The sequence below is a fragment of the Allosphingosinicella sp. genome, from assembly GCF_036402135.1.
Taxonomy (GTDB): domain Bacteria; phylum Pseudomonadota; class Alphaproteobacteria; order Sphingomonadales; family Sphingomonadaceae; genus Allosphingosinicella.
Genome location: NZ_DASWTN010000002.1, coordinates 1 through 55786, shown reverse-complemented (window position 1 = coordinate 55786; position 55786 = coordinate 1). Strand labels below are relative to the sequence as shown.

The 55786-nt window shown below is 62.9% G+C and carries 55 protein-coding genes and 1 tRNA gene (1 of these 56 cut by a window edge); 30 read left to right on the top strand and 26 right to left on the bottom strand.

Annotated elements, in window-relative coordinates:
• Positions 1 to 28 carry the start of a YdcH family protein gene (locus VGD10_RS00730; RefSeq protein ID WP_331038873.1) on the bottom strand. 179 nt of this gene lie to the left of the window's left edge, so 28 of the gene's 207 nt are visible here — the first part of the coding sequence; the start codon lies at positions 26 to 28; its stop codon lies beyond the left edge, outside the window.
• A gap of 153 nt (positions 29 to 181) precedes the next feature.
• On the opposite strand from VGD10_RS00730, the gene VGD10_RS00725 reads away from it, so the two are divergent.
• Positions 182 to 340, top strand: coding sequence for a YdcH family protein (locus VGD10_RS00725; protein WP_331038872.1), 159 nt, complete (start codon positions 182 to 184; stop codon positions 338 to 340).
• Between the two features lie 36 nt (positions 341 to 376).
• Here the strand turns inward: VGD10_RS00725 and dksA are convergent, their stop codons facing one another.
• Positions 377 to 829, bottom strand: a complete 453-nt coding sequence (gene dksA, locus VGD10_RS00720; protein WP_331038871.1) for an RNA polymerase-binding protein DksA — start codon at positions 827 to 829, stop codon at positions 377 to 379.
• A gap of 275 nt (positions 830 to 1104) precedes the next feature.
• Positions 1105 to 1548, bottom strand: coding sequence for a host attachment family protein (locus VGD10_RS00715; RefSeq protein ID WP_331038870.1), 444 nt, complete (start codon positions 1546 to 1548; stop codon positions 1105 to 1107).
• A gap of 92 nt (positions 1549 to 1640) precedes the next feature.
• On the opposite strand from VGD10_RS00715, the gene surE reads away from it, so the two are divergent.
• Both surE and VGD10_RS00705 read left to right on the top strand, forming a co-directional pair.
• Positions 1641 to 2405, top strand: coding sequence for a 5'/3'-nucleotidase SurE (surE, locus tag VGD10_RS00710; protein WP_331038869.1), 765 nt, complete (start codon positions 1641 to 1643; stop codon positions 2403 to 2405).
• Positions 2405 to 3448, top strand: coding sequence for a potassium channel family protein (locus tag VGD10_RS00705; RefSeq protein WP_331038868.1), 1044 nt, complete (start codon positions 2405 to 2407; stop codon positions 3446 to 3448). Before surE ends, VGD10_RS00705 begins: the two co-directional genes overlap by 1 nt.
• Positions 3449 to 3450: 2 nt before the next feature.
• On the opposite strand, the gene VGD10_RS00700 is transcribed toward VGD10_RS00705, so the two are convergent.
• Positions 3451 to 5904, bottom strand: coding sequence for a TonB-dependent receptor (locus VGD10_RS00700; RefSeq protein ID WP_331038867.1), 2454 nt, complete (start codon positions 5902 to 5904; stop codon positions 3451 to 3453).
• Positions 5905 to 6055: 151 nt separating this feature from the next.
• Here VGD10_RS00700 and VGD10_RS00695 point away from each other — a divergent pair, with 151 nt between their 5' ends.
• Positions 6056 to 8362 carry an EAL domain-containing protein gene (locus tag VGD10_RS00695; protein WP_331038866.1) on the top strand — a complete coding sequence of 769 codons (2307 nt, stop codon included), beginning with the start codon at positions 6056 to 6058 and terminating at the stop codon, positions 8360 to 8362.
• Between the two features lie 311 nt (positions 8363 to 8673).
• Positions 8674 to 10014, top strand: coding sequence for a 30S ribosomal protein S12 methylthiotransferase RimO (rimO, locus tag VGD10_RS00690; protein WP_331038865.1), 1341 nt, complete (start codon positions 8674 to 8676; stop codon positions 10012 to 10014).
• Here rimO and VGD10_RS00685 read toward each other — a convergent pair.
• On the bottom strand, positions 10011 to 12977 hold the full coding sequence (locus VGD10_RS00685) for a VCBS domain-containing protein (protein ID WP_331038864.1): 2967 nt from the start codon (positions 12975 to 12977) through the stop codon (positions 10011 to 10013). The two genes, rimO and VGD10_RS00685, sit on opposite strands and share 4 nt — an antisense overlap.
• Before the next feature lie 302 nt (positions 12978 to 13279).
• On the opposite strand from VGD10_RS00685, the gene VGD10_RS00680 reads away from it, so the two are divergent.
• The 3 genes from VGD10_RS00680 (at position 13280) to VGD10_RS00670 (ending at position 15448) form a co-directional block, all read left to right on the top strand.
• Positions 13280 to 14674, top strand: a complete 1395-nt coding sequence (locus tag VGD10_RS00680; protein WP_331038863.1) for a leucyl aminopeptidase family protein — start codon at positions 13280 to 13282, stop codon at positions 14672 to 14674.
• 107 nt (positions 14675 to 14781) lie between these two features.
• Positions 14782 to 15147, top strand: a complete 366-nt coding sequence (locus VGD10_RS00675; protein ID WP_331038862.1) for a MarR family transcriptional regulator — start codon at positions 14782 to 14784, stop codon at positions 15145 to 15147.
• Entirely contained in the window at positions 15065 to 15448 is a 384-nt protein-coding gene (locus tag VGD10_RS00670; protein WP_331038861.1) for a hypothetical protein, read from the top strand. The genes VGD10_RS00675 and VGD10_RS00670 overlap by 83 nt, the downstream gene beginning before the upstream one ends.
• Here the strand turns inward: VGD10_RS00670 and VGD10_RS00665 are convergent, their stop codons facing one another.
• Positions 15449 to 16837 (bottom strand): terminase large subunit domain-containing protein, encoded by a 1389-nt coding sequence (locus tag VGD10_RS00665; protein WP_331038860.1) that lies wholly within the window; start codon positions 16835 to 16837, stop codon positions 15449 to 15451. It lies immediately after the preceding gene.
• Positions 16830 to 17369, bottom strand: coding sequence for a hypothetical protein (locus VGD10_RS00660; RefSeq protein ID WP_331038859.1), 540 nt, complete (start codon positions 17367 to 17369; stop codon positions 16830 to 16832). The genes VGD10_RS00665 and VGD10_RS00660 overlap by 8 nt, the downstream gene beginning before the upstream one ends.
• 226 nt (positions 17370 to 17595) lie before the next feature.
• Between VGD10_RS00660 and VGD10_RS00655 the strand changes: the two genes are divergently transcribed.
• The gene (locus tag VGD10_RS00655) at positions 17596 to 18168 is read left to right on the top strand and encodes a hypothetical protein (RefSeq protein WP_331038858.1); all 573 of its coding nucleotides are present in this window, start codon (positions 17596 to 17598) and stop codon (positions 18166 to 18168) included.
• A 96-nt stretch (positions 18169 to 18264) separates the two neighbouring features.
• Positions 18265 to 19089 (top strand): hypothetical protein, encoded by an 825-nt coding sequence (locus VGD10_RS00650; protein ID WP_331038857.1) that lies wholly within the window; start codon positions 18265 to 18267, stop codon positions 19087 to 19089.
• Between the two features lie 57 nt (positions 19090 to 19146).
• Here the strand turns inward: VGD10_RS00650 and arsN2 are convergent, their stop codons facing one another.
• A complete protein-coding gene (arsN2, locus tag VGD10_RS00645) occupies positions 19147 to 19599 on the bottom strand; it encodes an arsenic resistance N-acetyltransferase ArsN2 (protein ID WP_331038856.1) in 453 nt (150 codons plus the stop codon).
• Between the two features lie 180 nt (positions 19600 to 19779).
• Between arsN2 and VGD10_RS00640 the strand changes: the two genes are divergently transcribed.
• The 3 genes from VGD10_RS00640 (at position 19780) to VGD10_RS00630 (ending at position 23712) form a co-directional block, all read left to right on the top strand.
• Positions 19780 to 21270, top strand: a complete 1491-nt coding sequence (locus VGD10_RS00640; RefSeq protein ID WP_331038855.1) for a calcium-binding protein — start codon at positions 19780 to 19782, stop codon at positions 21268 to 21270.
• Between the two features lie 504 nt (positions 21271 to 21774).
• Positions 21775 to 22446 carry a DUF6975 family protein gene (locus tag VGD10_RS00635; protein ID WP_331038854.1) on the top strand — a complete coding sequence of 224 codons (672 nt, stop codon included), beginning with the start codon at positions 21775 to 21777 and terminating at the stop codon, positions 22444 to 22446.
• Positions 22447 to 22869: 423 nt separating this feature from the next.
• Positions 22870 to 23712, top strand: coding sequence for a MoxR family ATPase (locus VGD10_RS00630; protein ID WP_331038853.1), 843 nt, complete (start codon positions 22870 to 22872; stop codon positions 23710 to 23712).
• A gap of 3 nt (positions 23713 to 23715) precedes the next feature.
• On the opposite strand, the gene VGD10_RS00625 is transcribed toward VGD10_RS00630, so the two are convergent.
• Positions 23716 to 25122 (bottom strand): methyl-accepting chemotaxis protein, encoded by a 1407-nt coding sequence (locus VGD10_RS00625; RefSeq protein ID WP_331038852.1) that lies wholly within the window; start codon positions 25120 to 25122, stop codon positions 23716 to 23718.
• Between the two features lie 112 nt (positions 25123 to 25234).
• Here VGD10_RS00625 and VGD10_RS00620 point away from each other — a divergent pair, with 112 nt between their 5' ends.
• Positions 25235 to 26413, top strand: a complete 1179-nt coding sequence (locus VGD10_RS00620) for a vWA domain-containing protein (protein WP_331038851.1) — start codon at positions 25235 to 25237, stop codon at positions 26411 to 26413.
• Here VGD10_RS00620 and VGD10_RS00615 read toward each other — a convergent pair.
• On the bottom strand, positions 26410 to 27108 hold the full coding sequence (locus tag VGD10_RS00615) for a helix-turn-helix domain-containing protein (RefSeq protein ID WP_331038850.1): 699 nt from the start codon (positions 27106 to 27108) through the stop codon (positions 26410 to 26412). The genes VGD10_RS00620 and VGD10_RS00615 overlap by 4 nt on opposite strands.
• Before the next feature lie 166 nt (positions 27109 to 27274).
• Between VGD10_RS00615 and VGD10_RS00610 the strand changes: the two genes are divergently transcribed.
• Positions 27275 to 28408 carry an acyl-CoA dehydrogenase family protein gene (locus VGD10_RS00610; protein WP_331038849.1) on the top strand — a complete coding sequence of 378 codons (1134 nt, stop codon included), beginning with the start codon at positions 27275 to 27277 and terminating at the stop codon, positions 28406 to 28408.
• Positions 28409 to 28420: 12 nt separating this feature from the next.
• Here the strand turns inward: VGD10_RS00610 and VGD10_RS00605 are convergent, their stop codons facing one another.
• Positions 28421 to 29620: a DUF1343 domain-containing protein gene (locus VGD10_RS00605; protein ID WP_331038848.1), complete on the bottom strand. Its 1200-nt coding sequence runs from the start codon at positions 29618 to 29620 to the stop codon at positions 28421 to 28423.
• Positions 29621 to 29623: 3 nt separating this feature from the next.
• On the bottom strand, positions 29624 to 30160 hold the full coding sequence (locus VGD10_RS00600) for a DOMON-like domain-containing protein (protein ID WP_331038847.1): 537 nt from the start codon (positions 30158 to 30160) through the stop codon (positions 29624 to 29626).
• A 63-nt stretch (positions 30161 to 30223) separates the two neighbouring features.
• Here VGD10_RS00600 and tyrS point away from each other — a divergent pair, with 63 nt between their 5' ends.
• Positions 30224 to 31444: a tyrosine--tRNA ligase gene (gene tyrS / locus VGD10_RS00595; protein WP_331038846.1), complete on the top strand. Its 1221-nt coding sequence runs from the start codon at positions 30224 to 30226 to the stop codon at positions 31442 to 31444.
• On the opposite strand, the gene VGD10_RS00590 is transcribed toward tyrS, so the two are convergent.
• The 3 genes from VGD10_RS00590 to VGD10_RS00580 all read right to left on the bottom strand — a co-directional run bounded on the left by VGD10_RS00590 (position 31441) and on the right by VGD10_RS00580 (position 34536).
• Positions 31441 to 31983 (bottom strand): hypothetical protein, encoded by a 543-nt coding sequence (locus VGD10_RS00590; RefSeq protein ID WP_331038845.1) that lies wholly within the window; start codon positions 31981 to 31983, stop codon positions 31441 to 31443. The two genes, tyrS and VGD10_RS00590, sit on opposite strands and share 4 nt — an antisense overlap.
• Before the next feature lie 61 nt (positions 31984 to 32044).
• On the bottom strand, positions 32045 to 34102 hold the full coding sequence (gene recG, locus VGD10_RS00585) for an ATP-dependent DNA helicase RecG (RefSeq protein WP_331038844.1): 2058 nt from the start codon (positions 34100 to 34102) through the stop codon (positions 32045 to 32047).
• 5 nt (positions 34103 to 34107) lie between these two features.
• Positions 34108 to 34536 carry a hypothetical protein gene (locus VGD10_RS00580; RefSeq protein ID WP_331038843.1) on the bottom strand — a complete coding sequence of 143 codons (429 nt, stop codon included), beginning with the start codon at positions 34534 to 34536 and terminating at the stop codon, positions 34108 to 34110.
• Between the two features lie 147 nt (positions 34537 to 34683).
• Here VGD10_RS00580 and VGD10_RS00575 point away from each other — a divergent pair, with 147 nt between their 5' ends.
• Positions 34684 to 34950: a succinate dehydrogenase assembly factor 2 gene (locus VGD10_RS00575; RefSeq protein WP_331038842.1), complete on the top strand. Its 267-nt coding sequence runs from the start codon at positions 34684 to 34686 to the stop codon at positions 34948 to 34950.
• Positions 34951 to 38409 carry a transcription-repair coupling factor gene (gene mfd, locus VGD10_RS00570; protein WP_331038841.1) on the top strand — a complete coding sequence of 1153 codons (3459 nt, stop codon included), beginning with the start codon at positions 34951 to 34953 and terminating at the stop codon, positions 38407 to 38409. It begins immediately after the preceding gene.
• Here mfd and VGD10_RS00565 read toward each other — a convergent pair.
• Positions 38399 to 39175: an EAL domain-containing protein gene (locus VGD10_RS00565; RefSeq protein WP_331038840.1), complete on the bottom strand. Its 777-nt coding sequence runs from the start codon at positions 39173 to 39175 to the stop codon at positions 38399 to 38401. The two genes, mfd and VGD10_RS00565, sit on opposite strands and share 11 nt — an antisense overlap.
• Before the next feature lie 90 nt (positions 39176 to 39265).
• Here VGD10_RS00565 and VGD10_RS00560 point away from each other — a divergent pair, with 90 nt between their 5' ends.
• Together VGD10_RS00560 and VGD10_RS00555 are read left to right on the top strand one after the other, a co-directional pair.
• Complete coding sequence (locus VGD10_RS00560; protein ID WP_331038839.1) at positions 39266 to 40069, top strand: NAD kinase; 804 nt, start codon at positions 39266 to 39268, stop codon at positions 40067 to 40069.
• Between the two features lie 75 nt (positions 40070 to 40144).
• Positions 40145 to 40219: transfer RNA gene (locus VGD10_RS00555), tRNA-Asn, on the top strand.
• A gap of 58 nt (positions 40220 to 40277) precedes the next feature.
• Here VGD10_RS00555 and VGD10_RS00550 read toward each other — a convergent pair.
• Positions 40278 to 40835: a hypothetical protein gene (locus VGD10_RS00550; protein ID WP_331038838.1), complete on the bottom strand. Its 558-nt coding sequence runs from the start codon at positions 40833 to 40835 to the stop codon at positions 40278 to 40280.
• A 13-nt stretch (positions 40836 to 40848) separates the two neighbouring features.
• A complete protein-coding gene (locus VGD10_RS00545) occupies positions 40849 to 42018 on the bottom strand; it encodes a zinc-dependent alcohol dehydrogenase (RefSeq protein ID WP_331038837.1) in 1170 nt (389 codons plus the stop codon).
• A 179-nt stretch (positions 42019 to 42197) separates the two neighbouring features.
• Between VGD10_RS00545 and VGD10_RS00540 the strand changes: the two genes are divergently transcribed.
• Positions 42198 to 42833, top strand: coding sequence for a hemerythrin domain-containing protein (locus tag VGD10_RS00540; protein WP_331038836.1), 636 nt, complete (start codon positions 42198 to 42200; stop codon positions 42831 to 42833).
• 71 nt (positions 42834 to 42904) lie between these two features.
• Here the strand turns inward: VGD10_RS00540 and secA are convergent, their stop codons facing one another.
• Entirely contained in the window at positions 42905 to 45625 is a 2721-nt protein-coding gene (secA, locus tag VGD10_RS00535) for a preprotein translocase subunit SecA (RefSeq protein ID WP_331038835.1), read from the bottom strand.
• Between the two features lie 148 nt (positions 45626 to 45773).
• On the opposite strand from secA, the gene VGD10_RS00530 reads away from it, so the two are divergent.
• The gene (locus tag VGD10_RS00530; RefSeq protein ID WP_331038834.1) at positions 45774 to 46217 is read left to right on the top strand and encodes a GFA family protein; all 444 of its coding nucleotides are present in this window, start codon (positions 45774 to 45776) and stop codon (positions 46215 to 46217) included.
• On the opposite strand, the gene trxA is transcribed toward VGD10_RS00530, so the two are convergent.
• The gene (gene trxA, locus VGD10_RS00525) at positions 46214 to 46534 is read right to left on the bottom strand and encodes a thioredoxin (protein WP_331038833.1); all 321 of its coding nucleotides are present in this window, start codon (positions 46532 to 46534) and stop codon (positions 46214 to 46216) included. The genes VGD10_RS00530 and trxA overlap by 4 nt on opposite strands.
• A gap of 44 nt (positions 46535 to 46578) precedes the next feature.
• Positions 46579 to 49995, bottom strand: coding sequence for a double-strand break repair helicase AddA (addA, locus tag VGD10_RS00520; protein WP_414639485.1), 3417 nt, complete (start codon positions 49993 to 49995; stop codon positions 46579 to 46581).
• Between the two features lie 70 nt (positions 49996 to 50065).
• On the opposite strand from addA, the gene VGD10_RS00515 reads away from it, so the two are divergent.
• From VGD10_RS00515 to VGD10_RS00505, 4 genes are read left to right on the top strand one after another with little or no spacing between them, the layout of a single operon-like run.
• Positions 50066 to 50395, top strand: a complete 330-nt coding sequence (locus VGD10_RS00515; RefSeq protein WP_331038831.1) for a metalloregulator ArsR/SmtB family transcription factor — start codon at positions 50066 to 50068, stop codon at positions 50393 to 50395.
• Positions 50392 to 50862 carry an SRPBCC domain-containing protein gene (locus VGD10_RS00510; RefSeq protein WP_331038830.1) on the top strand — a complete coding sequence of 157 codons (471 nt, stop codon included), beginning with the start codon at positions 50392 to 50394 and terminating at the stop codon, positions 50860 to 50862. Before VGD10_RS00515 ends, VGD10_RS00510 begins: the two co-directional genes overlap by 4 nt.
• The gene (locus VGD10_RS13330) at positions 50859 to 51266 is read left to right on the top strand and encodes a glutathione S-transferase family protein (RefSeq protein WP_414639484.1); all 408 of its coding nucleotides are present in this window, start codon (positions 50859 to 50861) and stop codon (positions 51264 to 51266) included. Before VGD10_RS00510 ends, VGD10_RS13330 begins: the two co-directional genes overlap by 4 nt.
• Positions 51233 to 51481 carry a glutathione S-transferase family protein gene (locus VGD10_RS00505; protein ID WP_331038829.1) on the top strand — a complete coding sequence of 83 codons (249 nt, stop codon included), beginning with the start codon at positions 51233 to 51235 and terminating at the stop codon, positions 51479 to 51481. Before VGD10_RS13330 ends, VGD10_RS00505 begins: the two co-directional genes overlap by 34 nt.
• Before the next feature lie 360 nt (positions 51482 to 51841).
• Here the strand turns inward: VGD10_RS00505 and VGD10_RS00500 are convergent, their stop codons facing one another.
• Positions 51842 to 52003 (bottom strand): hypothetical protein, encoded by a 162-nt coding sequence (locus tag VGD10_RS00500; RefSeq protein ID WP_331038828.1) that lies wholly within the window; start codon positions 52001 to 52003, stop codon positions 51842 to 51844.
• 155 nt (positions 52004 to 52158) lie between these two features.
• On the opposite strand from VGD10_RS00500, the gene VGD10_RS00495 reads away from it, so the two are divergent.
• The 3 genes from VGD10_RS00495 (at position 52159) to VGD10_RS00485 (ending at position 53084) form a co-directional block, all read left to right on the top strand.
• Positions 52159 to 52338 (top strand): hypothetical protein, encoded by a 180-nt coding sequence (locus VGD10_RS00495; RefSeq protein WP_331038827.1) that lies wholly within the window; start codon positions 52159 to 52161, stop codon positions 52336 to 52338.
• Positions 52338 to 52724 (top strand): DUF1622 domain-containing protein, encoded by a 387-nt coding sequence (locus VGD10_RS00490; protein ID WP_331038826.1) that lies wholly within the window; start codon positions 52338 to 52340, stop codon positions 52722 to 52724. Before VGD10_RS00495 ends, VGD10_RS00490 begins: the two co-directional genes overlap by 1 nt.
• Positions 52725 to 52889: 165 nt before the next feature.
• Positions 52890 to 53084 (top strand): hypothetical protein, encoded by a 195-nt coding sequence (locus tag VGD10_RS00485; RefSeq protein ID WP_331038825.1) that lies wholly within the window; start codon positions 52890 to 52892, stop codon positions 53082 to 53084.
• 3 nt (positions 53085 to 53087) lie between these two features.
• On the opposite strand, the gene VGD10_RS00480 is transcribed toward VGD10_RS00485, so the two are convergent.
• The 4 genes from VGD10_RS00480 to VGD10_RS00465 all read right to left on the bottom strand — a co-directional run bounded on the left by VGD10_RS00480 (position 53088) and on the right by VGD10_RS00465 (position 54605).
• Positions 53088 to 53606 carry a DUF4402 domain-containing protein gene (locus VGD10_RS00480; RefSeq protein WP_331038824.1) on the bottom strand — a complete coding sequence of 173 codons (519 nt, stop codon included), beginning with the start codon at positions 53604 to 53606 and terminating at the stop codon, positions 53088 to 53090.
• Between the two features lie 83 nt (positions 53607 to 53689).
• On the bottom strand, positions 53690 to 53965 hold the full coding sequence (locus tag VGD10_RS00475) for a DUF5985 family protein (RefSeq protein ID WP_331038823.1): 276 nt from the start codon (positions 53963 to 53965) through the stop codon (positions 53690 to 53692).
• Positions 53962 to 54234: a DUF5985 family protein gene (locus tag VGD10_RS00470; RefSeq protein WP_331038822.1), complete on the bottom strand. Its 273-nt coding sequence runs from the start codon at positions 54232 to 54234 to the stop codon at positions 53962 to 53964. Before VGD10_RS00470 ends, VGD10_RS00475 begins: the two co-directional genes overlap by 4 nt.
• The gene (locus VGD10_RS00465; RefSeq protein WP_331038821.1) at positions 54231 to 54605 is read right to left on the bottom strand and encodes a hypothetical protein; all 375 of its coding nucleotides are present in this window, start codon (positions 54603 to 54605) and stop codon (positions 54231 to 54233) included. The genes VGD10_RS00470 and VGD10_RS00465 overlap by 4 nt, the downstream gene beginning before the upstream one ends.
• A gap of 198 nt (positions 54606 to 54803) precedes the next feature.
• Here VGD10_RS00465 and VGD10_RS00460 point away from each other — a divergent pair.
• Positions 54804 to 55786: HAMP domain-containing protein (locus VGD10_RS00460; RefSeq protein WP_331038820.1), on the top strand; the 983-nt coding region annotated here is incomplete at its 3' end.

Genomic DNA, 55786 nt, shown 5'->3' with positions numbered 1-55786 from the left:
ACCAGTCCTGATCGGGCGCGTCGTTCATGGGCCGGCATCTACTGGAGCAGGCTCGTTTCGGCTATAGTCGATGATCGTCACGAGTCGTCGCGCATTTCGAAGCGATGGCCGATCAGCGGGAGACACGTCCGGCTTCGATCACCTAGATTGATCTACATCACAGCAGAAGAAGGAGATGGGAATGCAACAGGCGCATATCTCGGCACTGCAGACCAGGCACGCTGGCCTCGATGCTCGTATCAGCGAGGAAGTGCAGCGACCTATGCCGGACATGGCCACGCTCTCCCGCCTCAAGAAAGAAAAGCTCCGCATCAAGGAAGAGATGCTCGGCCTCTCCTGACGTGAAAAGCCCCGCCATTGGCGGGGCTTTTTCTTATCAGTCGTCGCGCGAAACGCGCTCGTTCTTTTCGTGGCGCTCCTGCGCCTCGACGGTCATGGTCGCGATCGGCCTTGCCTCGAGGCGCGCGAGCGAAATTGGCTCGCCCGTCACTTCGCAAAAGCCATATTCGCCTTCCTCGATGCGGCGGAGCGCGGCGTCGATCTTCGAAATGAGCTTACGTTGCCTGTCCCGTGTGCGGAGTTCGATCGACCAGTCGGTCTCGCTCGATGCCCGGTCGGTAAGGTCCGCCTCGCGGATCGGCCCGCTTTTGAGGGAGCTCATCGTCTCGCGGGATTCGCGAACGATCGCTTCCTTCCAGTCGAGCAGCTTCTGCTTGAAATAAAGCAGATGCAGCGGGTTCATGAATTCTTCGTTGGCACTGGGCCGATAGCCTGTCGGCAATATCGGACCGGTAGGTTGCGGGTAAACTTCGCTTAACGCCGTAGCCATAACCCCTCCACTCGCTTCACATCCCGGACCCCAAGCCGGTCTGCCAAACCCTTGTGGGAAGCCGTTCCCTTCTTTTCGGAGAATCGGCATCCTGCCCCAGACGGGCCTATACGCATGCGCTCAGGCCTTCACAAGTCACTCAAATGGCAAATAAATTATCCACAGGCTTTTGTTGTGGATTGGTAACATTTCAGCCGCGTTAAACACGCGCCGAACGGAAAAGGCCGTGCCCGGGCAGGCGCGGCCTTCCTTGCTCAAGCTGTTGAGCGTGCGGCTTATTCAGCCAGAAGGATCTTCTCGATCTGCTCGACCGGATGGCCGGTGAGGTCCTTGGCGATCTCGCCGACAAGCCGCTTCTCGACTTCCTTATGATAATGCTTGCGAAGCTCGCCGAGTGTACGCGGCGGCGCGACGATGATCAGGCTCTCGAAATCATTCTTCAGCGCCCGCTTCTTCAGGAGCTCGGCCGTCTCAGCGGCGAAGCGCTGCTCTTCCAGCTGGTGAAAATCGGTTTCCTCATAGGCGCTCCGCCCGGCACCGCCCGATGCGTCGAAGGTGCGGCCGGCCTCGTCCGTCTTCTGATCGCGCGTCGGGGGATTGTCCTGAACCCGCTTCCGTTCAACCTGCAGCTGGGGGAATTCCCCGTCACCTTCGTTGCGGAAGAACAGCATCTTCTCACCGTCTGCGACCACAACGAACGTTCTGTGCGGAACCTGCATCAGTCTCTCCTTTTGCTTTGACCGACTAACGAAGAAGCACCGCGCTGGTTGCTGCTTGCCTCCGCTCCCCTGCCCCGCCATAGCCTTCGCCGATGCGGATCCTCCTCACCAACGACGATGGTGTGAACGCCACCGGCCTCAAGGTGCTGGAGAAGATCGCGAGGGCCTTTTCCGACAACGTCTGGATCGTGGCGCCGACCGAGGAGCAATCGGGCGCCGGCCATTCGCTGACCCTCACCCAGCCGGTCCGCCTCCGGAAGCTCGGCGAACGCCGCTTCTGCGTCACCGGAACGCCGACCGACAGCGTGATGATGGCGATCGCGCACATCATGAAGGACAATCCGCCCGACCTCGTCCTCTCCGGCGTCAATCGCGGCGCCAATCTCGGCGAGGATGTCACCTATTCGGGTACTGTTTCCGCGGCGATGGAAGGCGCGCTTGCTGGTATTCCCTCGGTCGCGCTTAGCCAGAGCTATGCGCGCGAAGGCATGGGCGACACCGTTCCCTTCGCCGCCGCGGAGGCCTGGGCGGAGCAGGTTCTGCGTCCCGTCGTTGAGACGCCGATGGAGCCCCGCACCCTCGTCAACATCAACTTCCCGGCCCTTCCCGCCGATCAGGTGAAGGGCATCCGCGTCACCCAGCAGGGCCTTCGCGACTATGGCCGCCTTCGCATCGTCGAGCGCACCGATCCGCGCGGCTACCAATATTTCTGGTTCGGCCTTGGGCCGATGCTCGAAACCCCGAGCCATTCCACTGACCTAGAGGCGGTATCGGACGGCTATGTCTCGGTCACGCCGCTCCACCTCGACCTGACGCACGGCCCTTCGCTCGGAAGGCTGGCGGAGCTCTATCCCTGATGCGGGACCGGCACAGAGGACCGGATTTCACCACCCTGCAGCGCAAGGGCCGCTGGCCCGTCTGGGTTTCGATCAGCTGGCGGGCGCTTTTCGTGGTTGGTCTGATCGGCCTAGCGATCGCGGTCCACTGGCTGGAGCGGGACGGCCTCAAGGACAGCGCCGACGGGCAGATCAGTTTCGTGGACGTCGTCTATTTCACGATGATCAGCATCACCACCACCGGCTATGGCGATATCGTCCCGGTGAGCGAGCGGGCGCGGTTGTTCGACGCGATCGTGGTGACTCCGATCCGCGTTTTCGCAGTGCTCGTTTTCCTCGGCACCGCTTATTCTTTCGTCTTCAGGCGCACATGGGACAGATGGCGTATGGCTTACATCCAGCGAAACCTTCACGATCACATCGTCATCGCCGGCTTCGGAACGACAGGCTCGGAAGCTGTCGAGGAACTGATCGCGCGTGGCGCCAAGCCCGGCAATATCGTCGTCATCGATTGCGACACGCAGGTGCTGGAACAGGCGAAGGCGCTGGGCTGTGCGGTCATGGAGGGTGACGCAACGCGCGATAAAGCGCTGCAGGCGGTCGGCATCGAGCGCGCCCGCGCTTTAGTAGTCTCGGCCGGAAGCGACGACACCTCGATCCTCATCACGCTTACCGCGCGGCATCTGGTGCCGAACCTCACCATCAGCGTCGCTGTGCGCAACGAAGATAACGAGCTGCTGGCACGTCAGGCCGGCGCCACCACCGTCATCAATCCGGTGAGCTTCGCCGGCCTGCTTCTCGCCGGCTCCACGCACGGTGAGCATATTGCCGACTATATTGCCGACCTCGCCTCCTCCAGCGGCCGCGTCCGCCTGTCTGAGCGCACCATCACCGATGAGGAATGTGGAAAGCCCCTGTCTGCCCTCGCAAAGGGTCTCGGCGTCCGCGTCTATCGGGCTGGCAAGCCCTACGGTTTCTGGGAGCCCGAAGCGCAGTCGCTGCTGCCGGGAGACTGCATTGTCGAAATCCTGCCCACCTCCGCCAGAGAGGCTGAGCTGAGCTAGGCTCAGAAAAACTGCTTTCGAATGCTAATCCGGATCGAGCGGCCGAGCGGATCGATCAGGTCCGGCTGATAACTGACCGGCGTCACACCCGCTTCGTCCCTTACCCGAAGGCGGCTGTCAAAGATGTTGTCGACGACAAGGCTGACGCGGGTGCGCCGCAGGAACGGATATTTCTCCACCAGCGAGCGCTGCTGCCCCAAGTCGGCGAACAGCCGCGCATTGACTGTGAAGAAGGGCGAGAAGCGAAGGTCGCTGCGCTCACCGCCGAAGCCGGCGGGGCCGCCGCGCACGAACGTGCCGCTCTGCCAGTTGGCATTGAGCCGTCCGCCGAAGCCGTTCTTGAACAGGCCCGCCTGAAATTCGACCTCATGCTCCGGCTGGCCGCCGCGGCTGCCGGTCGCGGAGCCGTTCAGCAGGTCGAGCTCCGGCACGCCCTCGCGGATCAGAATCTCATTCTGCAGGTGCCAGGTGTGGTAGAGCGAGAGCTGCAGGCGGCCGCCCTGCCCTCCGCCGCCGCGCCCGAAGCCGCCGCCGAAGCCACCCGCTCCGCGTCTCCCGCCCTCGCCGCCGCCCCGCGGCCTCTCGCCTCGGGCCGCGCCGCCTTCCCCGGGTTGCGCGCCTGGAGCCCCACCCGGAGCACTGCCTGCCGCCTGCATACGCTCGCGCCAACGCTGCGCTCCGGGAGGCGGATTGGATTTGATCGGTTTGGAGAAATTGATGCCCCAGCGAAGCTCCTGCCGGTCCGCGCGCGCGAAATTGACTGGCCGATTGTCGATCCTGAGCAGCCGTCCGTCCGGATCGCGCTCGAACCGCTCCGGAAAGGCCGCCTCAATCTCGGGCGTCGCTGTGGGAAAGGAGGAGATCGGATTACGCGTCCGGCTGCTGATATAGTTGGCGGTGACGGAAAGATCGTCTTCCTCCAGCGGCCGCACCGTCAAGCCGAGCTTCATCACCCGCCTATTGTCAGCCAGCAGGTTCGGATTGCCGCCCTCGATCCTAGTGATGTCCACCGTCTCGTTCCGGACGAAGTCGAACACCCGAACATTCGGCGTCGAAACTGTGGGGTCTCCCAATTGCCCGACACTCGGCGCGCCATCCTCGTCGGTGATCGAGGCGATGATGTTCACCTCCTCGATCGGCTCCCACCTGATCCCGCCTCCGAGGGTTCGAAGCGTGCCGAAATCCGAAAGCCGCTCCACCTCCGCATTAGCGTTGATGGAAAGGTCTCCGATCCCGCCAAGCACGTCGCGGCGCCGGCTCGATATCGGCACATCGATATTGGCCTGAAGGTTGCCGCGGCCGCGCGAAAGCTCACGGTCCTGCTCCACACCGGCCCGAAGGGATTCTCCGGCGAGGCCGAGCCGCTCCACACCCGCACGGAAGCTGCTCCGAACATCGCCCGCGGGCATGTCGAACAGGGTGCCGTTCAACACCATCTCGGCATTGGCCGTTTCAGTCCGGGTCCGCGCCCGGTCGTGATCGATGGTGGGGGCGGCAAGATCGCGCTCCCGGTCCGTCAGAGTCAGTGCGTGCGTGCGATCGTAATTGCCGGTGAAAGACCAGCGCCACGGCAATATGTCCCCGTTCATTGCCACGCCAAGATGGCCGGTGCGGCTCTTCCCCTCACGGAGCAGAATGTTCTCCGCGTCCGATGACAGGCCGAGGCGGCTTTCGCTGCCGCTCTCTTCATAGCGGGCATTGGCTGTCGCGCTCACGTCGTTCAGGATGGTCCGGTTGATCGTGCCTGCGAGCGAAAGCTGGTCGCTCTGCGGCAGCAATGAGCGATATTCGCCAAGCGTGTTGCCGAGGAGATCGCGCTCGCTTTCGAGAAGCATCGTGCTCCTCTGATATTCGGCATCGACGCTCCAGCGTCCGTTGCGGTTGAGGCGGAGGATGTTGAGATCGAACTCTCCCGTCCCGCGTCCACCCGCCGTAGGAGCGCCGCCTTCCACTTCGGCCGTGATCGCACGGAACCGCCGCCGAAGCACGAAGTTCACCACCCGCTGATCGGCGCGATAACCGTAGGTGAGCGCCACTTCCTCGGGCAGGATATCGACCCGGTCGATGGCTTCGGGCGGCGGATCGCGTATCTCGGAAAAACCGGAAATGCGGCGGCCGTTCACAAGCACCACCGGCCGCCCCTCGCCCCTCCCGCGGCCGCTCCGCGTCTGCGGCGCAAGCGCGTCGAGCAGCTCGGCTATGCTCCCGGCGCCGTAGGCACGGATGTCGCGCCGATCGAGCTGGATCTCGGGCTCGACATCCCCCAGCACCGCGCCCCGCTCCCGCTGGCCGGTGACGACGATCTCCTCTCCTTCAAGGTCCTCTTCGTCCTCAAGCTCCTCGTCCGTCGGCGGCGGCGCCTCCGCCGCATCCTCAGCGGGCGCGGTCTGCGCCCACAGCGGCGCCGGCACGGCACTCCCGAGAAAGCCGAGGAGGAGAAGCTTGCGAATTGTCATGAAACGGGGCCTTATGTTCTAACTTGCTACGCGCCCCCGCCCAGCCCGGTGCCGCAGCGACGCTGAACCTCATGTTTATCGAAAAGCTCCGCCCTGCCGCGGCCCTCGATGCTTTCCATTTGGTAAACCTTTGTCTGCCATAAGCGCGCGCATGCAACGGCTGAGCCTCGCCAAAATCGGGTGGGATCGGAGGAAACTCCGCCTGTTCCTCTGCGCGCTCGTTTTGGGGTTGGTGTCAGGTCTGCTCGGTCTTGGCTCCTTGCCGGAAGACTTTTTCCGGGACCTCCGCGCCATGGCGCAGCGCCAGGCGCCGAGCGGACAAATCGTCATTGTAGGCATAGATGATCGCAGCATTCAGCAAATCGGGCGCTGGCCATGGCCGCGGCGTTATCATGCAGAGCTTATCGACAGGCTGGTTGCTGGCGGCGCCGAGCGGGTACTGGTCGACGTCGACTTCTCCTCTCCTTCCGATCCGGTAAACGATGCGGCGCTGGAGAATGCACTCACTCGGGCGAAGAAAAAGGTTGTTCTGCCGGTTCATTTCTCCGTCGACCCAGGCAATGGCGAGCGCGTCGACTTGCTGCCGCTGCCTGCATTTAGCCGGTCCGCCGAGCTTGCCACCATCAACGTACGTTACAATTATCGCGGAGAAGTGAGGGATCTCCCTTACGCTCTCCCTATCGCAGGGACGAGCTATCTCTCTTTTGGAGCCGTCATCTCGGGCAAGTCCGGACGCGCTTACGAGATGTTTCCGATAGACTTTTCCATCAACGCGCCGAAAATTCCGCGGCTCAGTGCCGCCTCCATTCTCGACGGCAGCACGGACGTCGCGTCAATCAGGGGGAAAACTGTCGTCATTGGTACGATGTCGCGGCAGATCGGCGACATGTACATGCTGCCCAGTTACGGGCTGATGCCGGGCGTGACGCTCCATGCTTTAGGCGGGGAAACGCTTTTGAACGGCCGCCCCGTGGACATAGGTTGGTTCTTGCCACTCACCGCCGGTCTAATGGCTCTGGCTGCCTTACTTAGCTTAGCACAGGGGAAGTGGTTAGGATCAGGTTTCGCAGCCTCCTCTCTTACCCTTTTTGCAGTCCAGGCAGTTCTGGAGCGACACCTCATACTCATTGACATTATGCCGGCTTTACTGGCTCTCGCCCTGGCCGGCAGCGCCATCGGCTGGAAAGCGCTTCGTAGCTTCTACACGGGCCGCGGCAGCCGACATGCCGCGTCCGGCCTGCCAAACCTAAACGTTCTTCGGGAGGATGATGCGGAACCCGACCTTCCGTTGATTGTCGCCAAGGTTCACAATTTCGCGGAAATTGCCTCCACCTTTGACGGGGGCGGTCAGGATGCGTTCGTCAAGCAGATTGCCGCGAGACTGACCCTGATCTCCTCGCACGCGCAGCTTTATCAAAGCGACGACGGTATCTTCGCCTGGCTAAGCGCTGAGGATTCCACCAACACGCTTGCGGCGCTCAACACCCTCTACGACGTATTCCGGCGACCGATGCTGGTTCTCGGCACCCCCGTCGATGTCCGGGTCACCTTCGGCCTGGACTATCGCGGCGACAACTCTGTTTCGAGCCGCCTTGGCAGCGCCATTGTTGCCGCCGACGAAGCCTTGAGAAGCGGACTCAAGTGGAAGGAGTGCGATCAGACACAACTTGCTGAAACCGCGCGCAAGCTCTCCCTCATGGGTCAACTCGACGGCGCGATGGCGAATGAGGAAATCTGGATTGCCTATCAACCAAAGCTGGAGATTTCCACTAAACGCATCGTGGGCGCGGAGGCGCTGGTACGCTGGGACCGCGCCGGAAAGAGCCAGATCGATCCTATGGATTTCATACTCGCGGCGGAACGCAGCGGCCGTATCGCCGAACTTACCGAATACGTGCTTTCCCGAGCGCTGGAAGCAACGGCGAAGCTCCGTCGCGCTGGGGTCGAGTTCAACATGGCTGTCAATCTGTCGGCTTTGCTCATCGACAGCAGGACCCTGTGCCGCACCGTCGACAGCCTTTTAGGGGCTCATGGCGTCCTGCCGGAGCAATTGACGCTGGAGGTCACTGAAACGGCAGCGCTCGCGGGACACGAGGCCAATAGCAAGACGCTGGCCGGCCTTCGCGAAATGGGTGTGAACCTCGCAATTGACGATTACGGTACTGGGCTTTCTACACTCGATTATCTGAAGCGGATCCCCGCTAACGAGATCAAGATCGACAAGAGCTTCATCCAGGCGATTAACCAAAGCGACGCGGATCGTCTGATGGTGCAATCTACAATCAATCTCGCTCATTCGCTCAGCCGCAAGGTCGTCGCCGAGGGCGTGGAGAATGAAGCCACGCTTGCGACGCTCGCCCAGATGCAGTGCGATGTCGCACAGGGCTATTTCGTGAGTAGGCCGCTGACCTATGCTCAATTGGAAAAGTTGCTGGTGAAACGGCGCCGTGCGGCGTGATATGGTTACTAACTTGTTAACCTAAATAATTAGGGTTAATATCCCCTGGAGGCGTAACGATTCGTTCGCCTGAACGCAGGGGAATAATCATGGGCAAGAACAAGCAGCCGCCGAAGAGCTTTTTGGATTGGCTTTTTGGCTGCGGCGGCTGGGAATCAGCCGGCTCGAAGGGCTGATAGCTCTTTAAGTTACAAGTTTAGCAGAGCAGCCTGCTTTTAAGCGGGCTGCTTCTCTACGTCTGCACACCTTCTTCTAAACCCCTGCCATCCCACTAGGAATTTGCGCCCTTTGCCACTATGTGGGCGCCTCCCATGGCAACGAAGCTCCCCTCCCCGCCCAAGGTCGGCATGGTCTCGCTCGGCTGTCCGAAGGCGCTGGTCGATAGCGAACGCATCCTGACCAAGCTTCGTTCGGACGGCTATCAGATGTCGCCGGATTACGATCAGGCCGACGTGGTGCTGGTCAACACCTGCGGCTTCCTCGATTCGGCCAAGGAGGAAAGCCTTGCCGCGATCGGCGAGGCGATTGCCGAGAATGGCCGTGTCATCGTCACCGGCTGCATGGGTAAGGAGGCGGAGGTCATCCGCGAGCGTTTCCCGGATGTGCTCGCCGTCACCGGCCCAGCCCAGTACGAGCAGGTGGTCGGCGCCGTCCATGAAGCCGCGCCGATGCCGCCCAGCGCCTTCCTGAACCTGGTGCCAGAGGGCGGCCTCAAGCTCACGCCGCGCCACTACAGCTATTTGAAGATCTCCGAAGGCTGCAATCACCGCTGCGCCTTCTGCATCATCCCCTCGCTCCGGGGGGACCTCGTCAGCCGCCGCCCCGACGCGATCCTCCGCGAAGCCGAAAAGCTTGTCGCCGCCGGCACCCGCGAGCTGCTGGTCATCAGCCAGGACACCTCAGCATACGGCGTCGACCTCAAACACGCTGCATGGCCTTGGAAGGGCTCTGAGGTTCGCGCCCACATGACCGATCTCGCCCGCGAGTTGGGCAAGCTCGGCGCCTGGGTCCGCCTTCATTACGTCTATCCCTACCCACATGTGGACCGGGTGATCCCGCTGATGGCCGAGGGGTTGGTCCTCCCCTATCTCGACATTCCGTTCCAGCACGCAGCGCCGAACGTACTGAAGGCGATGAAGCGCCCAGCAAATGAGGCCAAGGTGCTTGAGCGTATCCGCGGCTGGCGCGCAATCTGTCCGGACATCGCCATTCGCTCCTCCTTCGTCGTCGGTTTCCCCGGCGAGACGGAGGAGGATTTCCAATATCTCCTCGACTGGCTGGCCGAAGCGCAGCTCGACCGCGTCGGCGCCTTCCGCTTCGAACCGGTCGAGGGCGCGGCCGCCAACCACCTCCCGGGCTCGGTGCCGGAAGAGGTAAAGGAAGAACGTTACGCCCGCATCATGGAGAAGACCGCCGCCATCTCCGCCGCCAAGCTCGAGGCGAAGATCGGTCGCACGCTCGACGTCATCATCGATGTAGCAGATGGCGAAGGCGGGGCCACCGGCCGCTCCTATGCGGACGCGCCCGAGATCGACGGCGAAGTCCACCTCCGCGACGCGATGAATGCGAAACAAGGCGACATCATCCCGGTCCTCATCGAGGATGCTGACGAGCACGACCTGTTCGGCGTACCCGTCGCGATGCTTCCCTAGATCAACAGGAAATTCGGTGTCGCTCCGTTGCTGAGCGTCAGTTGGAAGTCCACGACTCCATCGCCGGTGAAATCGGCATAAATGTCAGTGACGCCGTCGTGCCGAAACCAGCCCACCCCAAAGGCGCCCACCGCGCCGGCAGCGCCTATCTCGCCTGACGGCGTTTCCAGGTGCAGGCCGAGACCGCGGAAATCCAATCGGTCGCCGGACGAGAAATCGGTTATGGTATCGCCCGTATCCAGGGCGCTGAGGAACACGAAATGATCGCCACCCTCCCCGCCCGTCAATGTGTCACTGCCATAACCGCCGGTGATGACGTCGTTACCGTCTCCGCCATTGATCGTATCTGCGCCGCTGCCGCCGAAAATCTCATCGTTCCGGAAGTCGCCGAAGATGTGATCGTCGCCCGATCCGCCGAAAAGGTCGTCATTGTCCACCTGAGATGAACCGGCCACTCCGTAGCCATAGAGAGTATCGTTGCCCGTCCCTCCATAGATCGTGTCGTTATTGTTTCCGCCGATCAGTGTGTCGTTGCCGCCGCCGCCGCGTATTGTGTCGTTCCCGCCGGCGCCGTTGATTGTTTGCGCGGCGTCCCCTCCGATCAGATTGTTGTTGCCGTCGTTGCCGTTGATCGCGGCAGCATTCGACCCTCCGCCAGGCAGGGCGTCGAAATCGTTCGGGTCGCCGGTGCCGATGAACACGGGCGGCGGCGTATATTCATTCGCACCCTCGATCGTGATGGTGATCAGATGGATGGTGCCGTCCGCCGCCTCCACCTCGATCACATCGGTAGCGTTCTCCCCGGTGTTCAGCGAGGCTAGGCCAGGAGCATCATTGTCGAGCTGGTAGGTCCAGGCGCCGCCGGCATCGATCGTCAGAGTGCCGTAGGCCGTGACGATGGTTTCCGCCTTGAAAACCTCCTCACCCGTGTCCGCGTCGTCAACGGTGAGAATGCCGGAGGTTTCGGAATTCCCATGCTCGACCACGCCTCCCGTATCGGCACCGCCGATCAACGCCGCATCGTTCGTCCCTTCCATTGTGATGACGAGCGTCGCCGAATGAAAACCTCCGTTTCCATCGATGACATTGTAACCGATCACCAGTTCGTTGGTGTCGCCCTCCACAAGATGGTCGTAAGCGGAATTGGCGGAATCGAAGCTCCAGCTGCCGTCGCCGTAGAGCGAGAAGCCTGGAGGCGGGGCGCCGTCGAGCGCGAAAGTCAGCGTGTCGCCGCTGTCGGCGTCGATCGCCTGAAGCTGTCCCGTGACCGCCGCATCGCCCTCAAGAACGAAGGTCGTGGCGGGAACGGCTACGGGGTCGTCATTCGTGCCGCTGACGGTCCAGCTTACCGAAGCAGGGACGGCGACGCTGCCATCTGACACGCTATAATCAACGGTGACGAGAATGCTTTGCCCCACCCCAAGGCTCTGATAGGCGGCTGCGGAAGGATCGAGCGTAAATTTCCCCGTGGCGCTGGTATAGGTGACGCCCGGCGGCAGCGTCGGCGGCACATCAACCACCGTAAGCACGGTTCCGTCATCCACGTCGGAGGCGTTGGCCAGCGCGTCGAGCGTCACGCCGGCTCCGTCCTCGGCCGCGTTGCTACCGACATCCCCGCTCACCACGGGCGCATCATTGGTTCCCATAATGGCGACGGTGACGGACGCCGTCGAAGAGGCGCCATGTTCGTCCTCGATCACATAGTTCAGCACCACCGTTTCTGACGCGCCGGCCGCCAGATGGTCGAAGTCGCTGCCGGGATCGAACTGGAGCAGTCCGCCAATGACGCTCGCCTGGCCTTTTCCGACTGCCGCCGATGCCGAAATAAGCGTCAGCGCGGCACCCGCGTCCACGTCCGTGTCGTTCGCCAGTACGTCGATGGTGAGCGTCTGATTTTCGTGGCCGGAAGCCGAGTCGTCCGCCGCCACCGGCCCATCATTGGTGCCGGTGACCGTGACGGTGAGTTCCGCGCCGGCGCTCGCGCCCTGATCGTCGGTGACGATATAGGGGATGACGATCTTCAGCGTGGCGCCCTCGGCCAGCGAGTCATAGGCCGGGTTTGCGGGATCGAACGACCAGTTGCCGTCTTCATCGAAGGCGAAGCCCGCCGGCGCAGCGCCGGTCAGCGCATAAGTCAGCACCGCGCCGGCATCGGCATCGCTATCGTTTGCAGCGACAGAACCGCTTATCGCTGTGACGCCTTCGGTGGCAGCCGCAGCGTCATGCTGCGCCACAGGCGCGTCGTTGATGCCCGTAACCATCCAGGTCGCCGAGGTCGGTGTCGTCGCTATCCCGTCGGACACCCCGTAATTCACGGTAACGGTGATGCTCTGGCCATGCGCGAGGCTCTGATAAGCCGCTGCCGAAGGATCGAGCGTGAACGCGCCCGTCGTCGCATTATAGGTCACGCCTGCGGGCAGGGCTGCCGGGACGTGAACCACGGAAAGGACCGTGCCGGCATCGATGTCGGACGCATTGGCCAGCGCGTTAAGGGTAACGGCCGCACCGTCTTCAGCGGCAATGCCGGTGACGGCGCCAGTGACGACCGGTGCATCGTTGCTGCCGGTGACGGTCACTGTCACCGTTGCGATGCTGAAGGCGCCGTTCGACAGCCTGATCACATAAGAGAAGACGTCAGTTTTCGAGACGCCTTGCGGGATCCAGTCGAGCGCGGCCGTATCATATTTGATCTGGCTGCCGATGATGGAAGCGGTCGCTCCAAGCGAAGTAGTGACGCTGTAGGCGGGAAGACCGGAAATCAGCTGTGCCGAAGAAAGGGAGCTTCCGCCGTCCTCTACGGTCACGTCTCCGTAAAGCGAATAGAGCGTCTTGGCACTGCCGCCGAGGTCGTTGGCAAGGACATCCAAATACCTACAGACGTCTTCCATTGACGAATAGACGTCGTCCTTCGCCTGCGGCGTATTCAATACCGATACCTTCAGCCCAGTCGTAACCGTCGCCATGATGCTTCCCCACCCAAATAGCTTCGGGCGGCCGGACTCCGCATTGCCCCACAGGTCCGGCCGCCGCGACCCGCCCGCGCCTTCCCCCGGAAGCGGCTTCGATCGCGAGTCGCGGCAAAGTTACTAAACTGCTAATATTGAAGGTAGAGGCAGGTGATGTCTCGAGTTGAATTGCTCCGTATAGGGACAATAATCCTGCGGGAATATTATGATATTCTAATATGATTATTATACTAATGTCGCTGAGCTATAGCTCCGGGGTAACGCTTGCCGCTGCCGAAGGCTTAGGCCAATAGGCTGACATGACCGATCTTTCTTCGCTTGTTCAGCCGGACAAGGGGCAGCCGGCGACCCTGCTTCATCTCGTCGACAAGAAGACATTCGATGCCTGGCTCAGTGCCCAGCCGGAGCGGGCGCGGCAGGCTGTAACGGCGCAGGGGTTCAAGGCGGAGGGATTTCAGCTCGCGACCCTGCCAGGAGATGCGGCCAACGAATGGTCGGTGGCCCTGGGCGTTGCCAATGTGGACGATCTGAGCGTCTGGTGCCTTGCCAAGGCCGCGGAAGCGCTGCCCGCAGGTACCTACCGCATCGCGGAGCGCAGCCCGGGCTGGGCGATGCTCGGTTGGCTGCTCGGCCAATACAGTTTCGATAGTTACAAGAAGGAGTCGGCGAAGAAGGGGCCTCGTATCCTCCTTAGCGACCACCCAGTCCGGATCGAAGAGACGCTCGGGATTGCCGAGGCGACCTTCCTCGTGCGCAATCTCGTCAATACGCCCGCGCAGGATCTCGGCCCCAAGGAGCTTGAAGAGGCTGTCTCTGAACTCGCAAAGAACTATTCCGCGATCATCTCGTCCACCTCGGGCGAAGAACTCGAGCGTGAGTTCCCGATGGTGCACGCCGTTGGCCGCGCCGCCGCGCCCGAGCGCGGGCCGCGCATGATCGAGCTGGAATGGGGTGACCAGCGCCACCCCCGCATCGCCGTCGTCGGCAAAGGCGTCTGCTTCGACAGCGGCGGTCTCGACATCAAGCCCGCGGCCGGCATGCGCCTCATGAAGAAGGATATGGGCGGTGCCGCACACGCCCTCGCCCTTGCGCTGCTCATCATGAAGAGCCGCCTCCCCGTCCGCCTCCACCTCCTCATCCCGGCGGTGGAGAATGCGGTGTCCGGCAACGCCTTCCGCCCCGGCGATATCCTGCGGAGCCGCAAGGGCCTCACCGTCGAGATCGACAATACGGATGCCGAGGGACGCCTGATCCTCGCGGACGCTCTCGCAAAGGCCGCCGAAGCGGAGCCGGAGTTGATCCTCGACTTCGCGACCCTCACCGGCGCCGCCCGTGTCGCGCTCGGCCCTGACCTGCCCGCCCTCTTCGCCAACAGGAACGATCTTGCGCAGGAACTGCTCGCCGGCGGCGATGCCGTCTCCGACCCTGTCTGGCGCCTCCCGCTCTGGAAGCATTATGCGGACATGCTGAAATCCGACCTCGCTGACATGGTGAACTCCGCCGACAGCCCGATGGCCGGGACCATCACCGCCGCGCTGTTTCTGCAGAAGTTCGTGCCCGAAAACCTGCCTTGGGCGCATCTCGACACCTTCGCCTGGCGGGCCGCCTCAAAGCCCGGCCGGCCGAAGGGCGGCGACGCGCTCGGCCTGCGCGCCGCTTGGGAGATGCTGAAGGGCCGCTATCCGCGCGCTTGAGCAATTCGTCGCATTTGCTTCGAATTTTCAACGACAAGCGAAACAAACGCGAATCTGACTGGTTTTAGCTCCGAAACCATAAACACAACATTCGGAGTAGGCTTGCCGTGTCGGAGCGTGCCCTCGGTAAATGGATGGAGACCCTGATCGCTTATGTGCGCTCGGGCCAGCCTGACCTCACCAACCGCCAGATGGCCTTGATGCTGCTGGTCTATCTCACCCCGGGACCGCATACGGTGCGCGGGCTTGCCAATGTCCTCGGCGTCTCTAAACCCGTCATCACGCGCGCCTTGAATACGCTTGGTTCGCTCGGCTATCTGCGGCGCGTCCGCGATGAGGCGGACCGGCGCAACGTGTTCGTTGCGCAGACCAGCACGGGACAGGAATTTCTTGAAAGCTTCGAACGCAATATCGAAGGGGACAGCAGCGCCAAGCGCGGCGCCAAGGAACGGGGAATCCTCCTCCAGCACTGACCGTTTCCGGCTGAGCGGCCCTTCGGCGGAGCTCGACCCACGCTATAACGCCTATCGCGGCGACCTCGCCGACATCGCCCTCGCCGATAAGCTCTTCGCTCCCCATTATGCCGAAGCCGCCCTGAAGACAGTGGGTCCGAACGGCGCCGCCCTCCAAGCCTCTCCCGCCAATGCAGAGGAGCTCGCCCGCCTCGCCCCCGGCGAAGCCTTCGCCCTCCTCGACATCACCGCCGGCTGGGCCTGGGGCTACCGCGCGAGCGACCACCTCGTCGGCTATATCCCCGCCGAAGCCCTCGCCTGATCACCAGTTAAGCACCCGCGGCGGCGCCTTTTCCTTCTTCAGCATCAGCTCGGTAAGCGCCCACACCATCGCGTCCGCACGGTCGGGCGATGCGCCGGGCCCTTCATAGCGCCCGCTGCCGCCGGTCATCCCGCAAAGCTCCGCCTCGAGCTTTGGAAAGCGCCCGCACAGCATCGCCTTCCCCGCCTCGAACAGTGCCGCGACCGGGTCCGCCCGCGCCGACTTCCCTTCCGAAGCATGCACGATCCGCACCCGAAGCCCGGCATCCGCCGCGCGAAGAACGCTTTCCACCATCTTGCCGCCCTGGTTCCCCTCGGCCACGACCAGCACCTGTCCTGCCGAGGGGCCGTGCGCCTCCGCGGCGGCCGCCACCGCCCGCGCCCATCCCTCCGGCGACCGCCCCGTCACGCTATGGTCGGCAAGCACATAGGCTCGCCCCGCGCCGTCCTTGGCGCACGCGACGATCCCGCACGTCCCGTCGCCGGACGGCGGATCGACGCCGATCGCCACCTTCTCGAACCGGGGCCTGGCGCCTTCGTGCCTCGACCGCTCGATTAATTCCGCCGTCCACAAGGCGCCCGGCACATCGCTCAAAAGCTCGCCCTCCAGCTCCTGCCGCGCAAGCCGGGTTCCGGCGTAAAGATCGTGGACATGGCCTATGAACGCGGGCGGCAAATGCGGATTGGCCCGCGTCGCCCCTCCACTCCTCACGCATCCCGCCGCTGCCATGATCCCGCTCAGCACCGGCCCAGCCCGCGGCGTGGTGGTGACGATCGCCCGCGGCCGTTCCCCTAGCCGCAGCCCGAGCTGCAGCATGTCCCAGCATTCCTGCGGCTTTTCCCATTTGGCGAGTTCGTCGCACCAGGCGAAATGATGCTCCGGCCCGCGCAGCGCTTCCGGCGACGCGCCCGAAAACAAGGTCGCCTCGGCGCCCGTGACGAAGCGCAGCAGCCGCCGGCTCGGATGCCAGTCGTCGATCCACGGCGCCGCGACGTTCAGAAGCCCGCTCTTCCCCTCCACCATCACCCGCCGCGCCTCGTCCGCCGTCGCTCCCACCAGCGCGATCCTCAACTCCCCTCCCGCCTGCGGGAGGGGCCGGGGGTCGGCGTCCGTTCCTTCTGCCCCCGAAAATCCCCGCACCTGCTCCAGCACCCATTGCGATCCGGCGAGCGTCTTGCCGAAGCCGCGCCCGGCCATGATCACCCAGGTCCGCCACTCGGATCCGTCCGCGCAGGCGTCGGGCGCCCGCTGCCCCTGATGCGCCCAGTTCAGCCAGCCCGCCTCGGTGCCCCAAAGCTCGTCTAGGCTCATTTCGCTGTAGAGCCGCGCCCGCTGCGCCTCGTCCAGATCTTCGACCAGGATTGGGAACGGCACCGGCCGCTCAGTCATGGGCGGCCGCGTCGCCCGGTTTCCGAAGCGCCTTGATCGCACGCACCTTCCGCTCGATGCTCGGCGCGACATCCTCGTACCGCGGCGGCAGCCGGCGCCGCCCCGGCCCGCGTCCGCGGTCGCCGCGCAATTCATTCCGATGCGCGCGGAGCACGTTCATCGCCTGATCGACGCTCATCTTGGGGATCGGCCGGTCGGCGTCGAACTCGATGCCGTCGATGCTGTCGACTGCGGCGCAGAGCACCGCCATTTCCAGCCGGGCATAGCCCTGCTCCAGCGCCAGCGCCCATTTCTGCGCGAAGTCTGGCCGGAGCCGCCGGTGCCGGTAGACGGTGAAGGTGGTAAAGCCCACCGCCTCTGCCGACGCTCTGACGTTGCAACTCGCCGCCAGCTGGTCGAAGAATATCTCCTCCGCCTCTTCCGACCAATAATAGCCGCCCGCCTTAACCCGCTGCGCCCGCCGATTCCGCCCGGCGCGCACGCGGCTTTGCTCCGGCGCAGCCTTGCTGCCGCGCCGCTTTCCTCTCGACATCTTCAGCTCCCACTCGTTCTGTATTTGTTCCAGATGACACTTCGAATGTCAAGTAGAAGAACCAAATAGGCACAACCCCATGCATGAGAGAGGTTAGTTGTGGCGATGCCGGTGGTCGATGGTGAATCCGCGAAATTTAAACGACACGATTGGGTGATTGCTTCATCGGTGTTCGAGTGAGAATATCAGGACACGCGGAGCTGGCGCGATTGGATCAAGGATAAGAATGCGGAGGATCGTTCTCGGCGCTGTCGGCGGAGTTGCGCTAGTCTTGCTGGGAGTGATGCTAACCGTGTCATTTCAGGACGCGGCTGCGAATGGAGCCACCTATTTGGCGGCTTTCGGAATCACGGGAATGCCCTCGTACTTACAAACGTCGGCTGCGGCTTTAATCTTGGCGATCATTCTCACAGCTGTACCCACCTTCCTTATTACCAGATGGTGGGTCTCCCGACCGAAATCCGTCCTGGTAGATGCGGGGCCGGATGACTACGAACTTTATAGCGCTATGCGGTCATTGATGGACCGCATGGAAGATTACTTGAAGTATCAGGGCTACGGGCTCGGCGGGGACGATCCAAACGCGATTTTGATGGACTCTAAGTCGTTTAACCTAACACTCCTTAAGAGGGGTGTAGCTGTTCCATTTGTTGTGGGCGGTGAAGTTCAATCCATGTTCAACACACTCTACGATTTCTATGGTCGTGTGGGTCCGCTGCTTCGGGATGGTCATGCGCAAGAGGCGCGTCAGTTAGCGAAAAGCATCGCAGAACAACATCCTCTGCCTAAGAACGCGTGATCGAACCTTAGGTAGAATATCAGCCCACCTCTAATTTAGGTTGCGGAGCTGCGCACCTAGACTAATCTCCCACCCGTTCCTCGGGGGGAGAACGACATGCCTTATCCGCGCGCGCACTGGTATATCCTGGCCCTGTTCCCGCTCGCCGGGCTGGCGTTCTGGCCGCAATATCTGTCGCAATTCGCGACGGCTTCGGCCGAATATCATGCGCATGGCATCACTGCCTCGCTCTGGCTCCTTCTGCTCGCCGCGCAGAGCTGGACCGTCCATCATGACCGGCGCGTTCTTCACCGGCGGCTCGGCATGGCCAGCCTCCTCCTCTTCCCGCTCTTCTTCGCGGGCGGCGCAGGCATCTTCCTCGGCATGGCCGACCGGTTCGCGAATGCGGTTTCGCCTTTCTACACCATGTATGCCTCGCGGCTCGCCTGGCTCGATATCGTCGGCGTCGGCGCCTTCGCCTGGTTCTATTTCGAGGCGCTTCGGAGCCGCCGGAAGGTGCATCTGCACAGCCGCTATATGCTCGGCACGCTGACGCCGCTGATCGCGCCGATCCTCGGCCGCCTGATGCCGATCCTGCCGCCGCTTTCGATCTCGGGCCCGCAGGATTTCTGGAAGCTCGGCATCGGCTTCCAGCTCGCGAACCTCTTCGTCGCCGCCCTCTTCTTCACCCTCGCGCTCAGGAGCGGCAAGCACGGCCGCCCCTTCCACCTCGCCGCCGCCCTCACCCTCCTCTCCGCCCTGCTCTACCAGACGGTTGGCGGCATGGACTGGTGGAAAGCCTTCTACGCCGGCCTGGCACCCCTCCCCTCCGCCCCCTTCATCATGGCCGCAGGCGTCGCCGGCATCCTCGTCGCCTACGCCGGTTGGATCGCAGGCAAGCGCGACCTCATCCCGCCGAGGCCCGAGGCGCTGCCTGCGTAGCGGCAAACGACGACCGGCGGCTGACCACCATCAGGTCCCTATGGGTGGAAAGCGGACCTAAGCTTCAGGCGCTGTGCTAAGCTCTTTCACTAGATAGCTTGCGCTTGCGGGGCAGAGAGACTTGAACTCCTCGCAATCTTGGATTGAGCGTGGCGCATGAACTCGCTCAGCATCCCGGTAACCATTCGCACGAAAGAACGAAGCTGCAGTTGTCGTTAGCAAATGGAACCTATCCGCGCCCGCATCCTTCGCCTCTGTTTCCAGCTGCGCCAGCACGATGCTACCTAAGCCTTGGCGCTGGCGCCCCTCTACCACGACTAGTGATCTGAGCAGGCGATCCCTTCCTTCACCTTCCCATCCGCCGAACCCTACTAGACCCTCGTCGTCTTCAAATCGGAAGAAGCTCCTACCTTGCTCATTTACATCTTCAGTAGGCAGGCTGGACCTGGCGAGGGTGTGGATCAACTCACCGGTTTCGTCTGATCTAAGGCAGTTGGCTTTCAATCTCATCGTGCCATCTTAATTCCAAGCGGAACGTCTGCAATGGGTGGAAAGCAAACATTCGTGGCTCCTTTGACTACGTTGCACATCGGTTCCAGAAAATTGGATTTATCCTGAAATAATAGGCATAGAGGCAGTCTGTAATCAGTATCCGCCAGCAGCTTTCTCACGGCGGCGACGGAGACGCAAATGGCTACAATCATCGGAACCAACAACCCGGAAACGCTTATCGGAACCGACAGCGCCGATGAGATCGCTGGCCTCGGCGGCGCCGACATCATCTCTGCGGGGAGCGGCGACGATAATATTTATTGGACCCACCTTTCTGACGGGCCTGACAACGTCGACGGGGGAGCGGGCAACGATACTCAATGGGCCTTCATGACTAATCGACCCGACTTCAACCTGACTTACACGCTCGGGCGCTCCGGCGCGGACCCTTCGCGCGCGTCATTCAGGAATTACGACACCCCTTTGACGATGGATAACATCGAGGCGTTCACGATTATTGCGAACATGCAAAGGGGCGGAGAGTTGTACCTGGAGAGCTTGGCGGGGACGGACCTCACAGGCCGCGTCACCGTGAACGCGCTAAACACAAGCGGAACAGCGACAGCCGGGATCACCTTCCGGGCAGACTCCACTGTCACTAACCAAATGGTTGGTTTCGGTACCTCGCTAAGGGATGTTTTCCGGGGCGCGCTGGGCAATGACATCTTCTATGGCTTCGACGGCGATGACGAGCTCATTGGGGGCAGCGGCGTTGACGAACTGGTCGGAGGACGCGGCAACGACACGTACTCAGCCGATGCGCAGGATTCGCTGTTGGAGCTGGAAGGTGAGGGGCGCGACCTAATCAGCATATCGTCCGATTATTTTGTGCTCCCGCCCAACTTCGAGGATTTAATTGGCGGCGGGGCCAAATTCACCGGCATCGGCAATTCAGGCGACAACCTGATCCAGGGCCGGGGTGGCAACGATTATCTGATCGGCATGGCGGGGAACGACACGCTCTATGGCAACGCCGGGAGCAACACGCTTCAGGGCGGCACCGGCAACGACATCTACCTGATCGTCGAGAGCACCGGCGACTCGATCGTCGAATTTGCAGGTGAAGGCACTGACGAGATTCAAACCCACAAGACGAGCTTCACGCTTCCCGAGCATGTGGAGAATTTAACCCACACCGGTCGTGCGTCGTTTTGGGGCTCTGGCAACGCGGGCGACAATGTCATCACTGGCCAGATGTTGAACGACAAGCTGATCGGTCATGACGGCAACGACACCCTTCGCGGCGCCGAGGGCGGTGACATCCTCGACGGCGGTGACGGCAACGACGTCCTGATTGGCGGTAGCGGTGGTGACGAATTGGGGGGAGGTCGCGGCGCAGACCGCTTCGTCACCAGCGTTTTCGGTGACGGAGTCGACATGATTCATGACTTCAACCGGGCTCAAAACGACGTGATCGATATCAGGGCGCTGACGGCGTCCCTCGGCACCCAAGGTCAGGATCCGTTCGCTTCAGGCGTGCTCTCTTTCCAACAGGTGTCAGATTATGCGGGAAGGCCCGCAACTTTCGTCATGTTCGATCCGGACGGTAGCGCCGGTCCTCAAGGGAGCGCACGTTATCTGACGGTGATCGGCGCAGAGCCCCTTACGCCGACGGACTTCCTCTTCTGATCTGGCCGGTGGTATACCACTTAGGCGGCGGATGGAACGGACGAGGACGAAAGCGCCTAGATCCGCCATCATCACCCAATGTCTGCGCTGGGTCGGAAGCAGACGCTAGTTGGCGCGTCGTTTCTGCTCGCGATGCCTAACTCTGCCCTCCACCGATTTCACGGCGGAGCGACTGCCGGAAGTGATCGGAGCCCGATTGAAGTGGTCAGGTAGTTAAGTCTCGCCGCTAATTTGGTGCCGCAAGCTGCACAATGATCATGCTCCCAGCCACTCAGTGCGCGACGTACGGCTTCCGCACGAAGCTTTGCCCGCTGAGGTGCCGGATCATATCGAAACGGCAATCCTCTGCCATCGGTCATGTGGCCCAAGTAGGCTTGTTTTTCGCAATGGAATAAGCCGCGCCGTTATCCACAGCTTCGGCAGCCCGCGTAAACCTCATCTTTACGACGTTTGAGCTAACGCTGCCCCCTTCAGCCGCTTCGCGCGGCGCTCTGGAGGTATCGCATGGCGGTCGCACCTGTCGAAAAGGCATTGGGCGCCCTTACAGGAGCGCGTCTTTTCGCGTGCGTGGCGGACCATGGCAGTGCCGCCCATCCCTATCAGTCGAGCCAGCTGCTGCTGCGTGGACCCCAGTCGAGCCGCAACCTCGCCGATGCCGTTCATTTCCTGTCGACCGTCCACGGCCGCTACCCAGGCGTGATCGACCATGCGGTCACGCGCACTCTCGATCCCGCCGCGCGCGCCTGGTTCACGCCGGTGCTGGAAGGCTTTTCGGAAGAGCGAGCCTTTCTCGCCCGCCTCGCCGTCGAGGTGGGGCCAGCGCCGAGCACCCCCGGCCATGCCAGCGCCGAAGCGATGCTGCTGTCGCAGCGACATGCGCTCGACATGCTCGCCCAGTCGGAACGGAACGGCTGCGCTCTGGGCGCGGCGATGGCTCTGGTCGTGGACTGGGGCCGCATCCGCGGCGTCCTCAACGTCGCCGCCAACCGCTTCGGTGTCGAGCCGCCCGCCTACCGCCTTACCGACACCGGCGCCGTGCATCGCCTCGCCGACACGATGGGCGCGGCCCCGCTCGTCGAGCGCGCTTTGCTGTTCGGCGCGGAGCAGGTCATGCTCCAGCATCACGGCCTCTGGGACCTCCTTGAAGCTAGGGCTATGGCGCGCGCGGACCGCTAAACGCGGGTCTTGGCCCTCCTGGTCTGATCTGCTATTTCCGCTCCGGAAGGGAGCGAGCTTCTCTCGCGAAGATCTTCACCTGCCTTGAAAGTCGATGTGATCGACGGCGACGTCGTCGGGGCGCTGAGAAGGCTGAAGCGGAAGCTGAAGTTCGGCCTTCCACGAAAGGGGCTTGAGAAGCCTCTCCACCATGAAAAACCGGGGGATAAGCGTCGCCGCAAAAGGCGCCGAGGCCGGGAATTGGCAATCCGAAAGGAACGCCGCCGGGCCGAAGCGGAGTGGCTGGGCTCGCGGCAGCTGGCAGAACCCCTGGCGCTTCGCCGGCGACACTGCAACTGTGTGAAATGCCGCTGGCTCCGGGGCGAGATCCAGCCGCCGGACTAGCGGCTTGTCCGGCCGCGCATGCGTGGGTAGGGCTAGGGCATGCGCTTCGAAGGCACCCAGAATTACGTCGCAACCGACGACCTCAAGGTCGCGGTCAACGCGGCCGTCACGCTCCGCCGTCCCCTGCTCGTCAAAGGCGAGCCCGGCACCGGCAAAACCGTCCTCGCTCATGAGATCGCCAAGGCAGCCAATGCGCCGCTGATCGAATGGCATGTGAAGAGCACGACCAAGGCGCATCAGGGCCTCTACGAATATGACGCGGTGGCGCGGCTTCGCGACGGCCAGCTCGGCGACGAGCGGGTGCACGACATCTCGAACTATATTCGAAAGGGCAAGCTCTGGGAGGCGTTCACCTCGCCCGCCCTCCCCGTCCTCCTCATCGACGAGATCGACAAGGCCGACATCGAATTCCCGAACGACCTCCTCCAGGAGCTCGATCGCATGGAATTCCACGTCTATGAGACGAAGGAGACGGTGAAGGCGAAGGAGCGGCCGATCGTCGTCATCACATCGAATAACGAGAAGGAGCTGCCGGACGCGTTCCTACGCCGCTGCTTCTTCCACTATATCAAGTTCCCCGACCGCGACACGATGCAGGCGATCATCGACGTCCACTTCCCGGGCATCCAGAAGATACTCGTCCAAAAGGCGATGGATATCTTCTACGAGGTGCGGGAGGTGCCTGGCCTCAAGAAGAAGCCTTCGACGAGCGAGCTGATCGACTGGCTGAAGCTCATCCTCCACGAGGACATGCCGCTCGACGTGCTGCAGTCCCGTGATCCGAAAAAGGCGATCCCGCCGCTCCACGGCGCTTTGCTCAAGAACGAGCAGGACGTAATGTTGTTCGAACGCCTGGCCTTTATGAGCCGCCGCGGCGGTTGACGATCAGCGCGCCTCGTCGCGGTAGGCGAGCTCGAAATTGCCCCAGCGGCGACCGGCAATGTACATCGGCACGAACACGTTCTTGACTGGCAGGTAGCGGCCCTCGCCGAGATTCATGCGGTAGGTTACCAGCATTGCGTCATTCTCGCTGTCAATGGCGCGGCGCGTCGCGTCGTCGATGAAGTTGCGACGGTTGCGGCAATGTTCGGCATTCCACTTGGGATCCGGCCCCTGCGGCTGCGAGCGTTCAGTTATGTGCGTCGGCAGATAGCCGTTGATGTCGCTCATGACACAGCCGATGTGGCGGCCGTCACTCGTCATCAGCCGATCGAGCACGGGCCGGACATGTTCGTCGGCAAAGTCGCAGAAGCGCGTCGAATATTGGGTAGGGTTGGTACCCGGCATCGGCACGTAATGTGTGTCGAACACCGCCTCCTCGCTGATCTGGCCCCGTTCGATGGCCTTTTCGACGAGACGGACGAGTTCGCGATTGAACTGCTGGGCGCGCTCAATAAAGGTCGTGTCATCGATGCGGACGCCGCAGCTGGCAAGCTTGTCCAGCATGTCGTTGGACATCAGCTCGAGCTTCGCGAGCCGCTCCTGCGTCTTCAGAAGCTCGCCGCCATTGGCCCGGGCGTCTGACGCGAAATTGGAGAGGCCGCCCTTCACGCTGTCGACGCTCTGCTGAATGAGTGCGGTGGACTGGGCGATGCCGTCTGTCTGACGGTCCACCATTGCCACGATGTCGGCGACGTCGCGAACGGTGTCGTTGATCGCGCTGAAGCTCGACTGGGCGATACGGCTCTTGTCGACACCCGCCTTGATTTCGGAAGTCACTGCCTCCGCCTCACGGGTAAGCGAATTGACAGTGGACGCGATCTGGCTGGTGGCCGAGCGCGTGTCGTGCGCGAGCTTCTTCACCTCGGCCGCGACGACGGCGAAGCTCCGTCCCGCCTCACCGGCTCGCGCAGCTTCGATCGTAGCGTTGAGCGCCAGCATGTTCGTCTTGTTAGCAATCGTCTCGATCGTCGAGGAGACGTTCTGGACCTGACCCATGGCCTCGGCGAACCCGGCCATCCGGTCGCCAAGCTGGACGACGAGATCGGTCAGGCCGCTGAAGATCTTTATCGTGTCTTCGATGGCGGAGCGGCCCTGCCCCAGCTTCTCGCGTGCCTGTTCGGCAAGCACCCGGGCTTCGTCGGTGGAATCGGCGACCCGCGCCTGATCGGCCAGAAGGCGACTGGTGATCTCCTCGAGCGCGTCGAGCGTCTTCAAGTTGGAGGAAATGCGGTCGGAAACGCCGGCGACGTAGCCGGAAACGTCGCTGCATTCGATCGCCAGCGAGCCGCAATTGCGTGCCACCGTGTTGATCGCGTTGCCATCCGTCTGTTCAATCGCTGAGCTTGCCACGCCTGCCCCATCTTCAATCTTGTTGTGGGAGGCTGATTAAGTGCCATTGGTTGAAAGGCCGTTAACCAGCGAGCCGCTGGCAAGGCGCTGCAAGCCGGCGTAAGAGCGGCCCATGTTCTTCTCCTTTGTCGACGAGCTTCGCGCGGCGGGCATCCCGGCCTCGCTGAAGGAGCATCTCACGTTGCTGCAAGCGCTAGACGCGGACATCATCGCGGCCAGCCCGGAGGAGTTCTACTATCTCGCCCGCGCCACCTTCGTGAAGGACGAGGCGCTCCTCGACCGCTTCGATCAGGTGTTCGGGAAGGTCTTCAAAGGGATCGAGATCGACTACGGAACCGAAGCCGTTCCAATACCAGAGGAGTGGCTGAAGAAGGTGGCCGAACTCTACCTCACGCCGGAGCAGATGGCCGAGATCAAATCGCTGGGTTCCTGGGAAGAGATAATGGAGACGCTGAAGAAGCGGCTCGAGGAGCAGAAGGAGCGGCACCAGGGCGGCAATAAGTGGATCGGCACCGGCGGCACCTCCCCCTTCGGCAATTCAGGCTACAATCCGGAAGGCGTACGTATCGGCGGCGAAGGCGGCCAGCGAAGCGCAATCAAAGTCTGGGACAAGCGCGAATTCCGTAACCTCGACAGCTCGAAGGAGCTCGGCACTCGCAACATCAAGGTCGCGCTCCGGCGCCTCCGCCGCTTTGCCCGCGAAGGCGCGGCGGATGAGCTCGACATAGACGGCACGATCAACGGCACCGCGCGGAAAGGCTGGCTCGACATCCAGATGCGACCCGAGCGGCATAATGCCGTGAAGCTTCTCCTCTTCCTCGACGTTGGCGGCTCAATGGACCCGCATATCCGCGTCTGCGAGGAGCTGTTCTCCGCCGCCACGTCCGAATTCAAGAACATGGAATTCTTCTACTTCCACAATTGCGTCTACGAAGGCGTGTGGAAGGACAATCGCCGCCGGTTCACCGAACGGACGCCGACTTGGGACGTGCTCCACAAATATGGGCACGATTACAAGCTGATCTTCGTCGGCGACGCATCGATGAGTCCCTATGAGATCACCCACCCCGGCGGCTCGGTCGAGCATTTCAACGACGAAGCGGGCGCGGTCTGGATGCAGCGCCTCACCAATACTTATCCCTCAGCCGTGTGGCTGAACCCGATGCGCGATGAGTATTGGGGTTACAGCCAGTCCATCCTGCTCATCCGCCGGCTGATGCAGGACCGCATGTACCCGCTGACGCTGGAAGGCCTGGACGAAGCGATGCGGACGCTGAGCCGCAAGGCTTAGGCCACCAGCTTCTGGACGGCGGCAAAGGGGCTGAGACCGAGCCACGCCTGCATGTCCTTTGCCAGCGTCTCGTCGCCCGTAAGGTGCATCCGCTGGCTGGCGAGCGCGGCGCGGACGGTGTCGAGGCCCATCCAGATCGCCGTCATCGTCCGGAGGCCGGTGGAGACGTAGAGATCGACATCGAAACCGGGATCGACCGAGCAGAGATCGACCGGCATATCGGGCTCGACGATCAGCCACCAGGAACGGTCGACCGCTGCCTGCTCGGGATAGCGGAAGTGGATGACGTTCCGATGCCGCGGCATTGGATCGGTGATGAGGTTCCGGCGCATATCCCACATCAGGAGCGAGGCTTCGAGATGCTCCAGCGAAAGCTCGGTCGTCACCCAGCGCTGGCCCCAGCGGCCGAACGCCTCGATTAGCGGCTCAAGCTCCTTGCCAGCATCGGTGAGGCCATATTCGGACACTCCAGGCTCCGTCGCGGACGGGGTGCGGCGGACGATCCCGGCGGCTTCCAGCTCCTTCAGGCGCTGCGAAAGCAGGGCTGGAGACATGCGCGGCATGCCACGCCTCAATTCGTTAAAGCGGCTCGAGCCCGCAACCAGCTCGCGGAGCAGGACTACAGTCCAGCGTGTACACAAAATTTCCGCAGCCATCGCGACGGGGCAGAATTGCTTGTAGCTTCGGTCGGGCATCGCCTGTCCTCCGAAAAGAGATTACTCTCTTCGGGAGAAAGGCGCCAGTTCAGTTCCTGTACCGGGTCGATTCAGTTGCTGAACTAGTGGCTGCCGCTCACGGCGTCTATTCGCCTGCCCTTGAAGCGGGCCCCGAGCCGCGCAGGCATTGAAGGAGCGAGAAGACATGTTGGCAAAGACGCAGCAGCCCGGGACGGATTGGCTTTCCCTAGCGGACGAGATTGCAGCGAAGATTGCGGAAAAGGCCGCGGAGCACGACGCAAATGACAGCTTCGTCGGCGAGGCATACGCGCTGCTGAAGGCGGACGGCTTCTTCAAAGCGTTGGTGCCGGAGGAGTTCGGCGGCGGCGGGGCGGCCGTGACGGACATGTGTCGCAGCATCCGCCGACTGGGCGCGGCCTGCGGCTCGACTGCCCTTGCCTTCGCGATGCACAGCCATCTTGTAGCGGCTGCGGCCTGGCGCTGGCGCAATCAGGGGGCGCCCACAGAAGGCCTGCTGAAGCGCGTCGCGGGCGAGGATCTGGTGCTCGTATCGAGCGGGGGCTCGGACTGGCTTCCGAGCGGCGGCGTCGCGGTGAAGGCGGAGGGCGGGTTCCGGGTGACGGCACGCAAGCCCTTCTCCAGCGGCAGCCCCGCGGGCGACCTGCTCGTCACCAGCGCCGTCTATCAGGATCCGGAGGAAGAGCCGACCGTCCTTCATTTCGCCGTGCCTCTAAAGGCGGATGGCGTGAAGATGCTCGACACCTGGAAGGTGCTCGGAATGCGCGGCACGGGCTCAAACGACATTGAGCTCAACGAAGTATTCGTCCCCGACGCCGCAGTCTCGGGAAGGCGTCCGCAGAGCAAGTGGCACATGCTGTTCCACATCATCAGCATGATCGCCTTCCCGCTCATCTATTCGGCCTATGTCGGCGTGGCGGAAGGGGCACGTGCCAAAGCCTTGGCGGCTGCGCGCCGCAAGCCCGAGGATAGGCACCTGCCCTACCTCGTCGGCGAGATGGAGAATGCCTTTGCCGAAGCGGAAATGGCATGGGAGCGGATGATCGCGCTTGCCGAAACCGGCACGCCTGGACCGGAGACGACGAGCCGCACGATGACCTGCCGCACATTGGTCGGACGGGCTGCGATCAGGACGGTGGAGCAGGCGATGGAGGTCGCCGGTGGCGGCGCATTCTACCGGACGATGGAGCTGGAACGCGCATTCCGCGACGTTCAGGGCGCCCGCTTCCACCCGCTTCAGGAGAAGCCGCAGCTCGACTTCACAGGACGGGTGGCGCTTGGTTGGGATATCGACGTCTAAACCGCGGCGCGATCAGTAACGGAGATAGGGCCGCCGCTCTTCCTCCCAAGCCTGCTCGTCGGGGCTGGTGAGTGCGTCCAAGTCTTGGGGTGCGGCTTCGGCATCATCCACCCACTGCCTCAGACCTTCGCCCCCATTGATGACGTCGATAGCGAGCTTCCCGAACTCGTATTCGTACGGGAAATCGCGCCACAGGCCGTAGTCAGGGTAGAGGCGGCGAATTGCCTTGAAGCCGAGCGACTGAAGGCGCCAGGGCTTAAAGGCTTGATGATCGTAGAAGCAGCCCTCGGCATGAATGTGGACGCCGTTGCAGAGCTTGTCCACATGCTTGTGGAAGGTGGGCTCGAACCAGATTTCGCGGAGGGCGCAGCCGGCGAGCCAATCCGGAGCCAAACGGCGCATTTCGCCGATGACTGCGGGGGCGTCGATGTCCGGCGCGCCGAACAGCTCCAGCGGGCGCGTGGTGCCCCTTCCCTCCGACAGCGTCGTACCCTCCAGCATCACCGTGCCTGCATAAGCGCGCGCCATGTTGAGATTGGCGGCATTAGGGCTGGGGTTGATCCAGATACGGCTGTCTACCGGCCAGCCGAAGCCGGGAGCGGCGTCGGGCTGATACCCCTCCATCTCGATGATGCGGTACTCCACGTCGAGCTTCATCTTGTCGATGAACCAAAGGCCGAGCTCGCCCAGTGTCAGGCCGTGGCGCATCGGCATCGGCCCGGCGCCAACGAAACTTTCCCAGCCGGTAAGTAGGGTCAGCCCTTCGACCGGCCTTCCCGCGGGATTGGGCCGATCGAGCACCCACACTTCCTTGCCATGCTTAGCCGCGGCTTCGAGGATGTAGAGAAGCGTGGTGATGAAGGTGTAGATGCGGCAGCCGAGGTCCTGAAGGTCGACCAGGATGACGTCGAAGGTGCCCATGGATTGTCCGGTCGGGCGGCGCACCTCGCCGTAGAGGCTGAAGATCGGGATGCCGTGGACAGGGTCGGTGAAATCCTCCGACTCCACCATATTGTCCTGCTTGTCGCCGCGGAGGCCGTGCTGCGGGCCGAACGCGGCGCTGACGTTAAGGCCGGAGGCGATGAGCGCGTCCAGCGAGTGGGTGAGGTCTTCCGTCACCGAAGCGGGATGCGCTAGGAGCGCAACGCGCTTCCCCTCAAGCGGCTCGCGGAGCGCCGGTTCGGCGAGAAGGCGGTCGATACCGAATTTCATGGCTTAGCCTGCTGCCGCGAGTTCGAGCGTAAAGCAATCGCGATGATGGAAATCGGGTTTGCCCGGCGGGTGCGCCAGCGCCCAATAGGAGGTGCGGCCGCGGCGATCCTCGATTACCGCCGAAAGGCCGATGTGCCACGGAACGTCCGTTGGCACCGCCGGATCAAGCGTCACCCATGCGGCCAGCCCTTCCGGCCGAAGGTCGCGGCTGAGCTCAATACGCGGCTCCGGAATATCGAGCCGTGCCATGCCGCTTCGGTAGCCGCTGAAGGCATAAGCCGCCCACTGCTTCGAAGGCGAGAAGTTGAACTCGCGATAATCGCTCTCGCCGAATGCGAGGAACAGCTCGAAGCAGGTATGCCGCCACAGTTCGTCCATCCGCTCCTGCTTGGCAGGCTGCGGATATTCGATCTGCTGGACCGCGCCGGTGACCTGAAACTGCACCCGAAGAGCGCGTGGTCCGGTGCGGGCAATCTCAGCCGTCAGTCCAATATCGGGATGCGGCGCATCCGGGTGCGGGATCAGGGGCTGGCGCAGCATCGCCTTGGAACTGCCCGAACTCGCTTGCCGACGCCATCCGTTTTTGTGCTAAGCCGCCGCGCGATGAGCGAATACAAATCTGACCTTCTACGCCTTCTCGACAGCCGCGGGTACATCCACCAGCTTACCGATGCGGAGGGGTTAGACGCGCTTGCGACGAAGGAGGTCGTGCCCGGCTATATCGGCTTCGACGCGACGGCGCCCTCGCTTCACGTCGGAAGCCTGGTTCAGATCATGATGCTCCGGCGGCTCCAGCAGGCGGGGCACAAGCCGATCGTGCTCATGGGCGGCGGCACATCGAAGATCGGCGATCCAAGCTTCAAAGACGAGGCGCGGAAACTGATCGATGCTGAGACGATCAATGCGAACATCGCCTCTATCAAGCGCGTGTTCGACCGGTTCCTGACCTTCGGCGACGGCCGCACCGACGCCGTGATGGTCGACAATGCTGACTGGCTCGACAAGCTTGAATATATCCCGTTCTTGCGCGAGATCGGCCAGCATTTCTCCGTCAATCGGATGCTCAGCTTCGACAGCGTGAAGCTCCGAATGGATCGGGAGCAGTCGCTCTCTTTCCTCGAATTCAACTACATGATCCTGCAGGGCTATGATTTCCTTGAACTGGCGCGACGTGCGGAGTGCCGCCTGCAGCTCGGCGGCTCGGACCAATGGGGCAACATCGTCAACGGCATCGAGCTTTGCCGGCGCGTCGATGGAACGCAGGTTTACGGCGTCACGACGCCCCTCATCACCACCGCGGACGGCGGCAAGATGGGGAAGACGGAAAAGGGCGCGGTCTGGCTGAACGCGGATCAGCTCAGCCCCTACGATTATTGGCAGTTCTGGCGGAACACGCAGGATGCCGATGTCGGCAAGTTCCTGCGCCTCTTCACTGACCTGCCGCTGGACGAGATCGCGCGGCTGGAGGCGCTTCAGGGAAGCGAGATCAATGAGGCGAAGAAGATCCTCGCTGACGAGGCAACAACGATGGCCCACGGCCCTGAGGCCGCCGCCGAAGCCGCCGAGACGGCGCGCAAGACGTTCGAGGAGGGCGCCGCCGGGGAAGCGCTACCGACCCTGCCGGTGCTCGGCGAGATCAGCCTCGTGGATGCGCTCGTCGGCTTGGGCCTTGTCGCATCGAAAGGCGAGGCGCGGCGGCTGATCGCCGGCGGCGGCGCACGCGTCGATGGCGAAAAGACCGGCGAGGACGTGACGATCAAGGTTGCGAACGGCGTCCGGATTTCCGCCGGCAAGAAGAAGCACGGACTGCTGACGGCCGCCTAGTCCGTGGCTGCTGCCGCGGCCTGTTGGACGGGCGCGGAAAGCTGCGGATTAAGCTTCATGATGCTCTGCGTGAAGGAACGCGGCTTCTTCATCAGCTTCGGATCTTCGACGACGGTGAGGCCCACCGCGCGAGCAACGTCCCCCACGAAGAAGACGCAGTTGCGCTTATTGAGGCTGTAGGACTTGCCGGGCATGTTCTTCCACTTCTCGACCGTGGCGAGAACGGCGGCATATTGCGCGTCCGTCAGCTCGATGGAGAAATGCGCGTCGCTCGCCTTCCGGTAGCTTTCGGTAACCGGCTCCAGGATCCCCTCGACATCGCCCATCAGGATGGCGGGGCTGATCCGCTTGGCGGTGAAGCCGTATGTGGCCTTGACCAGTGCATTGTCCGGCCCAGTGGTGCCGTCGAGGGCGATGAAGGCATGCGGGAAAGTCGCGCCGAGCTCCTTCGAATAGAAGGTGAGCGTGACCGCCGCCTGAAGCGGCCCGGCGATGAAGAACAGGATGAAACTGAACGCAACAGAGAAACGGCGGAACACGTCATGCCTCCTACAGACGAGTCGCTCTTTAGCCGATTTCCGCGTGAATTGAAGCATTTGCCTAGCCGGAGCGAAGGAGACCGACCGCCGCATCCCGCTCCATGAGATAGAGCAAGGTGCGCGCAGCCTGGCCACGCGGGCCAGTGAGTCCTCCGTCCCGGTCGACGAGGAGGCGCGCATCGTCGGTAGCGATCTGGATGAGTTCGCCGATCTGTTCGGGACTGGCGAGGCGGAACTGCGCTTCCCCGGATTGTTTGGTGCCGAGGATCTCGCCGCCGCCACGAAGGCGTAGATCCTCCTCGGCGATGCGGAAGCCGTCATTCGTCTCCCGCATCAGAGCAAGCCGAGCGCGGGCGGTTTCGGACAAAGTGTTCCCCCGCAGAAGCAGGCAGACGCTGTGCTGATCGCCGCGCCCTACCCTGCCGCGCAGCTGATGAAGCTGGGCAAGGCCGAAGCGGTCGGCGCCTTCGATGATCATCAGGGTGGCGTTCGGCACGTCCACGCCAACTTCGATGACGGTCGTGGCGACGAGCACCGCGATTTCGCCGCGAGAGAAGGCGTCCATGACGGCATCCTTCTCGGGCCCCTTCATGCGGCCGTGGATGAGCCCCACCTTGCCGCCGAAACGCTGCTGCAGCGTCCGCGCACGTTCCTCGGCGGCCGCTTGATCGGAGGCTTCGCTCTCCTCGACCAAGGGGCAGACCCAATAAGCCTGCCCGCCCCGTTCGATATGGCGCCCGAGCGCGTCCGCCACCTCCTCAAGTCTGTCGCAGGAGAGGACCCGCGTCTCGATCGGCTGGCGGCCGGGCGGCATCTCGTCGAGGCGGCTCACGTCCATCTCGCCATATTGGGCGAGCGTCAGCGTGCGCGGGATCGGCGTTGCCGTCATGACGAGGAGGTGTGGCGGGCGCTCGGCCTTCGCGGCGAGCATCATGCGCTGAGCGACGCCGAAGCGATGCTGTTCGTCCACCACCGCGAGGCCGAGCCGCTTATAGGCTACCGCCTCCTGAAAGATGGCGTGGGTGCCAACGAGAATGTCTATGGAGCCGTCGGCGAGGCCCATCAGCGTCGACTCCCGCGCCCTTCCCTTCTCGCGGCCGGTGAGGATGGCGACGTTGATCGGCAGCCCGGCAAGCTGCCGCGTCAGCGTGTCGAAATGCTGGCGGGCGAGGATCTCGGTCGGGGCAAGCATCGCCCCCTGCGCACCGGCCTCGACCGCGATCAGCAGCGCCTTCAGCGCGACCAGGGTCTTGCCGGAGCCGACATCGCCCTGCAGCAGGCGGAGCATCGGCACCTCCTGCTGCATGTCGCCCTCGATTTCCGCGATGGCGTGCGCCTGTGCACCGGTCGGCGCATAGGGCAGCTTCAGCGCATCCCTGAGCCGCCCGTCTCCCTTCAGTGGCACGCCTTTTCTGCGGCGCGAGGAAGCGCGGACGAGCATCAGGGCAAGCTGGTTAGCGAACACCTCGTCATAAGCGAGCCGCTCCCGCGCCCCGTCCGCCTGCGGATCGCGGTGCGCCTTGTGGAGCGATGCGCTCCACGGCTGCCAGCCTTGGCGGGAAAGGACGCTCAACTCGATCCATTCCGCAAGTTCCGGCACCCGCGCTAGCGCTTGGCCGGCAAGCTCCCGCATCCGATTGTTGGTGAGACCTTCCGAGAGGGCATAGACAGGCTCCAGCACCGGCAGCGAAGCGGCTTCAGCGATCGGAAGCACGAAGTCCGGATGGACGATCTGAAGCTCCTGCCCGTAGCGGTCGAGCCTGCCGGACACGAGCTTCGGCTCGTCCAACGGGAGCTGCTTCTTCGCCCAGCCAGGATTGTTGAAGTAAGTGAGCGTCACACAATTGCCGCCCTTGTCCGCCGCGTGGACGCGAAACGGCCCCCTCCCCCCGCTTTGCCGGTAGTCCACCGGCGTGAGCACGACCGAGATGATACGGCCCACATCGGCCTCGTCCAAGAGTTCCACCCGCTTCCGCTCGATCCAGCTCACCGGCAGATGGAAGAGGATATCGACGACCCGATCCAGGCGGAGGCGTTTCAACGGCTTGGCCAGCCCCGGTCCGATGCCCTTCAGCACCTCCACTTCGGCGAACAGCGGGTTGAGGATGTCTGGACGCACAGGTCTCAGTCCGAAGGCGGCTGCGACGGCGCGGCCTCAGCCTTCGCCCCGCGTGTATAAACGCCGCGGGAAAGGACGTTGCTGGTCTTCGGCACTTCCCTAGGCGGCGGATCGGCCGCCGGCTCGTCCTCTACGATATTGAGATCTTCGATGGGGAGAGCCGAATTGTCGAAGGCGCTGTTCTCGATGTCCGCCGGCACATTCTCAGCGAGCGCAGCTTCCTCGTTGCGAAGATCGGCCAAAGCATTGGCTTCGGCCTCCGCTTGAGCGCGAAGCTGGTCGTACATCGCGTTCAACTCCATTTCCGCGGAGGCGTTCACGGTTGCTTCCGGCGCGCCCGAACTAATGGAGCCGCCCACGCCGAAATAAAGCGCAGCCGCTCCGATTAGGAGGATGGCCGCGCCCGCAGCGATCTTGCCCCAATTCTTATCCATGCCCGCTTTTCGCGTAAGAGCATGTCCCTGGCAACGGCAAGCCGCCTTCGCGCTTCAACTCGCCCAGATAATTTCCTACATGCGCGCCTCACCCTTTTCAGCCGGAGCGTTCGAAACGCGTTCCGGCCAATCCGGCATGGGAGCAATATGGACCGCGCGGATCGTCTGAAACGCCTTCGCTTCCGTGCATGGCATAGGGGCACGAAGGAAGCCGACCTCCTGATCGGCGGCTATTTCGACCGGCATGGGGAAAGCTGGGACGACGACCAGATGTTGTGGTTCGAAGAGCTGCTTCAGGAACAGGATGTCGACATCATGGCCTGGGCGATAGGAACCGCCGGCCCGCCCGAACGCTACCGTGGCTCCATGATGCGCGAACTCCAGGCCCTAAACTATATCAAGCATCCCGAATAAGTGACCGATCTTCCTAGAATCTTGTCGGCGACAACGCCGACGACGCTGGCCGGCGCGCCGCAGGGCTTCATCCCGTGGCTGGCGGCCGACCTCGCACGGGCGGCGAAGGGCCGTGCGGTGTTCATCGCTCCGGACGAAGCGGCAATGCGGCATATCGTCGATGCAGCCCATTATTTCGCGCCTGAGCTGGAGACCCTGAGCTTCCCGGCTTGGGACTGCCTCCCCTACGACCGCAGCTCCCCTTCGCTCCGCTCCTCATCCGAACGGCTGGCGACGCTTCATGCGCTTCAGCAAAAGCGAAAAGGGCCGCAGCTTCTCGTCACTACGGTCAATGCGGCGACGCAGCGGGTTTTGACGCCGTTCCGCATCCGGCAATTGGTGGCGCGGCTTGCGCCCGGCGAGCGGATCGACCTCGACGGGCTGACGGCGCTCCTGCAGGCGAACGGATATGTTCGGACGGACACGGTGCACGACCCGGGCGAATATGCGGTCCGCGGTGGCCTCGTCGATCTCTTCCCATCGGGCGAGGAGGAAGCGCTGCGGCTCGACTTCTTCGGCGACGAGATTGAGAGCGTCCGCCGCTTCGATCCGGGGAGCCAGCGGACCACAGGCAAGGTCGAGGGCATTACTCTCCTCCCCGCCTCCGAGACCCTGCTGGACGAGGAGAGCATCAAACGCTTCCGCTCAGGCTATCGGGAGAAGTTCGGCGCCACGGCCACCGGCGACCCCATCTATCAGGCGGTGTCGGATGGGCGGCGGCTTGCCGGCATCGACCATTGGCTGCCGCTGTTCGAGGAACGGCTGGTCACCCTCTTCGACCATCTGTCGGACGACGACATCGTCGTTCGCGACGCGGGCGATGCGGGCGCGGTCAATGCGCGCTTTGAGGCGATCACGGATTATTACGACAATAGGAAGCGCGCGCAGTCGTCCGACCCCGGCAGCTATCGGCCGCTGGAGCCGGACACCCTCTATCTGACCCGCGACGAATGGGACGCGCTCATCAAGGAGCGGCCGCTTCACTTAACGACGCCTTACCATGAGCCGGAAAGCGCCACCGTCATCGACTTCGAAGTGGACGGTGCCCGCGATTTCGCGCCGGAGCGGGCGCAGAACGCCAATGTCTATGAGGCGGTGGTCGATCACATCGGCAAGCTCCGTAAGGACAAGAAGAAGGTGGTGCTCGCCAGCTATTCGGCCGGTGCGCGGGAGCGGCTGAAAGGCCTCCTTTCCGACCATGGCCTCACCAAGGTGGCGGAAGCGGACAGCTGGCAGGAAGCGCTGGGCGCCGCGGGCAAGAATCAGGTAGCGCTCGCCGTCATCCAGCTGGACCATGGCTTTACGTCGGAAGAGATCGCGCTCCTCACCGAGCAGGACATGCTCGGCGACCGGCTGGTCCGCCGGCGAAAACGCAAGAAGAGCCAGGACGCCTTCCTCAACGAGCTTGCGACGCTCTCGCCGGGCGATCTCGTCGTTCACGCCGATCATGGCATCGGCCGGTATGATGGGCTGACCCAAATCCCCGTCCAGTCGAGCCCGCATGATTGCGTGGCGCTCGAATATGCGGGCGGCGACAAGCTCTACGTGCCGGTCGAGAATATTGACGTTCTGTCACGCTACGGCAGCGAAAGCGACGGCGTGACGCTGGACAAGCTCGGCGGCGAGGCTTGGCAGCGGCGCAAGGCGAAGATGAAGGAGCGGATCCGCGAGATTGCCGGCGAACTCATCAAGACGGCTGCCGAACGCGCCTTGCGGCAGGGCGAGGTCGCGCAGCCCGACACGGGCTATGCGGCCTTCGTCGACCGCTTCCCTTATGAGGAAACGGAGGACCAGGATCGCGCCATCGGCGACGTTATCGACGACCTTGGCGCAGGGCGGCCGATGGACCGGCTCATCTGCGGCGACGTCGGCTTCGGCAAGACCGAGGTGGCGCTTCGGGCCGCCTTCGTCGCAGCGATGGCCGGCATGCAGGTGGCGCTCGTCTGTCCGACCACCCTCCTCGCCCGCCAGCATTACAACAATTTCTGCGAGCGTTTTCAGAGCTTTCCGATCCAGATCGGCCGCCTCTCCCGCCTCGTTCCAGCCGCGGAAGCCAAGGCGACGAAGGAAGGCATCAAGGCAGGCAAGATCGATGTCGTCATCGGCACGCACGCTATTCTGTCTAAGAATGTCGAGTTCAAGAAATTGGGCCTGGTCATCGTCGACGAGGAGCAGCGTTTCGGCGTCACCCACAAGGAGCGGCTGAAGCAGATGCGGGCGGACGTCCATGTGTTGACGCTGACCGCCACGCCGATCCCCCGCACGCTGCAGATGGCGATGTCGGGCCTCCGCGAACTCAGCGTCATCCAGACGCCGCCGGTCGACCGGCTTGCCGTCCGAACCTACGTTATGCCGTGGGACCCGGTCGTGCTTCGCGAGGCGCTGCTGCGCGAACATTATCGCGGCGGGCAAAGCTATTTCGTGGCGCCGCGCATTGCCGACCTGCCGGACATCGAGGATTTCCTCAGGAACGAGGTGCCGGAAGTCTCCTACGTCGTCGCGCACGGACAGATGTCGCCGACCGAGGTCGAGGAGCGGATGTCCGCCTTCTACGACCGCAAATATGACGTGCTCCTGTCCACAACGATCGTTGAGAGCGGCCTCGACATTCCGAGCGCGAACACGCTCATCATTCACCGCGCCGACCGCTTCGGCCTTGCACAGCTCTATCAGCTCAGGGGCCGCGTGGGCCGTGCCAAAACCCGTGCTTACGCCTATTTCACGACCCCCGCTGACCGGGTGGTGACGGAGGGCGCGGACAAGCGCCTGCAGGTGCTTGCCAACCTCGAAAGCCTCGGCGCGGGCTTCCAGCTTGCGACGCACGACCTCGACATTCGCGGCGCCGGGAACCTCCTCGGCGACGAGCAGTCAGGCCATATCAAGGAGGTCGGGTTCGAACTCTACCAGTCGATGCTGGAAGACGCGATCTTGGTCGCGAAGGCGGGCGGCGATCTGTCGGCCGCGCGCGACGAATTCTCACCGCAGATAACCGTCGATGCGCCGATCCTCATTCCTGAGGATTATGTGCCAGATCTGGACCTTCGCATGAGCCTCTATCGGCGCCTCAATGAGCTGGAAAGTCCGCAGGAGATCGAGTCCTTTGCGGCCGAGCTGATCGACCGGTTCGGCAAATTGCCGGAAGCCACCGACAATCTCCTCAAGGTCATCGAGATCAAGCTCAACTGCCGCAAGGCGCGCGTGGTGAAGCTGGACGTCGGTCCAAAAGGCGCGCTCGTCCACTTCCACAATGACAGCTTCCCTGACCTCGAGGGCTTGGTCGCCTATGTGCAGCGTCTCAAAGGCACCGCGAAACTGCGGCCGGACTCCAAGCTTGTTATCGCGCGGAGCTGGTCCGATGCTCAGAGTCGCATCAACGGCGCGCTTCAGCTGTCGCGGGGCCTCGCAAAGATTATCGGCTGACGAGTTCCGTCAAAGTCGCGCTGTCGACCGGCGGCGAGCAAAGGAAGCCCTGATAAAGGTCGCAGCCTTCCTCCCTAAGCAGGCGGAGCTGCTCCTGCGTTTCGACCCCCTCCGCGATCACCTCAAGCCCCAATTTTCGCGCCATATCGATCGTGCCGGCGACGACGACGCGATCCCGGTCGGAACCAGCAATATCCTCCATCAGCCTCTTGTCGATTTTGATCGCATCGAGCGGCAGCGCCTTGAGGTAGAGGAGGCTCGAATAGCCGGTGCCGAAATCGTCGAGCGCAACCCGAATGCCGCTGTCCCTCAGATGCGCAAGCATCTCCGCGGCCGCATCCAAATTCTCGATCAGCTCCGTCTCCGTTATCTCGATCGTAAGCCGCGAGCGCTCGAAGCCGCATTCCTGAAGGATCACAAAGAGCGATGAGGCGAAATCGGGCCGGACTGCGTCCGCGGCCGTGATGTTGACGGAAAGGCGCAGGTCGAGCGCCGAGGGCCAGCCGGCGGCGATACAGAGCGCGCGCTCCTGCACATGCTCGGAAAGGTCCCGCAGCATTGCGGCGCGGGAGGCGAGGCCGAATAGGGTCTCGGCACCGAGCTCGCCGAGATCGGGCTGCTGCCAGCGCGCGAGGGCTTCCGCGCCCACGATACGGCCGGAGGCGATCTCCACCTGCGGCTGGAACAGTATTTCGATTTCGTCGGCGGCAAGCGCCTTCCTAAGGCCGGCAGCAAAGGAAGATTGAGGTTTTGCCGCTTCCGCCACTCTCATCCCCTTTTTAGCGCCCTTTCCGCCCTAACCTGTCGCGTCGCGCACGCCAACGGCTTTTGCCTCCCGCCTTGCCGCGCTGCGAGGATGGCCGTAGCAAGGCTACCGATGACCGAAAGCGCGGAAAAGGCGATGGCCCTCGTCGCTTCGCCCACCGAGGCGGCCCAGGCAGCCGAAAAGATGCTGCGCAAGCGTTACGATTTCGTGCCTCTGGAGGAGGCGGAGGTCGTGGTGGCGCTGGGCGGGGACGGCTTTCTCCTCCAGACCCTCCATACCATGCTCGATGGTGTCGGGATCAAGCCGGTGTTCGGCATGAATCGCGGCACAGTCGGCTTCCTGATGAACGAGTGGCGTATTCAGCAGCTTGGCGAGCGGCTGGCGAAGGCGAAGGCGGTTTCCGTCGTGCCGCTTGCGATGGAGGCGGTGACGGTGCGCGGCGACACGATCTGCGATGCCGCGATCAATGAAGTGTCGCTTCTCCGCGAGACGCGCCAGACCGCCTGGATTGAGGTGTCGATGAACGGCCGCGTGGTGCTTCCCGAGCTGGTCTGTGACGGCGTACTCGTGGCGACGCCGGCAGGCTCGACCGCCTACAATCTTTCCGCGCAGGGTCCGATCCTGCCGCTGGGCGCCAACTTAATGGCGCTGACGCCGATCAGCCCCTTCCGGCCGCGGCGCTGGCGCGGCGCGCTGATCCCGGACGAACTGAAGGTGAGCCTGAGGGTACTTGACCCTGAAAAGCGTCCTGTCTCCGCTACCGCGGACCAACTCGAAGTGCGCGATGTCGCGCGCGTGGACGTGCGGGTCGATCGGTCGAAGGCCCTCACCCTCCTCTTCGATCCGGAGCATGCGCTGGACGAGCGGATCACGATGGAGCAATTCGCCGTCTGATAAGGCTCCAAGTGGCTTGCGGTGCCGAAAAAAAGGCTGCTATAGGCCCGGCCTCGCCAGATGGCGGCCTGGTATTCCGGCGTGGCGCAGCGGTAGCGCAGCGGACTGTTAATCCGTTGGTCGTAGGTTCGAATCCTACCGCCGGAGCCACCAGGTACAAAAAAGCCCCGGTTTTGCCGGGGCTTTTTTTGTTTCTAGAGGCAAGGCTTCAGGCGAGCTCGAGCGCCGCGGCCTCATAACGTTCGGGAGCGACGCGCATGTCCGCCGGAGGCTCGAAATCCTCCGCCGCTCCACGCGCCTGGGCAACACCGCTCGGGAAGCCTGACCGATCGCTATAATCGCGGGTCTCGCCGCGGTTCTGGCTTTGCTCCTTGGTGAGGCTGGAGGCTGTGAGCAGGTCCACCAGAGCGATCCCTGCGACAGCGGCGATGGCGATGGTCGCGTTGCGCCGCTGCTCCTCGTTGGCGTCTTTCCTGCCCACGACCAGAGTGCCGAGATCGAGCATGTCGCCGGCCACGCGGCTCCAGATAGCAGGCGCAGGCGTATCTGAAAGCGCCCATATGCCGCTTGTGATCTCTCGAGCCCCATAGCTGCGCAGCAAGTTCTCGCGCCCTTCGAGTCCGAGTGCCCTCGCCATCCGGCCGGGGGCGACTAGCTCGACAAGGCCGAGGCCGATGCTGAACCAGCCCAGGTTACGGGCCATCCGGTCGCTGAAGGTGAAGCTTCTGTCAGGCCGGCGTGTTGCCAGTGTCGATGCATTTTCCATGATTCTTGTCTCCTCAGGGTTTCAGAATGACCTTGATGCAGCTGTCCTGCTTCTGCTCGAACACCCGGTACATTCCAGGCCCTTCCTCAAGGGTGGCGGTGTGTGTGATGACGAAGGAAGGATCGATCTGTCCCTCCTCGATCCGGCGGGTGAGATCGTCGGTCCAGCGGCGGACGTGGGTCTGTCCCATGCGGAAGGTGAGGCCCTTGTTCATCGCCATTCCGAACGGGACCTTGTCCATCAATCCCGCATAGACGCCCGGGATAGACAGGACGCCGCCGCCGCGGCAGACGTAGATCATCTCGCGAAGGACGTGGGCGCGGTCATTGGCCATCATCGTCGCCTGTTTCACGCGGTCCATCATGGAATCCATGTGGGAGCTCGCATGGGCCTCCATGCCGACGGCATCGATGCATTTGTCGGGGCCGCGCCCGCCCGTCAGGTCATTGAGGCGATCGATGACGCTCTCATCCTCGAAGTTGATCGTCTCAGCGCCCGCAGCCGCGGCCATGCTGAGCCGGTCGCCGAGCCGGTCGATCGCGACCACCTGCTTTGCGCCCAGGATGATCGCACTCCGGATCGCCATCTGACCGACCGGGCCCGCGCCCCAGATCGCCACCGTATCTGTGCGTTGGATGTCGCACTGCACCGCCGCCTGCCATCCAGTCGGGAAGATATCGCCCAGGAACAGGAGCTGTTCGTCCGAAATACCGTCCGGAACCTTAATGTGGGTGCCGTCGGCAAACGGAACGCGAAGATATTCGGCTTGGCCGCCCTGATACCCGCCGGTGAGATGGGTATAGCCGAACAGGCCGGCGGTGCGGTGGCCGAACACCTTGTCGGCAAGCTCGCCGTTACGGTTGGAGCGTTCGCACAAGGAGTAATTGCCGCGGCGGCACTGGTCGCACTCGTCGCAATTGATGGTGAATGGGACGACGATCCGGTCGCCTTTCTTCAGCTTCGAAACCTCGCTGCCGACCTCGACCACTTCGCCCATCATTTCGTGGCCGACGACGTCGCCCGGCTTCATGGCCGGGATCATGTTGTGGAAGAGGTGGAGATCGGAGCCGCAAATCGCGCAGCTCGTCACCTTTATGATGGCGTCCTTCTGATCCTCGATCTCAGGATCGGGAACGTTGTCGCATCTGATATCCTGCTTGCCGTGCCAAACTAGCGCTTTCATGAGCCTGTTGCTCCTTTAAGTCCCTCAGCGCCCCGACGCCTGCACCCCGAACGAGTGCGGCACCTCGAAGTTACGATGCAGGCAAGCTGTCAGGCGCGGGCCGGGAACGCCCTGCCGCACGGTTCGAACAAACCCGTCGCCTCGGATGTTGCTGCTTCCAAAGCAATAAGGAGGTCCAGATGGCTACCAAGACGGATAATCGTCGTTCGAAGAGCGACAACAACGGCAACAAGTCGCGCAGCAGCAGCGAGCGCAGCGCGTTCAACTTCGGCGACAACAATACAGGTATTCTGATCGGCGCTGCGGCGGCCGGCGCGGCGCTCGGCTTTGCCGCCAATATGGGTCGCAAGTTCCTGATGCAGGGCATGAGCGGCGCGGCCGGCGACTGGGCGGACGCGCTTGCGGCTGAGCACAAGATGACACTCGCCATCTTCGACAAGATCGAGGCAACCGACGACAGCCAGACGACGATGCGTTCGACCCTGCTGGCGAAGCTCAAATATGCACTGACCAAACACGCGCTCGAGGAAGAGAATGTCGTCTATCCGGCGCTTCGCCAGGCCAATTTCGCGCATGATGCGGACTCGCTGGAAGGCGAGCACGGCTATGTGAAGACCTATCTCTACGAGCTTGAGAATATGGCGAACGACAGCCCCGAATGGCTGGCGCGCGTCCGCGACTTCCGGTCGATGATCGAAAGCCACATGCAGATGGAGGAAAACGAGATCTTCCCGCGGATGCGCGAGCAGATGTCGGACGATCAGAACAAGAAGCTGACCGCCATGATGCACAAGGAAGGCTTCAAGTTCGCGTAAAGTTCAGAACTTGAACGAGGAAGGGCCGGCTCCTTGGAGCCGGCCTTTTTCTTTGGTCGATGCAGGCGCGCTTAAAGCAGGCCGTGGCAGTGCTTGTACTTGCGGCCCGACCCGCAGGGGCACGGGGCGTTGCGGCTGATCGGCTCGTCTACCACCAACGTATCCTCCGGAAGCTCCGGCTGCGGCGCCTGGAGCGGCGGCAGGCGAGAGAGGATGGCGCCGGTCGCCGCGTCCACATCGGCGGTGTCGTCGTCGCCGGTCAACGGATCGATATGATGCGTGATGAAATCCGGCATTTCCGGCATCTGCGGCTCGTTCCAGGTCAGCTGCGCGAAGGCGAGCGTCCTCGTCACATCCTCCCGGATCGAGGCCAGCATGCGCTCGAACATCTGGAAGGCCTCATGCTTGTATTCGTCGATCGGCTTCTTCTGCGCATAGGCGCGGAGGTGGACGACGGCACGGAGCGCGTCGAGCATCGCGAGATGCTCCTTCCAGTGATGGTCCAGTGACTGGAGCAGGATGCTCTTTTCCACCTGCACCCACTGATCGGGCTCCACCTCAGCCGCCTTTTCGGCGATCTGCGCGTCGGCCGCAGCCTGAACGCGCTCGACCAGCATTTCGGGATCGACCGCCTCTTCCTGAAGCCAGTCGTCGATTGGCGGCTCGAGGCCGAATACCTTCGACACCCGTTCCTTCAGCAACGGGATGTCCCATTGCTCGGGATAGGTGTTTGGCGGACAGGCTTCGCCGACGATGCCGTTCACCGTCTCGACGCGCATGTCTTCGACGACATCGCCGATCGTCTCGGCGTCCATTATGTCGGCGCGCTGCTCGTAAATGACCTTGCGCTGGTCGTTCATGACATCGTCATATTCGACGACCTGTTTGCGGATATCGTAGTTCCGCGCCTCGACCTTCTTCTGCGCGGTCTCGATCGCCTTGGATATCCAGGGGCTGACGATCGCTTCGCCATCTTCCAGATTCTTGTTCATCAGCCGCGCGAACATGGTCTGCGGGCCGAAGATGCGGAGAAGGTCGTCGTCGAGCGACAGATAGAAGCGGCTTAGGCCCGGATCGCCCTGACGGCCTGAACGGCCGCGAAGCTGGTTGTCGATGCGGCGGCTTTCGTGCCTCTCTGTGCCGAGCACGAAGAGGCCGCCCGCCTGGCGCACGCGCTCCCGCTCTTCCTCGACTTCGGCCTTGATCCGGGCGATTGCGGCGTCCCGCTCTGGACCTTCCGGAACGTTGCTCAGCTCATCCTCGATGCGGAATTCGATATTGCCGCCGAGCTGAATGTCGGTGCCGCGGCCCGCCATGTTGGTGGCGATGGTGACGGCACCCAAGCGGCCCGCCTGCGCCACAATATGCGCTTCATGCTCGTGGTAGCGGGCGTTCAGCACCTCGTGCTTCACGCCTTCCTTGTTGAAATATTCGGACAGAAGCTCGGACTTTTCGATGGAAACGGTGCCGACCAGAACCGGCTGCCCGATCTCCTGCTTTTCCTTCACCGCCTTGGTAATGGCCGCAAACTTGTCGCCGATATTCTTGTAAAACTCGTCGTCCTCGTCGATCCGGCTGACGGGCAAGTTCGTCGGGATGGTGACGACGTTCATCTTGTAAATGTCGTAGAATTCCGGCGCCTCGGTAGCCGCGGTGCCGGTCATGCCGCCAAGCTTAGGGTAGAGGCGGAAGTAATTCTGGAAGGTGATCGAGGCGAGCGTCTGGTTCTCGGGCTCGATCGTGACACCCTCCTTCGCCTCCACCGCCTGGTGAAGGCCGTCCGACCAGCGCCGGCCATCCATCATACGCCCGGTGAACTCGTCGATGATAATGACCTTGTCTTCCTTCACGATATAGTCGGTATCGCGCTTGAAGATGATGTTGGCGCGGAGCGCCTGGGTCAGGTGGTGGACGACCTGCGTATTCTCGAAATCGTAGAGGTTGGCGCCGGTGAGGAGACCCGCATCCTCGAGGATGCGCTCCACCTTCTCGGTGCCGTCTTCGGTGAGGACGACCGACTTCTGCTTCTCGTCCACCTCATAATCGTCGGGATGGAGCTGCTTCACGATCGCGTCTACCGACATGTACAGCTCCGACTTGTCGTCGGTGGGCCCCGAAATGATGAGCGGAGTCCGCGCTTCGTCGATCAGAATCGAGTCCACCTCGTCGACGATGGCGAAGTTGAAGGGCCGCTGCACCATCGATGCGCGGTCGTACTTCATGTTGTCGCGCAGATAGTCGAAGCCGAATTCGTTGTTCGTGCCGTAGGTGATGTCCGAAGCATAGGCCAGGCGGCGCTGCTGATCGGTGAGGTTAGGCACGATCACGCCGACGGTGAGGCCGAGGAAGCGGTAAACCTGTCCCATCCAGTCCGCGTCGCGGCGGGCGAGATAGTCGTTCACGGTGACGACGTGGACGCCCTTGCCCTCGATGGCGTTCAGATAGCAGGCAAGCGTGGCGACGAGCGTCTTGCCCTCGCCGGTGCGCATTTCGGCAATTTCGCCGCGATGAAGCGCCATGCCGCCGATCATCTGCACATCGTAATGGCGCTGGCCGAGCGTGCGCTTTGCGGCTTCGCGAACGGTAGCGAAGGCTTCCGGAAGAATGTCGTCCAGGGTCTCGCCCTCGGCGGTGCGGCGGCGGAAGATCTCGGTCTGGTTCCGCAGCTCCTCGTCCGTCATGGCCGAAATGGTCGGCTCGTGCGCGTTGATCCTGTCGACGATCTTGCGGAGGGAGCGGACGTAGCGGTCGTTGGACGAACCGAAAATGGACTTGGCTAAACCGCCAAACATGGGCGTTCCTGTCGTTAAATGCGTGCCTGCTCATCAGACGGCTGCGAGAAGCCGCCGCCCCCCGGCAGAAATGTCGCGGGCGATGTAAGGTTCGCCCCCTGCCAAGTCAATTGACGGAGCCCTTTGAGAGGCATAGCGGCAGCGCTCTATGTCCGAGATGATCGAAGGCGGCTGCGCCTGCGGCGCCGTGCGGTACCAGCTTCGAAGCGCGCCTTATGACGCGGGCTGGTGCCATTGCCGCACCTGCCAGCTAAATTCCGGCGCTCCGGCCATGGTGTTCGCCAGCGTGCCGGTGGACGACTTCGCCTTCACGGAGGGCGAGGAGAAGGTGAAGCGGTTCAAGTCATCGGGCTTCGCCCATCGCCTCTTCTGCGGCGAATGCGGAACGCCTATCCTGATGCGGGTCGATCACCAGCCGGAAACGGTGGATTTCAGCGTCGCGACCTTGGACGATCCGGACGCTGCAGCGCCCGGATTTCACATCTTCCACTCGAGCAGGATCGGCTGGTTCGAAACGGCCGACGATCTGCCGCGGTACGCCCGCTTCAGGCCGCAAACCCGCGGCCTCGACGGGACGGAGCCGCCGGCTTAGAGCTGCCCCTCAAGCCAGCTCTGTAGCGCGCTCTTCGGCGCTGCACCGACCTTGGTTGCGGCCGGTTGGCCGTCCTTGAACAGGATCATCGTCGGAATACCGCGCACGCCGTACTTGGCGGGAGCGTCAGGATTGTCGTCGATATTCAGCTTGGCGATCGTGACTTTCTCGCCAAGCTCGTTGGAAAGCTCCTCGAGCGCGGGAGCGATCATGCGGCAGGGCCCGCACCATTCCGCCCAGAAATCGACGAGAACGGGGCCGGAGGCGCCGATCACGTCGGACTGGAAACTTGCATCGGTGACGGTCTTGGTAGCCATGAGAATCTCCTTTGCAGCCGATGTAGGAAGAAGGCGGGCGCTGCTCAACCAGTCACGGCGTAAGGGGTGAGCAGCTCGGGCGGCAGCGGGTGGAGGATTGGGGTGCTGGTGTAGAGGAGCGCGGCCTCGACATGGCGCCCCGGAAAGATGACCTTCAGCGCTTCCGAATAAGCTGCCATCTGGCGGAGGTGCGCGGCGGGGATCTCCGCTGCCGTCTGCGGCGCCTTACGGCCGGTCTTGAAGTCGGCGACTAGGATGCGGTCCTCACCCACGAGCAGCCGGTCGACCGTGCCGGAGACGACCACACCCTCCCCCACCACAGCGGCAATGGGCGCTTCGGCGAGGGCGGGGGGGCTGAAGAGGTCGGCATAATCGGGATGGGCGATGATGCGGCAGGCATCCTCGACTAGCGCACGGCGGAAGACTGCGTCGGCGACCCCTGCCGATTTTTCAAGCCAGCGATCGGCGCGTTCGGCGCGTTCGGCTTCGGGAACTGCGGGCAGCCGTTCGAACAATTGGTGGAGGAGCTTGCCCCGGAGCGCCGCATCGCGGCCTGCGGCGGAGGGCGGCGGGTCCGCCACGTCATCCTCGCCGATGGCCGAGGGCGCGAGGGGGCGCGGCGGGCGGGCTTCGACGGGCGCGGCTCGGCGCACCCAGTCCGGGAGGTGGGTCACGCGCGGCTCGGCTTTGGCGGATGCCTTGCCAGCTTTTGGCGGGTCTCCGAAGCGGCGGGCGCGGCCCCAGATCGGGTCTTCTTCCCAGTCGCAGGCGAGACCGAGGAAAGAGTGTTCGGCAGCCGCATACCAGCTGTCCTCCGGCGGACCTTTGCTGTCGGCGAAGCCGAGGGCGCCGCCGATATAGAGGCGCTCCTCGGCTCGGGTGAGGGCGACGTAGAGGAGGCGCCAATGCTCCTGCCGGTCGAGCGCGTCCTGCGCCTCGATCTGGCTTTTCAGGGGCTCGAACAACTCGTCCTTGCGGGGGCGGAAGAGGGGAATTTGGGGGCCGCCATCCGGCAATTGCATGTTGGCGAAAGTGCCGCGGGAGCGATTTGGATCGACGCAGGCGTCGGCGAGGATAACTATCGGGGATTGCAGGCCTTTTGAGCCGTGAACGGTCATCACGCGGACCGCATCGAGCGGTGCTTGAGAATCGCGCACGATTTCGACATCGCCGCGTGCGAACCAGTCGAGGAAGCGTTGCAAAGATGGTCCTGTAGTGGCGTCGAATTCGAGCGCGCTTGCAAGCAGCTCCTCGACCGGATCGCGGGCTTCCGCGCCGAGCCGTTCCAGGAGGCGGCGGCGGCCTTCCATCGGGCCCGAAAGGATGGTTTCGAAGAATTGGTGCGGCGTGGCGTAGTCCGCCATGGCGAGGATCGAGAGCAGTTTCTCCCGCGCCTCGTCCGCATCACTGTCGCGAACGGCGCTCCATAGGTCGCCCTTGCGACGGAAGGCGACGGAATAGAGGTCTTCCTGGCTCCAGCCGAACAAGGGCGAGACCAAGAGGGCGGCGAGGTTCAGATCGTCCAGCGGCTGCAGCGCGAATTTGGCGGCGGCGAGTAGGTCCTGAACCGCGAGCGGCGCGGAGAGAAGCAGGCGGTCGACGCCGGCCACGGGGACGCCTTCGGCGTGAAGGCGGGCGACGATGAGGGAGGCGAGCTGGCTCCGGCGGCGGACGAGGATCAATATGTCCTCGGGCTGGAGCGCCCTTCCCTTCCCCTCGACATGAAAAGGATTGTCCAGCCATTCGCGGATCTGCCGCGCCAGCCGGGCGGCATAGCGGCGGACGGTGTCGCTGACCCAGCCTTCCTCGCCCGCATCTTCGCCCATGTCCGTTTCCTCGGAATAAGGCTGCCAGAGCGTGACGGAGCCGGGACGGCTGCCGTGGAAGCTGTCATGCGGATTCGGACGGCGCGGCAGGCCCAGCGCCTCGTGGCCAAGATCGGCGATCAGCCGGTCCACGACTTGGAGGATCGCGGGCGAGGAGCGGAAGCTCCGGTCCATCGAGAGATCGAGGAAATCGCGGTCAATGGCGTTCGCTTCGCGGGAAAACCAGGCGCGGGCGATGTCGAAGCTTTGCGGATCGGTGCCCTGAAAGCCGAAGATTGCTTGCTTGTAATCGCCGACGGTGAAGATGGTGCGATGCCGCTGGCTCGCGCCATCGCCCGCGAAATATTCGAGCGCGATGGCCCGAACGATATTCCACTGCCGCTCGTTCGTGTCCTGCGCCTCGTCGACGAGGATGTGATCGGTAGACTGATCGAGTTTGTAGCGCACCCATTCGCCCATTCCAGGGGTGAGGAGGAGCTGCTCGGCCCAGCGGATGAGGTCGTCGAAATCGACCACGCCCGCGGCGCGCTTGGCGGCGGCATAAGCCAGCGCGAAGCCCTGGCCGGCGCGGAGGCCCGCGGCGAAGCATTCGATCAGCTTGGCCAGCCGCCGCATGGCGAGGATGCGCCCGCAGCATTCGAAGGCGCGGGTGGCATGTTCGATATAGGCTTCGTCGGGCGGCGCCTGGCCGCGGCCGAAAGAGCGGATTTCGCCGTCCTTCTTCGCCCAGACATTGTGGAGTTGTTCGATCAGTCGGCCCCGCTCGGCCGGAGTGGCTTCAAGCCATTGCTCGCATATGGCGGCGCGCTCCTGCCCCGCCTTGGCGCTCCAGCCCCGGTTCAGCGCCGCGATCTGGCGAAGGCCTGCCAAGTCGAAGACGTCGTCCGCGCAGGCGGCAACGATCGCCCCCTCTATATCGCCCGCCGGAACGTCAAAGGCGCGGCGGAGGCGAGCCTCTATGCCCTCGCGGGGGCCGAGCGTTTCCATCGCGGCAGGCGCGCGGGCGCAGCACATCAGGAAGCTTTCGGCGCCACCCTCCCCTAATCTATGACTCAGCGCCTGGATGTCGCGGACGAGACCGAGGTCCCCTTCCCGCTCTGCGCGGACGAGCATATCGGCGAGCGCCTGCCGGGCGAGAAGCTGCTCCTCCCGCCCCTCCAAAGGGCGGAAGCCAGGCACCAGCCCGGCTTCGGCCGGGAAACTGCCGAGCAGTGATTGGGCGAAAGCGTGAATGGTCTGGATGCGGAGGCCGCCACCTGCGGCGTCGAGCACACGGGCGAACAAAGTCCGCGCCCGCTCCCGCATCTCCGGCCCGACATCTTCGCCAAGCGCTGCAAGCTCCGCGCCGAGCTCCGCATCCTTGAGGCGCACCCAGTAGGCCAAACGGGCATGGATGCGGTCCGCCATTTCGGCAGCACCAGCCTTGGTGAAGGTAAGACAGAGAATGGAGGCAGGATCGACGCCGGACAGCAGTAGCCGCAGCACCCGCGCGGTAAGCACGTGCGTCTTCCCGGTCCCCGCCGAAGCTGACAGCGCGGCATGGTCGAGCGGACTGGACGCGCGGAGCTGCTTGTCCTGCAGCCGCGTCAAAGGTTTCAGGCGCCTCGGCAAAGTAAACTCCCACTTTGCCCTCATTAAACTGCCGCCGCTCAAGGCGCAAAAAAAAATAGTTGACCATTTGGTTTAGTTTTTGGGAGAAGGGGGAATGACCTCGCTCGACCTTTTGTTCGGAGCACTTGCCGACGACACCCGCCGCGCATTTCTCGCGCAGATCGGCACTGGCGAGCTGCCGCTAAGCCGCCTCGAGCCCCCGAGAAGCATGAGCCTGGCCGGAGTGATAAAGCATGTGAGGGTGCTCGAAGAAGCGGGCCTCCTTACGCGTGAGAAAAGGGGCCGAACCGTGTGGTGCAGAAGTGAACCGGCACCGCTTAGGGAAGCGGCGAACTGGATCGAAACGTACCAAGGCTTCTGGAATGAGCGCTTAGACGCTCTTGCCATTCATCTGACCATAAACGGAGAAGCTGATCGAGCATGATCAAAGGAGCTAGTGAAATTATCGACAAGGTCGAGGTGCGACGCATTTTTCCGGCGCCGCTGCACCGCGTATTCCGCGCGTGGACGGATCCGCAGGATTTCATCTTGTGGTGGAGGCCCGGCGAGTGGCGAACGACGAGTGTTGATATGGAGACGCATGTCGGCGGAGCCTATCGTATAATTATGGAACGTCCCGACGGCGCGATCCAAACCATTTCCGGCACCTACGTCGAGTTCGATGCACCCGTTCGTCTCGCGATGACATGGTCCGTGGCAGGCGCGGAGGCAGGCGAGCCTTTCGAGGCGTTCCTCCTCCTCGACTTCGTTGCGGTGCAGGGCGGTACCGAAATATGGCTGCGGCATGAAAAGCTGCCGCATGACCGGCTCGGCAATTACGAAGCCGGCTGGACTCATATCTTGAACAGCCTCTCAGGCATGTTCGAACGCTTGAAAAACGACAGCAAATGATGCGGCTTCACTACCATCCATTCTCGCCAGCATCGATTGCGGTCCTAGTGACGGCGGATCTGCTGGGCGTGCCCCTCGAGCCCAAGCTGGTCGACCTGTTTCAGGGCGAGGGAAATTCCGACGCCTTTCGCGCGCTTAACCCGAACGGGCTCGTACCGGTTCTGGAAGACGGGATTTCGTCTTATGGGAAGCAAGCGCGATTCAGCAATATCTGGCTGCAACGGCCAAGGCGAGTACGCTCCTGCCGCGGGACGAGCGATCACGGGCGGAGATTGCGCGCTGGCAATCCTGGAATCTGGCCCATTGGACCCCCACACTACAGAAATTCATCTTTGAAAATCTCTTCAAGAAAATGCGCAACATGGGGGATGTGGACACGTCCATCCTCGAAGATGCGGAGATGAAGCTGGCTACGCTCGCCCCGGTGCTGGATAGTCGGCTCGCCGGGCGCCGCTACCTGCTTGGCGACGATATCAGCGTCGCCGACATTTCGGTTGCATCCTATCTCGTCTATGCGAGGCCCGCCGGCATTCCGCTCGGCGCCTACCCCTATCTCATCCGCTGGCACGAAGCGATCGAACGCCTGCCGGCGTGGCAACAGCACTTGCCGCGACAATGAACACTGAAGGGGGCCCGCAAGCCCGATATCAGGAGCTTGTCGCGGAGTTGCTCGCCACGAGCGCAGCGCAGATTTCGGACGGGAAAGGCTTCGGCCGGAACAGCCTCACTATCGGCCGCAAGATTTTCGCGACGCTTCACAACGGGCGTCTTATGCTGAAGCTACCGCGCGGCCGCGTCGCATCGCTAATCATGGACGGGCGAGGCGAGCCTCTCGAAATGGGACGAGGCCGGATAATGAAAGAATGGGTCCTGCTCCGTGAAGAGCAGGCGTGCAAATGGCATGCTCTGGCAGAGGAGGCAATGGCCTTCGTTGAAGCGGAGACAAAGGAGGCGCGCAGCAGATAGTCCTGCGCACCTCCTAGGACTTTTCCTTCCTGTTCAGCTTCTCGATCATCATTTCGAACATCTTCGTCGACGCGCGTTCCGGCATGGTGAACGCCTGTCGGAGCGCATTGCCGATGCCGGCATGCTCGCTCGGAGGCGCCGCTATCACGTAGCGGCGCGGCATTGTGTTGGTCATCGTACTAACTCTGCAAACTACGTTTGAGATAAAAACGCCCGAGATTTCCGGAGGTTGCACCCATATTTTACAGCGATTGCAGCGCCTTAGCGGGCGTGGCATCCATTCCGTCGCAGCAACGTTCCTCTCCCGTACAGATCAAGGAGGAGGAAGACTTGAAAGGCACCGGCTATCTGATCTCGATCATCAGCGTTCTTCTTCTCGCCGCCGTCGCCTGGGAGAGCACGGCGACTAACCCGGTGATGCGTTGGGTGCTGGTTGCCGGCGTCGCGGCGTCCATCGTCGGGATGAGCCTTCGCTGGGCCGCCTATCGCCGGGAGCAGAGGAGCAGCTAGTGGAAGCGGCCGATCAGGTGCTGCTGGGCGCCATCCACTGGATCACGCGCGGCGTGGAGGTGGTCGGCATCGCGATCATTGTCATCGGCGCGGCTGTGGCCCTCTTCTCCTTCCTGAAGCAGGTCAGGCAGCGGACGCGGGAGGAGGCGATCTGTGAGTTCCGATCGGATCTCGGCCGTTCGATCCTGCTCGGCCTCGAATTCCTGGTGGCGGCCGACATCATCAACACGGTGGCGATAGAGCCGACGCTGCACAGCCTCGCCGTCCTTGCCGGGATCGTGCTGATCCGAACCTTCCTCAGCTTCTCGCTTGAGGTGGAGATAGAGGGCCGCTGGCCGTGGCAGCAGCGGGCGCCCGCTAGCGTAGAAGCGAAAAAGGACGACTAGAAGATGATGCCGCCGAGGATGAAGGCCGCGGCGGCAATCATCCAGTCCCGGGGCTGCATATTGCGCAGGAAATCCATATTCCTCTCGCAAGCTCACGCGGCACTGGCATCCGCGAAGAATGCGATTATGAGCGGATCGAAATCTCACGTCCAGCGGAGCGCATGAATGGCACGCGAACCCGAATATCCCAAGGATGCACCCGTCGAAGGCGGCGCGCCACAACAGGCGGCGGCGAGCGCAAAGGCGGTCGATCCGGCCCGGAAGCTTAATTTCAAGACTGGCGTGGCGGTCGGGATCGGCTCCGCCGCGATCGTCGCCGCCCTCCTCTACGCGAACAAGTCGCGGAAGAAGGATCGCTAGCGCTTAATTGTTGTCGACGGTAACCGTGAAGGTGCCGCTGTAACTGCCGGGCACGGTGCTTGCCGTCACCTGGAAACTGCCGCCGACGCCGAAGTTCGCGCTGCCGGGCGTCCCAGCTGTGCCGCTGAGCGTGTCGCCGGGTACCGAAGGCGTCAGCGTTACTTCGATCGTCTCGGAGCCGTTGGCGCGGGTCAGGGTGACGGTGGGATCGACATCGATGTCAAAGGTCTGGCCGCCATCGCCTTCCACCGTATATGTAGCGCGGTTTGCACCGCCGCCGATCAGGCGTGCATTGCCGCCCCCTGCAAGTGCACGGCCGCCACTGGAAGCGTCGATGGTGACGGTGTTTGAGCCTGCAGTCGGCGGAAGCACCGCGCCGAAGGCGAGGTTATTGCCCCCCGTCAGCGAAAACTGGTCGACGATACGGCTTTCCGCCTGCGTCTGGACGTTGCTGGTCTGCGCGTGCGCCGGCACGGCAAGGCCCGCAAGCAACAGCGGCAGCAGCCGCGAACATCTGGTCATGTGCGAAGTCCCCACTTCTTCCCGGTGATCAGCCGGTTCGGTCAGTGCTTATATCATATTGATAAGCATGGGAAGCGGGCGCTTCAGGAGCTTGCGTGCCGGTTCTTCCGCCAGATGGCAATCAGGATCAGGACGAATGCAGCGAGACGGATGAGGTAGAGCCAGCTCCGTTCCTCGAGCGGGATGTTCGTCAGCGCCAGCAGCGCCTGGCAGAGGCCGAGCATCCAGAAGGCGATCGCGAAGATCAGGAACAGTTCGTCGTGAGTCCGCCGCCAGAAGCGGAGGAAGAAGAGGCCCGCCACGGCAAAGCCGAAAGTCACGGCGCCGGAGAGGAAGTGGAACCAGGTCATGTCGGTCATTCCTCGAGGTCCCAGATGAAGCCGAACAGGAGCACGCTCACCGCGCCCACGGAGAGCGCGAGGCGCGGGATCTGAAGGCTGACTTCCCGGATCAGGAGCAGGTCGAAGATCACGAGCAAATTGTTGAGCGCGAGCAGCATGAAGCAGAGCCCGCTCCAGAGGAGAAGCCGCGCGCCCGTTCGCCCGTAGCTTCGCCACAACAGCCAGGCGCAGGCCGCGCTGGTGGCGAAGCACAGCAGATAGACAAGGGCCGGAAAGCCGTCCGTCACTCTTTATCCCCCCTCAACCGGAACGCATCGGCGAATGCGGCCAGCTTGTCCGTCGACGATAGCACGATCAGTCGGCGAATGGCGTCCGGTTTTCGCGCATAGGCCTCAGCCGCCTTGTCAGCGAGGCGGTCCAGATCGGGAGAGGCAGGCGCATAGCGGACGCTCTCTTCAGTCTCCGCCAGGACAAGTCCGCCAGCCATCAGCGAGGCTATGCCCTGCCTGACCACCAGTTCGCTTGCGCGGAGGCGGTCCACCAGTTCGACAAAGTTCCATGAACGCGACTCGGAGCGCAGCAGAAGCAGCAGCTCAAGCGTCCAGACCGAACGGAAGCTGTTCCGGATAAAGCCAATGGTTTCAGGACTGTCCGGCATGTTCCCGTGCGCTGCTGCCCCCGTTTCCGTTGATCGTTATCAAGCGGTTTGCTGCGGCGCCTTCTATCGGCGGAGCGGGTGCTTGCAAGGGAAGGAATTTTGGGGCCGCGCGGAACGTTTCTGCTCTTCTTTCGTTCCATTGTGTCGCTGCGCTTTCGGGGGGGTCTCGGGGGCGAGCGCATGCCAGGAGTTTCCCAGTTGAACATCGAAACGCGCGTCGAGGGCTTTGACCGCCGCCAGCTTCTGAATGCCCTCCGTTCTTTCCGCCGCGGCGATTTCTCCGTCCGTCTCTCCGAAGATCAGCCCGGCATGGATGGGGAGATTGCGACGCTTTTCAACGAGATCGTGACCCTTAACGACGACATGACCAATGAGGTGAAGCGCCTCTCCAAGGTCGTCGGCAAAGAAGGCAAGATCAACCAGCGCGGCAAGATCAAGGGTGCGCGCGGTGACTGGGAAAGCGCGATCCAGTCGGTCAACGAACTGATCGAGGACATGGTGCAGCCGACCGCGGAAGTGGCGCGCGTCATCGGCGCGGTGGCGAAGGGCGACCTGTCGCAATCCATGACCGTCGAGATCGACGGGCGGCCGCTCCGCGGCGAATTCCTCCGCATCGGTAAAGTCGTGAACACGATGGTGGAGCAGCTCGCCTCCTTCGCATCGGAAGTGACCCGCGTGGCCCGCGAGGTAGGTACCGAAGGCAAGCTCGGCGGCCAGGCCAAGGTGCAGGGCGTCGCCGGCACCTGGAAGGACCTTACCGACAATGTGAACGCCATGGCGACCAACCTCACCTCGCAGGTGCGTAACATCGCCGAAGTGACGACCGCGGTGGCCAGCGGCGACCTTTCCAAGAAGATCACAGTGGAGGTGAAGGGCGAGATCCTGGAGCTGAAGAACACCATCAACACCATGGTGGACCAGCTGAACAGCTTCGCATCGGAAGTGACCCGCGTGGCCCGTGAAGTGGGTTCGGAAGGCAAGCTCGGCGGCCAGGCGCAGGTGGAAGGCGTCGCCGGCACCTGGAAGGACCTCACGGACAACGTGAACCTGATGGCCGGTAATCTGACCGGCCAGGTCCGTAACATCGCCGAAGTGACGACCGCCGTGGCCAGCGGCGACTTGTCCAAGAAGATCACGGTGGACGTGAAGGGCGAAATTTTGGAGCTGAAGAACACCATCAA

Bases quoted from the DNA above. Each gene is read 5' to 3' on its own strand.
- VGD10_RS00580 (WP_331038843.1), bottom strand. From the start codon at position 34,536: ATGGATAAGAATTGGGGCAAGATCGCTGCGGGCGCGGCCATCCTCCTA.
- VGD10_RS00550 (WP_331038838.1), bottom strand. From the start codon at position 40,835: ATGGAAAATGCATCGACACTGGCAACACGCCGGCCTGACAGAAGCTTC.
- VGD10_RS00480 (WP_331038824.1), bottom strand. From the start codon at position 53,606: ATGACCAGATGTTCGCGGCTGCTGCCGCTGTTGCTTGCGGGCCTTGCC.
- VGD10_RS00640 (WP_331038855.1), top strand. From the start codon at position 19,780: ATGGCTACAATCATCGGAACCAACAACCCGGAAACGCTTATCGGAACC.
- rimO (WP_331038865.1), top strand. From the start codon at position 8,674: ATGGCAACGAAGCTCCCCTCCCCGCCCAAGGTCGGCATGGTCTCGCTC.
- VGD10_RS00655 (WP_331038858.1), top strand. From the start codon at position 17,596: ATGCGGAGGATCGTTCTCGGCGCTGTCGGCGGAGTTGCGCTAGTCTTG.
- VGD10_RS00500 (WP_331038828.1), bottom strand. From the start codon at position 52,003: ATGACCAACACAATGCCGCGCCGCTACGTGATAGCGGCGCCTCCGAGC.
- tyrS (WP_331038846.1), top strand. From the start codon at position 30,224: ATGAGCGAATACAAATCTGACCTTCTACGCCTTCTCGACAGCCGCGGG.
- arsN2 (WP_331038856.1), bottom strand. From the start codon at position 19,599: ATGAGATTGAAAGCCAACTGCCTTAGATCAGACGAAACCGGTGAGTTG.
- VGD10_RS00465 (WP_331038821.1), bottom strand. From the start codon at position 54,605: ATGCCGGACAGTCCTGAAACCATTGGCTTTATCCGGAACAGCTTCCGT.
- VGD10_RS00510 (WP_331038830.1), top strand. From the start codon at position 50,392: ATGATCAAAGGAGCTAGTGAAATTATCGACAAGGTCGAGGTGCGACGC.
- VGD10_RS00610 (WP_331038849.1), top strand. From the start codon at position 27,275: ATGTTGGCAAAGACGCAGCAGCCCGGGACGGATTGGCTTTCCCTAGCG.
- VGD10_RS00715 (WP_331038870.1), bottom strand. From the start codon at position 1,548: ATGCAGGTTCCGCACAGAACGTTCGTTGTGGTCGCAGACGGTGAGAAG.
- VGD10_RS00635 (WP_331038854.1), top strand. From the start codon at position 21,775: ATGGCGGTCGCACCTGTCGAAAAGGCATTGGGCGCCCTTACAGGAGCG.
- VGD10_RS00695 (WP_331038866.1), top strand. From the start codon at position 6,056: ATGCAACGGCTGAGCCTCGCCAAAATCGGGTGGGATCGGAGGAAACTC.
- VGD10_RS00530 (WP_331038834.1), top strand. From the start codon at position 45,774: ATGTCCGAGATGATCGAAGGCGGCTGCGCCTGCGGCGCCGTGCGGTAC.
- VGD10_RS00615 (WP_331038850.1), bottom strand. From the start codon at position 27,108: ATGCCCGACCGAAGCTACAAGCAATTCTGCCCCGTCGCGATGGCTGCG.
- VGD10_RS00605 (WP_331038848.1), bottom strand. From the start codon at position 29,620: ATGAAATTCGGTATCGACCGCCTTCTCGCCGAACCGGCGCTCCGCGAG.
- secA (WP_331038835.1), bottom strand. From the start codon at position 45,625: ATGTTTGGCGGTTTAGCCAAGTCCATTTTCGGTTCGTCCAACGACCGC.
- trxA (WP_331038833.1), bottom strand. From the start codon at position 46,534: ATGGCTACCAAGACCGTCACCGATGCAAGTTTCCAGTCCGACGTGATC.
- VGD10_RS13330 (WP_414639484.1), top strand. From the start codon at position 50,859: ATGATGCGGCTTCACTACCATCCATTCTCGCCAGCATCGATTGCGGTC.
- VGD10_RS00725 (WP_331038872.1), top strand. From the start codon at position 182: ATGCAACAGGCGCATATCTCGGCACTGCAGACCAGGCACGCTGGCCTC.
- addA (WP_414639485.1), bottom strand. From the start codon at position 49,995: ATGAGGGCAAAGTGGGAGTTTACTTTGCCGAGGCGCCTGAAACCTTTG.
- VGD10_RS00685 (WP_331038864.1), bottom strand. From the start codon at position 12,977: ATGGCGACGGTTACGACTGGGCTGAAGGTATCGGTATTGAATACGCCG.
- VGD10_RS00485 (WP_331038825.1), top strand. From the start codon at position 52,890: ATGGCACGCGAACCCGAATATCCCAAGGATGCACCCGTCGAAGGCGGC.
- VGD10_RS00475 (WP_331038823.1), bottom strand. From the start codon at position 53,965: ATGACCGACATGACCTGGTTCCACTTCCTCTCCGGCGCCGTGACTTTC.
- VGD10_RS00705 (WP_331038868.1), top strand. From the start codon at position 2,405: ATGCGGGACCGGCACAGAGGACCGGATTTCACCACCCTGCAGCGCAAG.
- VGD10_RS00630 (WP_331038853.1), top strand. From the start codon at position 22,870: ATGCGCTTCGAAGGCACCCAGAATTACGTCGCAACCGACGACCTCAAG.
- VGD10_RS00545 (WP_331038837.1), bottom strand. From the start codon at position 42,018: ATGAAAGCGCTAGTTTGGCACGGCAAGCAGGATATCAGATGCGACAAC.
- dksA (WP_331038871.1), bottom strand. From the start codon at position 829: ATGGCTACGGCGTTAAGCGAAGTTTACCCGCAACCTACCGGTCCGATA.
- VGD10_RS00515 (WP_331038831.1), top strand. From the start codon at position 50,066: ATGACCTCGCTCGACCTTTTGTTCGGAGCACTTGCCGACGACACCCGC.
- VGD10_RS00680 (WP_331038863.1), top strand. From the start codon at position 13,280: ATGACCGATCTTTCTTCGCTTGTTCAGCCGGACAAGGGGCAGCCGGCG.
- VGD10_RS00575 (WP_331038842.1), top strand. From the start codon at position 34,684: ATGGACCGCGCGGATCGTCTGAAACGCCTTCGCTTCCGTGCATGGCAT.
- VGD10_RS00660 (WP_331038859.1), bottom strand. From the start codon at position 17,369: ATGTCGAGAGGAAAGCGGCGCGGCAGCAAGGCTGCGCCGGAGCAAAGC.
- VGD10_RS00700 (WP_331038867.1), bottom strand. From the start codon at position 5,904: ATGACAATTCGCAAGCTTCTCCTCCTCGGCTTTCTCGGGAGTGCCGTG.
- VGD10_RS00600 (WP_331038847.1), bottom strand. From the start codon at position 30,160: ATGCTGCGCCAGCCCCTGATCCCGCACCCGGATGCGCCGCATCCCGAT.
- surE (WP_331038869.1), top strand. From the start codon at position 1,641: ATGCGGATCCTCCTCACCAACGACGATGGTGTGAACGCCACCGGCCTC.
- VGD10_RS00540 (WP_331038836.1), top strand. From the start codon at position 42,198: ATGGCTACCAAGACGGATAATCGTCGTTCGAAGAGCGACAACAACGGC.
- VGD10_RS00620 (WP_331038851.1), top strand. From the start codon at position 25,235: ATGTTCTTCTCCTTTGTCGACGAGCTTCGCGCGGCGGGCATCCCGGCC.
- VGD10_RS00665 (WP_331038860.1), bottom strand. From the start codon at position 16,837: ATGACTGAGCGGCCGGTGCCGTTCCCAATCCTGGTCGAAGATCTGGAC.
- VGD10_RS00650 (WP_331038857.1), top strand. From the start codon at position 18,265: ATGCCTTATCCGCGCGCGCACTGGTATATCCTGGCCCTGTTCCCGCTC.
- VGD10_RS00560 (WP_331038839.1), top strand. From the start codon at position 39,266: ATGGCCGTAGCAAGGCTACCGATGACCGAAAGCGCGGAAAAGGCGATG.